Here is a 57671-nt window from a genome sequence, read left to right on the forward strand (position 1 = left end):
TGGAGTGGGTATCTTTCATATACGTATATCTGAAACCTGTACCTATACCCGGTAGTAATTCCCCATCATTACTAGGATTGCTTGATTCAAAAACTGTAGCAAGGCCAATAAAACCTACAAGACCTAAACGATCATGAAAATTATAACGATATTCCCCTTGGATTGCCAAAAGGTAGTTGCCTCGGTATTGTCCTTTTGAATACCCTCTGATATCTGTTTCTCCAACAATAAACTGCTGGTTAAAATCAATCTGCCCAATCGCTAAACCAGAATGGAAACGTAATGCAATGACATCTTTCTCCTGCCTAGTTGAAAAGTAATGATTGTAATCGATAATGATCTGATTGGAAACAATATCATTAAATGCTTTTGGATAAGAAATGTAATAGATAGTGGCTTGGTAACCACTTCTTGGATAGGTAACATTTGAGCGTCTATCAAAAGTAGCTTCTAAGCCAACGCCATTTAGAGTGTTTTCAGATTCCAGTACGTCATATTCAGTAGTGGTTTTGAGTCGGGAATATAAATAGTTTGCACCAAAAAATAGATCCGACCATACTCTCTTTTTTACATCAAGGTATATGAAATCAGATTGGGTGGTATAAGGTATCCACCTATTGATAGGGTTATTTGCATAGAATTGGAAATTATCGTTCCCAAAACCTAATGCATAAGTAAGTCTCCATTGGTCTTCATTGAGGTAATTCATACCAAAACCCATTCCATACCAAGTACCATTTTCAGAATACATCACCCCTAGTCCACCTACAGAAGATGGTGAAATTGTGTCTTTCTTGGAAGGGTTATACATCGCCATAGGGAATGCTCCTATTGTCCAACCATACGATTTATTAAAATCAAGATATGGTAATGGAATAAATTTAAAATCTTCTTTGATTCTGTCTCCACCGCCAGACGGAAGTTGAGCTTTAGTTAAAGTGATTGAAGCTAAGAGTACCAGTACAGTTAACAGGTGATTTTTCATAGTAAATCGAGAGGAGTAATTTTGAATACAAACGTAAACTAAAATGTCTAACAATAAAAAAATAAATTTCTAATTTTTATCCTTGATATACTGTTCAAAAAACTCTTTGATGGTCAAATTATGTGGAGTGAATTTTTCCTGTAATGCAATTATCGATTGGATATAATCTATCCTGAAAATCCGAAAATCATTTCTTAAACGACAATACGCTACAAGTAAGAAGTTTCCGTTAGTACTATATATTGCAAATGGTTCAATCGTTCTTTTAGTTACTTGATTTTGAGACGAAAGGTAGCTAATTTCTAGCAATTGAAAATGGATAATTGCTGATTGTAATTCCATTAAATTATCACTCGTTTTTTCCTCTTTATTATTGCCTCCAAAATATACTCTTTCTGATAGTAAGTCGGCGTTGCCCTTTTGGGAGTACTTGAGAATCGATTTAATCTTATCTATTGCACTAGATACATTCTTTACCAATGATTCATCTTTATTTTTAAGTACTAATTGCTCGATCGTAATCAATGCATTGGCTTCTTCTTCAGAGAATAAAACTGGAGGTAGATGATAACCTTCCATAATAGAATATCCTTTACCTTCCTCAGTATTAATGGGAATACCTGATTGTTCCAACGTCCTTATATCTCTATAAATCGTTCGGATACTAACACCATGTTTTTCTGCTAAATAATTGGCTGTTACAATCTTCTTTGATTGTAATTGTGTGATAATAGCTGTTAGTCTTGCCAGCCTTGGTTTTTCTTCCATCGATTAAAGATAAGTTCCTTGTATATCCTCTCCCCAATTGATGTAAAAAAACATATTTTATTGTACGAAGAGTTTCATTTTCACTCCTAAGTTAATACTCATTTGTGAATTGATATCTACAAAATACGTCATCTTACCTTTTTTATAACCAATATGAGACCCAACAACCCATTTAGAGGAATATCCCATATATGGACTTAAGTAGATGTCTTCAATAAAAAAATCATACCCTATGGTCAGCAACATATAATCGTTAATGATAATGTCTCGACCTGAGATATCATGTTCTTTTTTAGCAAATGACTTACTAAAAGAAACGGTAAAACGGTTGATAGTCATTATAGCTCCAATATTGTAGGTGACATCTGAGCCAGTATAAACAAAGTCGCCATATTGATCATAATAATTAATACTATACGGTGACACTCCTGCAATCAAGCCAAAATCTACAGTCAGCTTTTTTTCATTTTTCTGAAACTGTTTATAAGGGTTAGGACATTGCTGTGCAAAAAGGGTAAAACCGCTAAATAAGAATAGTAATAAAAGTAATCTGATCCTCATGAATGTATCCGATTAAAAAAATCTTTTCATGTATCTATAAGTTCTAAAAATGGAATACTCAATACCATGAAAAGTGTTAACAACAAGGTTAACTAAAAAAATAGATCTACCTAATATTAACTTCCTTCAACAATTTTTAGTTTGCTCATTAATAGTAATATATGTGAATAATAATGAAGAAGATAATACCTTAAATTCTTTGCCTATTTATAGAAGTAGGAAATCATGTTTTACTGTTTTCATTAATGTTAGGAAATATACTTTTCTATCAGTTGATAGAATTTAGAAATCTAATTGTATTATTGCATCGCGGTATTATGGTAGATAGCTTCACGCTTATCTATCCATCGAAACCATTGAGTTAATAATCATAAAAATAAGGTAATACAGGCTTTCATTTATAGCTTGTTTACTTGATCAGATAAAGAAATGCAGCAACAGCAATATTTATATATTATCAATTTCAATTCTAATGAAAGTGAGTTAAGTAAATTGGAATCGAGACAACTTTTTAATGAAGATGTTGCAGGAAAAATGCATTTCTCAGATATCGAAATAGTCCCGTCTAGCAGTCCATTTATTAAAAAAAGAATGGATATTTTATATTCTTCCAATAACTACCAAGATCTTATTGATAAGGTTGAAAAGATGGAAATTAAGGTAGAGGGTTTCAAGGCAGAATATATTATGCTCGAAGGTGACACCATAGGTTATAAAGAACGTTTGGGGCAATTAAGAGACATAGGATACCGCATCGAAGGAGAACCTGATTATTACAACCCCACTGTCACTTATGGTTTGTGCTTCTTTGAAGGCTATTGGTATTTTGGAACTGTAATCAGAGATGATGCTGAATGGCAGAAACACAATCAAAAACCTTGTTCTTTTAGTAATTCTTTAAGTATTAATACCGCTAAAGCACTTGTGAATATTGCTTCTAAGGGAGATAAATCAAAAGCAATTATCGATGCTTGTTGTGGTGTAGGCACTGTTTTGTTGGAAGGCTGTTTTTCAGGTTTTAATATAGAAGGTTGTGATATCAATTGGAAAGCGAGTAATCATACCCAGAAAAACCTTGAGCATTATCAGTACACTACAAATATATACAACTGTGATATCAAAGATTTAGACAAGACATATGATGCCGCCATTATAGATCTCCCCTATAATCTTTATTCTGCCTCTTCAGACGAAATTGCATTTAATATCATAGAGGCCACTGCATTAAAAGCACCTAGAGTAGTTATCATATCCATCACTAACATTGATGAATTTATTCAGAAAGCAGGGCTAAAAACAATTGATAAATGTACTATTGATAAAATAGGTAAGGTGAAATTTACTCGCTATCTACATGTTTGTGAAAGGGCAGAATAACTCAGTTCATCACTAATTCTCTTGTGAAAAACTCATAGGCATAAACTGTTTTCAAAAGTGAAAAAGAAGTATTAACCTCAAGTTTATGCATAATGTTATTCTTGTGATTTTTGATAGTATGAGCACTCAAAAATAACAGTTCCGCAATTTCCTTATTGGATAAACCTTGGCTTATATAAGAAGCTATTTCTTTCTCTCTTCTACTCAGTGTATTGTATTTTTGTTTTTGTGATACATAAATAGAATACATCTCATGGTACAATTTAAAGAGTTTCATCTCTTGATGATCATGAGCAGGGAAAGCGATAATATTTATCTCGTGTCTCACTCGATCCTTTACCCAAAAGGTATAGAATATGATATCGTCTTTGAACGTTTTAATTTTAAATGATATAGGTAATGATGTTTGTTGTTTGTTATTGTCATCAATAAACTCATTTACCCTAATGGTATTATACTTCAGGTCAATTTTAAGATGTTCAGTATCCATATCGATTAGGGATACATTTACTAATCTTTCAAAAAGAAAATGCTTGTAAGTTTCAATCGTGAAACTTTCTAGAGTAGCATTAAATTCCAAGATAGATGGAATAGGTCTCAACTTAATGTTAGACTTCATTACTTTTTATTCCTTTATATATGTTTGTCGATTAAGTCACCATAAACAGTACTTAATGACATAGATTACGACAGCAGAATGAAGAATGTTTTACCTATTTTGTAAAAAATCCTCAAAAATCACACTTCAAATGTAACATTGTTTCTAGTGAATTTATTAATCTATAGAACAAACAAATATTAAGTAACATGATAAGTAAACGTCACTTTTTTAAGTGAAAGAAAAAGGCTCAATAATAGGTAATTATTGAGCCTTTGATTTATGGTTAACGCTTTATTAAAGCGATCAATTATTTTACAATTTTATAAGTCCAGTTTCCTTTTTCAAGTCTGATAGTGAACTGCTCACCTTCATTGACGTGAAGCTTCTTGCCACCTTGCACTAGATAGTTCGTAGCAGATGAAACACCTAAGATAATATCATCTTCTTCACCTTCTAACTTTACTCTAAATTCAAGGTCTTTACCCATATCAGCAGCAGTAGTAGTATACTCAAGAATATTACCTTCGCCTTCCATCAATACAGAAGTATTTTCGTCTGTAAAGATTTTAACTTTTTTCAATGGAGCAAGCTCTACCGTATAAGACTTTGCCTTTTCGTTCATGATTAATCTAGCACCATAAGGCATGTAGAATTGACCTTCACCATTTTCTGATGCTCCAAAAGTACCATTTAAAGAGAAATCAGAAGATGGGTTGATTGGTGCTTGTAGGGTGTTATTACCGTTATCAAATACAACAACTTGTGCATTTGTTAACTCTGTACCATCCCAGTACCAGTCGTACTTATATTTCTTCATGTCCACTGCAGGAGCTGTAGTTCCAGCATACTTAACAGTAAGGTTCATAGGGATAATCACTTGATTATTTGTTTCGTTATCGAAACCTTGCTCTACGCTTGAAGATAAATTAAGATCTGTTCCTGTTGGGTTACCTTGTAACTCGAAAGAATACTTATTATTTAATTTTGCATTAAATACAATTGGAATATTGTTTTCAAAAGCTCTTACATTCATAGATACATCGATGTCAGCATCGTCCATATATACATATGAGTAGTAATAAGTATCTTCGTCTGTAGTACCTACTTTGTTTAAAGTGGATGTACCAAACTCAGTTTTGATAGCTACCTCTTTAATGTAAGCCACTTTACCCCATACTTCAACATATGCCCAGCTTAAGTTAGACATTGTGATATCCGCTGAAGTTTCGCCTGCAGGAATTACTTTTTTACCTCCTAAAGTATAAGCAGTGTGATATCCTGAAAATTCTTCTCCGTCTTTAACAAATTTAGAATGTCTAACATCGATAGTTACTTCTCCGATCATTCCTTGGATTAGAATATTATCATCTAAGTTGATGCCATCTAAAAAGAACTCGTTCCCTTTTGAATCTATAGCAACTAACTCATAATTATCTTTCTCATAATTTACTCCTGGGTCAGTCATTCTTTGTCCACTGAATGATGAAATCTCAGAGCTAATAATGTTGGATACAATAATGTCTCTTGGTGAATCTCCTTCTATTTGAACTTCCTCTTGTGAACAAGAAAAGATGAAGAATAAAATGGGTAAAAGGAATAATTTTCTCATAGTAATATCTTTATAAAAAATTAATTACATCAGGTGTAATTAGGTATTAAAAAAATTGAGCATTTAATTTCGAGCTCAAAGGGTTATACTTAGTGCTTGCTTAAAAAGATTTAAATATTATAGGTTATTAACTTAATTGAATATCAATGTTGTAATGATTATGTTTCACTGTTTCATTAATATATAATTAAAAACTGTCAAATTAAAATAGAGATTAAATTGACAGTTTTAAGGAGGCTCTTACTTAGAAAGAATAACCTATTCGAAGATGAACTCTAAACGCAAAATCGATGGGATTAGCATTACTTATAGAAGAATCATAAAAGGTATAAATATACCCTAAACCGCCACCTAATTCGTAATTAAAATCTTTGACTAAATTTCTTCTAATACCCCAAGACAAAAACATAGAAACATCACTAATGTTTCGTAGCCCAGGTACATTAGAAATAACAAACCAATCAGGGGAATAGTTGCCTTCCAAAGCAATAAAACTTGCACTGTTATTCTCTACTCTTTTCAGTTTTTTGGCTCTTTTTTTTATGTTATAATACCACCTTGGAGATAAGCCAAAAGTAGGTAACATATATATGACATCTTGCTGGTACTCAGATCCCGTTTGGAAACCTGCATTCATACCAGCCTCAGTACGTAAAGCTATGGTATTGGATAATCGTGTTTCGTTATTATACCAAACCCCTAGAAATCCTGTTTGAATAGAGTTAATTGAATGTTCTACTGACACAGATTGCGCTTGAGAGATATAACAAAATGTAGAGAGAAAAATGGTTATTATTAGTTTTTTCATTTAAAAGAGAGTATGAAGTTTTATGATTTAGAATAGTTGCGGTTTTATGACAAATAGTGACAAAGTGTTGACAACATAAAAAGAAAAAACCCACATTAAAGTTGGTAGTTTAATGTGGGCCTTGATGTTATATTTGAATCGACTTTTAAAAAATGCAATACGTTATTCTTTTAGAAGTGCTAGCTATGACTTTTCCCTAACATCTTTTCAATAACTTTTACAACCAATAATGCGATCGCACCAACTAGAATTCCCACTGCTAGCTCTCCTAGTACAGAAGGAAAACTATGTACTAGGTCATGTACTTGATGTATATTATGTACAAAAATTCCACCTGCTACTAATAACATCGCCACTGTTCCAATAAAAGCCAAGCTCTTAATGACCCATGGTAATGCGTTAACTAGTAACATTCCGATGCTTTTTACTATTCCTTTACCGTTTGAGGCTTCTACTAATTTTAAACCCAAATCATCCATTCTTACAATTAAAGCAACCAATCCGTATACGCCTATTGTTGCAATCAAAGCAGCTAATGAAACTGATAATATTTGTACTGTCATTTCTTCTTCAACCACAGAACTTAATGCAACGATAACGATCTCAACAGATAGGATAAAGTCGACAACAATGGCAGATTTCACCTTTTTCTTTTCTTCAATTTTGAGTTCCTCTTCAGACATTTCAGCTTTGGCAGTAGCTGTTTTCGTATGCCCTCCATCAAATAGATAATGGTAGACTTTCTCTGCTCCTTCAAAAGCTAGATAGATACCTCCTATTACTAAAATGGGTACAATAGACCATGGAACAAAAGCACTCAGTAAAAATGCCAATGGAAGAATAATCAATTTATTGAGAAATGAGCCCTTACAGATAGCCCATAATACTGGAATTTCTCTTGAGGCTCTAAAACCCGATGCTTTTTCAGCTGTTACGGCTAGGTCGTCTCCTAAAATTCCTCCAGCTTTCTGTGTAGCTACTTTTGTGGTTACTGCAACATCATCCATGATGACGGCAATATCATCTAGCAATGCGAAAAATCCTGATGCCATTTATTAGTTTTTAAAGTAATAGTTTGTTTAAAAGTGGATGAATTTAACTTGTAAATCGTTAATAAGCAAAGTACCTCAAGAGAATCGTCTCATTGAGGTACTTTCGTATTTTTATAAAGTAATGATAAAATCTTTGACCGCTTTACCTATTTCTTCAGGATGATCTTCTTGTATAAAATGAATCCCCTCTCCTACATTTACTGATTTTAGATTCGGGATTTTTTCGATGATCCAATTCCTTACCGACTCGGGCATAAATGCCCCCGGTTCTGCATAACAGAATAATTTAGGAATGGTCGATTTCGATAATTTAGTCCTATAATTCTCCACTACTGAGGCCATTAGTTCAGGTTTACCATTTAAAGGCACTTGTGATACCCATTTCCATATAGGAGTTCTATTATCCACAGTTTTAAAGGGTGAAGTATATCCTTCCACTTCTTCCTCAGTCAATCCTCTGGAAACCCAAGTAGGCAACACATTTTGTAAGAAGATATTGTCTTCGCAAATCATTTTCCAACCATTTTCTCCTCTTAATTGATGGAAGAAATCAATAGTTGCTGAGTCAAAGAAAGTTCCAATATCTTGGATTATTCCTTCCATAAATGCAATGGCTTTTACATTGCTTTCATGCATTGCAAAATAATGGAATCCAAGACCCGATCCCCAATCATGAAGAACAAGAATAACATCTCTAAGATTTAAAGTATCTATTAATTTTTCAACATACATATACTGTTCTGCGAAAGTATAATCTATAGCCGGTTTATCTGATTTACCCATTCCAATTAAGTCGGGTACATAAATAGGATGATCAGTTGAAGCGACTATTGGAGCAATATTTCTCCAGATAAAAGCATTGGATGGATTGCCATGAAGGAATAAAATGGGTGATTTTGAACTCTCTTCATTGGCCGTAAGTACATGCATATTGGAGCCATGTACGCTAATGTTTTTTGATTGCATTAAGTAGGTTATTATTTAATTTTCAATAGTTTCTTTAATGTAGCAAAGGTATTGTATTTCAAATCGAATACATACTTAAGAGGTTCAATAGAAAGAAAATACAATTTTTTGTAACTTTAATTAGCAATTAAAACAAACTATCCTATGAACTCTAGCTCTAAAATACAGATTGAAAAAAGTGACAGTCGCTTAAAAATTACTTTTAAATGGTTTCAACCTCATGCATTTTTTCTGGTGTTCTTTTGTATAGCATGGAATAGCTTTTTGATCAATTGGTACTCTTCTGATGGAGATTTAATTTCCTATCTCTTTCCATTAGGGCATGTGGCCGCAGGTGTCAGTTTATCTTATTATACATTGTGCATTTTCATTAACAAAACGATCATTACTATAGATAATGAAAAGCTAAAGGTGAAACATTTTCCATTACCTTGGAAAGGACAAACCACAGTAGAAAAGAAAGATATTGAACAGCTATTTGTTAGAGAAAAAATCAAACATAATGATGACAGCAAAAATACAACCTACCCCTTATATGCTAAACTTAGTTCAGGTAGTACGGTTAAATTGATTTCAGGGTCAGTTATACAAAATGTTGATCAAGCTCAAGAATTAGAAAGAAAGATCGAGGCTTTCTTAAATATTGAAGATTATGCTGTACCTGGGGAGTTTGCTGCTGAGTTGAAACCCAAAATAGAAGAATTAAAACGTAATCTTCATCCAAAGATTAACCCTACAGCTATATCATTAAGTGATTTGCAAGATAACTTCGTGTTCAATTTTGGTTTAGCTTCTTGGTTAGTTTCATATACTATACAATATGATTGGGTCAATGGTAGTTCAGATAAATTACTTCAGATTGTAAATGACCTAGGTGAAAATAAATTGCTCTACGTCCAACTCCAAATGGCGGTCATTACTCCTTGGATTGAAGTGAAGATGGATCATTATCAATTTCCAGATTTTGATCGTTCGACGATGAGTACAACCCCTGATCGAATCCCCTCTGAAAACGAAGAGTATTTTATATCACAAAAGTATGAGGGAAAACTATTCCATAAAAATCAAAAAGAAGGGCATTCCGTTCGCCAACATCTTTACCTAAATAAAGCACGCACTGAAAGTATAAGAGTAGTTTGGCTATCAGATGAAAATTATAACATCTACAAAGGAGTTAAAAAGGAAACAAGAGAGTTTGATCAACTACTCCATCCAACAAAATAATATATTTGAAAAAAGGACCTCATTGAATGAAGCAGTATTGAGTCCTTTTATTTTCTTAATTTTGAGGTAGTATATATTTTATTTTAGGTGTATGTATTACATTTGTTATAAATAAAACAGTAGTTTAAATTTTTTATCAATACAATTTTTCAATTTTTTAGAATATTTTTTTTACTCCTTTTTCAACTTGTTTTCATTAAATCGTAGTAAGGCAAAGAATAAATTCACTCCTTTTTTTCAGGTATATATTGATATATGTATGCATAAGTACACTTATTAGACATCTAGATACAAATGGTATTTATAGGGCCAAATAAGTATTAATGAACACATTAGACAAAATAAAACACTGAAAATCTGCCTTATATGTAAATTTTACATTTTATGGAATCAAGGATACATCGAATAAATCATTAGGCACAATGAAGCATAGGGCATCGACCTACCTTTAGAATGTGATTTTTTCAGGCCGAGTTTATCACACACACATTTTTACAAAAACTCCTATTGCTAATTGGCTTAGTGAAATGAATGATGAAACAAATGAAAAGAATTTTTACAGTTTTTAACCTGCCAAAACTAAACTATCGTCTTTTCTATCTAATGAGTATTCTTCTATTTATAAATGTAGATACGATTGCTCAATCTAGACAGATATCGGGTAGGATTACTAGTGCAGAAGACAAATTACCATTACCAGGTGTAAACGTTCGTATTAAAGGAACGACACAAGGAACAGTATCCAATTTTGATGGAGATTATTCTCTTCTTGTAGAAGAAGGGGAAACAGTCGAATTCAGTTTTATTGGTATGGTTCCACAAGAGATTGTAGTGACTACCCAGAGCAAGATTAATGTTTCTTTAGAAGCAGATGTTCAAGTACTTGATGAAGTAGTGAAAATCGGTTATGGCGAACAGAAGAAAAAAGAAGTATCAGGAGCTGTGGCCCATGTGAAAAGTGATGCCTTCGAAGCTTATGTTTCAGGAGATGCTTCTCAAGCATTACAAGGACAAATTGCTGGTGTAAATGTAACTACCTCGGGTTCTCCGGGTGCAGATGCCGTTGTACAAATTAGAGGGGTGAGTACTGTCTCTGATGTTGCTGGAGCAACAGAACCTTTATATGTTGTTGATGGAATTCCTCAAAATGAAAATCCTCGATTGGCTCCTTCAGAGATTGAGTCGATGGATATCCTAAAAGACCTTGCATCTTGTGCTATCTATGGTACTAGGGGTGCCAATGGTGTAATATTGATTACAACTAAGAAAGGTAGTGCCGGAAAGTTGAATGTATCATTAGATGCTTCTTATGGTGTAAAAAACATCACATCGGGTATTGAGTTGATGAATACGCCTGAGCAACTCTATTTTGATATGGTAAAAGAAAGAAATAGAGGATCTAATGATTTTGATAACTCTACGAACTTACCTATTCCGAGAAACCCTGCATTCTTCCAAAACAACACCAACCTTTCTGATGTAGTTATTGTAGATAACCAACCTACTCAAAATTACAATATTGGTGTAAATGGTGGATCTAAAGGTTTAACATACAACCTTACAGGTGGATTCTATGATGATAGAGGACCGTTGATCAACTCTGGCTTCTCAAGATATAATGGTAGAGCGGGTGTTAGATATGATAGAGGAAAGTGGGATATCAACTCGTCTGTAGCTATTGGATCTGAGAAAATTGAAAGAACCAGTTCAGGGTTACTGACTCAAACAATTAAGTATGCTCCATACAAGCCTGTTTTAGACCCGAACAGTGATGCTGCATTTGTTGATGTAGGTAATGCTTCTACAACCAATAGTGTGCTAGAAACAATGAAAATGGAAGATGTTGCTTTTAGAGATCGAATGCAAGGTAATATTAGTGCAGCTTATGAAATCATCGATGGGCTAAAATTAAATTCGAACTTAGGAGTAAGCAATGTCAATGAGTTCAGATATAAGTTTAAGCCTTTTATCGAGAACTATGATGAGGACGGTATTCTTCAATCTGATCCAGCTAACTCATATGTGATCAATGAATCAGCAAGAAGAACTTCAATGTCTGCTGATGTTCGTTTGTCTTACTTAAAGAAATTTGGTAATCACAAGATTACTGGTGTATTGGGTTCATCTTTTGAAACTCATACTCGAGACAGCTTTACGGCTCAGAAAAATGGCGTTGTAGATAATTCGATCCGCGTATTAGATGGTGCTGTTTTAGCTGCATCAGCAACAAACGGTTACAATTATAAATACAATATCATTGGTACGTTAGGTCGTATTACTTACGACTATAAAAGTAAGTACATGGTATCGTTTAGTGGTAACTATAATGGTAATTCTAAGTTTGGATCAGATAAGAAATGGAAGTTCTTCCCGTCTGCTTCTGCAGCATGGAATGTTTCTGAAGAAGGTTTCTGGGACAATATGAGACATGTGGCTAACAACCTAAAAATCCGTGGTTCTCATGGTCAAGTAGGTGGACAAAGTTTTTTACCATACTCAGATCAGGCAACGATTCAAAATGGGTATGATTATCCATTTGGTTCAGGAGGGTTCCCTACTTTATACTATGGATCGGCTCAACAAAATTATGCCAATGGAAATGTTCAATGGGAAACGTCAATCCAAAATAACGTAGGTATCGATCTAGGTTTCTTTGATAATAGATTGACGATTACTTCAGATGTGTATCATACACAAAAATCAGATATGTTATTCCCTGTTCAGTTACCTCCTTCTTCTGGTGTGACTGGCCCTGATTCGAAGCTGACTATGAATATCGGTAATATGGTCAACAAAGGTTTTGAATTAGCTGCTACGGTAAAAGGTAGAAAGAAATCGCTCAACTGGAGTATCACAGGTACATTTACTAAAAATGAAAATGAAATTACCAGTTTAAATGCAGATAACTTTATATACACTACCGACCCTGGTTTAATCTCTGGAGCTGGAGCTTCTTCTAAAGTAACTGTTTTTGCAGAAGGTTATGAAGCAGGTGCATTCTTCTTATATCAAACGGATGGTGTTATCCAGACAGAAGAGCAATTAAGAGCTTACCAAGAAATTAAACCCGATGCGAGAATGGGTGACTTAGTGTATGTGGATACGAATAATGACGGTAATATCACAGACGAAGATCGAGTGTATATGGGCTCAGGATTCTCTGATTGGGAAAGTGGTCTTATCTTCAATATTTCATGGAAGGGGTTTGATTTTATGATGCATTGGTATGCAGCAATTGGTCATGAAGTAATGAACGGATCTAAAGCGATGGCTTACTCAGAAGGTAGACATAAAGATCAAGTAAATACTTGGAATAGAGCAAATCCTACTGCCGATATTCCTGCTTGGAGAGGCACAACAAAAGAACATGATAACTTTAGAGCATATACTGACTTATGGTTAGAGGATGGTTCTTATATCAGACTTAAAAACATCCAAATCGGATATACTCTACCTAACAATATTATTAAGCGTTTAGGAATGACCAACTGTAGATTTTTTGTATCTGCACAGAACCCACTCACTTTTACAAAATATGAGGGGTATGACCCTGAAGCTGCAGGTAATGGAGTTTCTTCAAGAGGCCTAGATAAAGGAAATTATCCAATCTCGGCATTGTACCTAACAGGTTTTAAGTTGAACTTCTAAACCAATTAAAATGATGAAATTGAATATTAAAGAAATAGTAAAATTCGGTTGTTATGTAGTTCTAATGGCTGCATGCATTGGCTGTAATGATTTCTTGACAGAAGATAATCCAAATGCCAAACCAAAGAAAGACTACTTTACTTCTTTATCAGAATCGGATAAAGTATTAACGGCTACTTACTCTGCCCTTTTAAATCACTATAATCTAAATATCCTCGAAGAATCTTGGCGTTCTGATTTAGGTTATCCATCGGTTTCAAGTGGTAGACCTGCCTTAAGTAGTGCTGGAGAATCTTGGTATTTTAAAACATACACAAATTCCCAAAAGGAAATCAACAAAAAATGGGAAGCTTTATACATAGGTATCTTTAGAGCCAATCAATTAATTGAAGGCTTAGAAGGTCCATTGGGAGACCAAAGAGAAAATGAATTCTGGATACTACAGATGGCAGAAGCTAGATTGTTAAGAGGTATCTTTCATTTCTGGGCCTACCAGACTTTTAATAACGGTAGAGTGATTATCAGAGATAATGTTCCTGTGGAATTAGAGGAATTCAATATCCCTGTTTCATCAAAAGAAGAAGTAAGAGCATTTATTCTTGAGGATTTTGAATATGCCTATGAAAACCTTCCAGCTACATGGGGTTCTGATGCCCAAGATGAACTTTCTGCAGGTAGAATGAATAAGGCTATTGCTACCATGTTTCTTGCCAATTTCTATTTCTTAGAAGCCCCTGCTGTTGTTGATGGAGATGGTATTGAACCAGATTATGAAAAAGCTTTGATGTATTATCAAGAGATTGTAAACAACTATAACTTCCAACTAGTAGGCGACCCTGAATTGATGTTTACTAGAGCTGGCGAGTTTAACAATGAAGCTATCTTTGAAATCATCTATGACGATAACTTAAGACCTGAGTTGGATCGTTTTGATGAGCAATCGCCAAGTAACCGTATGGCCAGATATTCTGCTCCGGGTACTATGGGTGGTCAGAGAGTGATGACTCCTACCGCTTGGTTAGCATATAAATATAAAACAGAGAATATTGATCCTCTTGATAGTAGAAATACAGTAACGATTATTGATTTAGATTCGAAAGAAGAAATTGAGACACTGAGAACTATTTCTCTTCGCTCTTCGGCAAGTGTGGCATTGGTCAACGACTTATATACCACTTACTATCGTTCTGGTATCACTCCAGCAGTTGTGCCATTTGGTAAGTATGAGTTTGCATATTTCAAGAAGTATACAAATCATGATATTGTAACAACTGAAAACAACCTTCCCAAAGGTGCTTGGTATTCGGGTAAAAATATCACTATCCATAGGTTATCAGAAGTATACTTAAATATCGCTGAATGTTATCTCCAAAAAGGGGATGTGACATCAGCATTGAAGTATATCAATGATGTAAGAGCAAAATGGGGTTTAGTACTCTTAGGTTCTTCTGTTCAGGGAGAGTATGCTGATAGAACTTACGATGAATTAGTGTATTCAGTAGATCAATTAATGGATCATTTAATGTTTACTGAAAAGCCACTTGAACTTTCGGTAGAAGGACATTCAATTCGTTGGATAGATCTTAGAAGATGGGGAAAAATTAGTGAGGCATTTAAAAGAGCCTCGGAGCAGGTTTTCTATGGTGCTAGGTTCCAGTTTATTGATCCTGCAACAGGTAATAAAGTGAACCGAAATAAGTCGGAATTATTCGAAGGTTCAGACCCGAAAGGTACTAGTATTGACTTGATTGATTGTGTAGATGCTGCCAACAATTACATTCCAGAGGTACATGATTATTATCCACTTCCTCTTGAAGAAATTATTTCAAACCCTAACCTAGGTCAATAATTACAATGAGAAAATTAAATTATATATATATCAGTATTCTTGCTTTGTTGGCCTTAGGTTGTAACAAAGACAATGATGAAGAAATCCCTGCCTTTTCAGATGTTTCTTGGTATACAGAAGCAGGAGGTTGGGCACATGTTAACCTTGCGAGAGAGGTTGGACAGTCGCTTTCTTTTATGGACTTGTCGCAAGGTGTTTATTCACATGAATGGGTACTTGATAGTGGAAACTATTATATCGAAGGTGACTTTGTAAAAGGTGATGACCTAACCAATTTTATCATTCCTGATATGGGACTTTCATCTGATGCTTACAACATCAATGTGTTGTTTATGGAAGAAGGTTTACAAGGCGTTAGATTACATAATAAGTTTTATCACCCTGTTCAATATATTGGTTACAATGGTAGTCAGGAATATGCTGATACGCTTACTTCATTTATGGATGAAGAAGGAATGTGGGTGATCGATACTACTTTTTATGTGGATGTTTATGGTGTAATTGAACCTGAAATTTCTATTGAAATGGAAGGGGAAGTTTTAGCTTATATCTATGCAGACTCAATGGTTTACCTTGAAAATGGAGAGCAGAAAGTCGTAACAGATATGGAAAATAAGGAAGCATGGCCAACATTTAATATCGAAATGGGTAGTGAATTAACATATAAGGATAACACTACTAAAGGCCGTACAGATACAAGAACTTGGACATTCCCTACTAATGCCACAGTAAACGGTTATGACAATGAGGGGAACAGTAATCTTGATCCTGAGAATGCCATCTCTGTCGAACTTGTTTTCAATGAGTTTAGTAATAGTGCAGGTGGTAGCGTTGAAGTAGAACGATCACTTGAGGTGGTAGCAAGTAAATCGAAAGTATCGCTTCCTTTTTATATTACTATCGTACCTCCAGAATTAAAAGCAGCCTTTAAAGTATACCATAGAGGAGTCGAAATTTTACATATTGATGAAGATGATATGCCCAATGAGGACAACACTACTTGGCCTACAATTGATATTGCATTGGATGATGAATTAGTCTTTGAAGATTTAACTAATGACGCTGTAGAACTTACAAGAGCTTGGAACTTTGTTAGCGGAGCAAAAGCAGGTGAAACAGGTACAGAACAAACTGAAACGAACACTTATAATACATTAGTTTCAGGAGTTCAGATTGGTAGTTTTACTGTTTCAAGAACCATCAATAAAGAAGAACAAACTTCAACGAAAGTGATTCCATTAAATATTAATGTAGCTTTAATACAAGATGGTGATACCGAAGTATTGGGTGATGTGACAACATCAGATGAGATCAGCAATACAATTTCTTTCTTCAGTAATGAAGTTTTACAGGATATCCCTTCAGAATCGATCAATGATTTTGCCATCTCAGGAAATGATTATAATGAGGTAGCCTTAAGTTTATCGATCACTTCAGTCGCTTTAAACCCTGATAATAAAAAAGAAGTGATCGTTACATTAAACGATAATGTCTATAACTCAGATCAATTACAATTGAGTTATAATGGAACAAAAATTATGTCGAGAGCTGAGGTTCCTCTAAATAGTTTTGATAAGGCGGTAGTTCCAGTAAATAATAGTACTCAAATCATCAATGAGACTTTTAAAAGCTTTGAAGAATACAAAGGGAAAGATACTGGTGGTAATGCAAAAGGTTGGATTTCATCTCATGATGGTGCTCCAAAAGATAGTCGTTATTTTTATTACCAACGTACAGATGAAAAAGCTTCTGATGGAGAATATAGTATGAAGTTCTTCGCTGATTATGATTTAGCTGACATCAGTAAAGATAAAAAAGTGGAAACTTCAGTAAATGAAGGGCATGAATTATCTGTTCCTGAAGGGGTTTACGAAGTAACAGTAGATATCTTTGTTGTGGATGGTACAATCACTTCCCCAGCTGATGAAAATCTTGAAATCAAATTAGTTGGAGATGCTACTTTAGCCTATAAGGTAGATTACAACGCTTTACCAAGAGGCGAATGGAAGACGATTACTCTTAAGAAACCATTTGGTCCTAGTAATAGCACTTCAAAATTAGTTATTCAGTTTGCTAGTGATGTATCTAGCTCTGGAAACGTACATTTCTATATTGATAATGTTTCTATGAAAGGTCTTCAAGTAAGACCATAGTACAACGATTATAATAAAATATCCCCTCTCGTTATTTTAGTAGGTCATCTATTAAAATATGAGAGGGGATATTTATTTAAAACTCAATTTTGTAAGCTAATGACGGTATGATAATTTGTGCATCATCTTTCTCCAATCTTTGAGTTTGATAGTTATACAAATAGCCATAATCATCCTTACTGCCGAGGGCATTTAGTAGTTGCAATTTCCATGTTCCCGTATGTCTTCTTTTATTAATTTTCCAATAAAATGAAATGTCTAATCGGTAAGATGGATCTTGTTTCACTGTATAAATTTTAGATTCATCATAAATGACCTCTTTATTATCCATACTCTCTTCAGTATCTAAAGGTGTGGTATATTTTCCTCCAAGAAAATTCAATCGGCCACTAAGTCCCAATACTTTGTTTTTTGATTTTCCTACTACCCATTCTTTACCATAGATCGCATTCACAACAAAACCTCTATTGTATCTTGTATTACGCTCAATTCCATCACCTCCTTTATATTTCGAATCAAAAACAGAACCGGTAAACATATAGTAAAATCCTTGGTCTAAACTTCTTGATAAAGTGATATCTACTCCCATGTTTTCACCTGTTCCTGTTCCTTCCAATTTATCTTCATATAACCATTGAGCATCAATATTAATTGCTGAGTAAGAACTATCAGGGATCACTGGAATATCATAAAGACGTTGGTAGTAGGGTTCAATACTTAGACTAATTTTTTCATTAATATTCCAATCATATGAAAAAACATAATGATGTGATTTAGATAGCGGCAAAGAGGTATTGGGTTGAGTAACTACTCCATTTTCTTCAATTTCACTAAAATACAATGGCAACGGCTCTAGTTTGGAATGTTTACCATATGCAAATCCAATAGACCTGTTTGGAGAAAGTTGATAAGATAAACTTGCCCTAGGCTCAAACGTTAACTCATCGTTGAAGTTTACATATTGGCTATGGATACCTACATTTAATTTTAAACGAGAAGTTAAATCAAATTGAGACTGTGAGAAAAACTGATAGGTATTAATCGTACTCTCTTCATCTAAGTAAGTATATAACGGATCTTTAAATTCTGGAGAGAATGCCAAACGAGAATTGTAATGCAATTGATTTACAATTACTCCCGTACGGTTAAAGTGAGAGGCATTAAATTTATGTTGTAATACCGTTGAAGCTGTCCATTTATTATTTTTAATACTTAAGTCAGCCGTTGGAAAAGCGTCTAACTGGAAATCATAACGCTCTTCTTCGTACCTCTTGTACTCTTGTGATGCTACAATAGATGTTTTTAAGAAGGTTTTATTGCTAAAAGAATAATTATGTGTTACACCTAGAATTCCGGTTCTAAATGTACCTAAGTCTGAGTAACTGTCATATTCAGAAATCCATTCTGTAGTATCGGTATTAGCCCTAGAATCAATACCATCTATTAAACCTAAACCCCAGATAGAAAATACACCTGCTTTTTGGGTCGGAACATTAATTTTAAAACTAAGGTCTTGATAAGTTGGGATACCATTATCTTCGGGTAAGATAGGCTTTATTAGTGCTAAGGTAGAATATCTATAATTGAAGAGATATGACGCATTACTATTTTTCGAAAATGGACCTTCAGAAGATATATCCAAACCTAATGTTCCCAACTGAACGGCATGTTCGGCTGTTTCATTATTTCCGTTTCGGAATTGCATATCAAAAACACCAGACATCGCATTCCCATATTCGGCAGGGAAGGCTCCCGTTAAGAAATCAGAATCCCCTAGCATTAGTCCACTTAAGGCAGATATAGCACCCCCTCCAAAAGAACCAAGGCCTCCAAAATGGTTAGGATTAGGAATTTCTACTCCTTCTAATCTCCATAAAACACCTTTAGGAGCATTTCCTCTAATAACCACTCCATTATCATCTAAATTTCCAGTAGTAACACCGGCAAAAGAGGCCACTACCCTAGCGGGATCATCAAAAACAGCTAGTCTTTCTGTTTGTTCTACTGTAAAAGATTGACCACTTACACTGACCATTTCATTTAAAGTTTTACCATTGCCTTCTGAAGCCCGAATCACCACTTCTTCCATCTGAGTGATACTCTCCTTTAATGGAATCATAAGGACTAATTCCTTAGCAGAATTCAGCATCAAATTATTCACCATTGCAGGCTCATACCCCATCAACGTTACTTTTACATTCTGTCTACCTACCGGAACACCTTCCAATCTGAAGTTACCTTGATCATCTGCCACAATACCTAAAGGTGCTTCCAAAGAAGTAACAATTATGGTAGCAAAAGGCAGAGGAGCTTTAGAGGTAGCATCGACAATCTGACCTCTGATGACTTGAGTGAGTTCTTGCGAAAAGACAGTTATTGCTAATAGTAAGCATAGCATAGAGCAAATAGTTTTTTTCATCATTTGAGTAATTGTTTTGAGAGCTTTTTATTTTGTTTACATGTTGATGACACCAACAGAATGATTTACCCCTATCCGATGACGAAAAAAAAATTATTCTCCCTTTTGAAGTGCTATATCAGCTACTATTCAAATAGAAATACAAAAAACAATTGTGATGAAACGAAGTAACGTCTATCCACTTGGTTACTTAATAATTATTATATCCACATGTTTACTCCTTAAAATAATACATTGTTACTTTGTGTGATATTTACAAAAATCTGTTATCAACATTTCGCTTATAATGAAGACCATAAAAATGATAAGTAAGCTGATAAAGCTCTACTACAATAGAAATGATCAATCCTTCATTTCTATGAAACTATAAATTTGCAATACAAATATATATTTACATTTATTCACTTCTTAATTGTTAGAGGTAGCTATTGACTATCAATGGATTAATAAAATCAGGTTTTGAGGATGTAAATTATGTTATTCTGTGGTATAATTTTCGTTGTTGAGACCACGGATAAGCATTTTTACCTAACAACAAACAAGCTTGTCTAACTTTTTAAGCAGGTTAATATTCTTTACGAAAGTATCAAATGAACTTCAAGTGTAACTATTTAATACTATGCAGTATAGTATTTAGTTTCTTTGCCCCAGTTCATGCCCAATTTCCTTCTGACGGACATACTGAAAATGATCCGAGAAAGGTAGTAGATGTGAAAAATGCATCATATTATGGGTATGTGGGTGACGAAGAAATTCGCGACATCGCCATTGGATCAGATGGCTCAATTTATTTAATCGGTAAAACTTCTAGTGATACAAATATCGCTAGTAGTGGTGCACATCAAGAGTCAATTAATGGTGAGGCCAATACCGGATTATCAGATGCATTCCTTGTAAAAATGGATGAAAAAGGCACAACCCGCCTTTGGAGTACCTATTATGGTAATGCAGATGCAGATGAAGGCAACGCTATTGCGTTACATAACGATGATGTCTACATCGTGGGTACAAAGTCAGACCAAGCATTTTTGGCTAAGTTTTCTTCCAAAGGGGCACTCATTTGGGAAAAAACCTTTGGCACCGCCACCACAAGTAATGGTATTGATATTAGCATTACGAATACTCAAATATTTGTGATGGGGCATTATTTCGGAGGGAGTACAAATAATGCATTTGTCACATCCTTTGACTTCAATGGCCAACTTATTAAGGAACAAACCATCGAAGGTGATGTACAGTTCTTATCTAATATGACTACGGATAATACCAACGTATATATCACAGGGTATTTATATGATGATACTAAATTCCCTTCTTCTTCTGGGCAGATAACATTGAGTAGTGATGGATTTGTAGCTAAAGTAAATAACAACAATACCTTCGAATGGGCGCGTAATTTTTCTACAAGTTTTAAAGACGAACCTATCCAGATTGAGTATAACAGCAACCAACTTTATGTAGCTGGGCAAACCAAAAAGAGTATCTCTATTGTTAAGATTGACCAGTTTTCAGGAAATGAAAATAAAACACTAGTTGATAATTATGGAGGATCAAAAGTAGAAACAGTTCAAGGACTTACTATAGATTCAAAAGGTAATATTTTCATTACCGGAATTACAGAAAGTGACAACTTGATTTCTTCATCATCAAATGTGATTTATCAAGATAAATTTGGAGGTGAAAAAGATGTCTATGTTACAAAATTCAACTCTAATGGATCAGTGAATTGGGCCACATACTTCGGACATACAGCTACCGATGAAGGTCTCTGCATCGCATTAAACTCAAAAGATGCTATTTATACTGCAGGGATGGCAAGTAGCCATGAAAATATAGCTACTGATGATGCTTACGATAGAGATTATAATGGTGCAAGAGATGGTTTTTTCTCCGAATTTCATGATTTATACATCACAAAAGATCCTAAAAAACAGAAAGTAGGCTACGGGGAGACTGCACAATTTACTGCAAAGGCAGAAGGTTCAATCATTAATAATGACATCGAATACCAATGGTACTATAAACCCAAAGGAGATAATAGTTGGTCAAAAGTAACTACATCAGCTAATGCGAACAGTACTACATTAGAGATCCTCAACTGTGATGAATCCCATGCAGGATTTTATAAATGTGTGGCGTATAGTGAAACTGTGGGGCAAGTGGTACATACTTATCAAGCAGAACTAGAGGTGATTACTATTACTGTATCAGACGGAAATTTCTGTCTTGATGGAACCTCAACTCTCACTACAGTAGATTTCTCTGGTAACCCTGACGTTACTGATGTCACCTACACATGGACCGCTACGCCTAGTGCTACTGCAGGATTACCTGCAAACACAAATTCATCGAGTATTGAAGTACACCCAACGTATGCCGGTGAGTATACTTATTCTGTAGTCGTAGATTATACCGAAAATGGAGAGGTAAGTCAATTGGCCGTATCTGCAGACTTAACGGTATTACCTATTCCGCATGTTGATGCTACCAACTTAAAAACGGCCTTCTGTTCCAATGAAGAAACAAACATTGTATTGGAAACGGTCTTCCAATACGATATCAATGATGACGACCCAAACAACCGTCAAGACAATAATAATTGGAAAAATGATCCGACAAGAGTAATCAACTATACATGGACCGTTAATGATAATGCTAATGTCATTGGTTATGAAAATGGCAATATCAATGGTACTACAAACAGTACCGTTAATGCTATCAAACAAGTATTAATTAATACATCAAAAACTGACCAAAAAGTAACTTACAATATAGGGGTTTCCTTAACGGATGGTTGCCCAACAGATCCGCCGGTGGATATTATAGTCTATGCTTCTCCAGAAGTAGACGCCGGAGAAGATCTTACGCTTTGTGAAGGAGATGAAAAAGTACTTCTTACAGGGTTTACACCATCAGATGGCGTTTGGAGTGGAGACGGAATTGTTCAGAATGGGAATGATTATTATTTCGATCCTCAAATGACAGGTACCGGAGAATATACATTAACACTAACCGCTACAGATGCCAATGCTTGTACCAATTCAGATACAAGAAAAGTGACGATCAATCCACTGCCCACTTTTACTGCTCAGGCCGTAGCTCCACAAATTTGTTCTGAAGACAACAGTGAAATAACATTAGAAGCCATCAATTCACCTAACATTACGTATCGTTGGATTGTAAAAGACATTACTAATGTTGCTGGTGCTACAGATGGAGAAGCTACAGTCACAGATGGGTTATATACGATTCAGCAAAAGCTAACCAACAGTAGTTATGTAATGGGTAGTGTCACTTATGAAATTACACCTATATCAGATGGTTGTGAAGGTCTACCTAAAGAAGTGACAATTGAAGTAAACCCCACTCCTACATTAGCACCAATTGATGCTATTGAATTGTGTTCTGATATTGAAGAAAGTATTTCATTAACTGGTGATGTAGCGAATACTACTTTCTATTGGGAAGTGATTGAAAACAATGGAAACTTAGTGGTTTCTGATGGCTCTTCTACCACCTTATGGAAATTAAAAATTGAGAATAAGACCTACCAAACACAGGTAGTAAAATATAGAGTATATGCTGAATATAATGGCTGTTTGGGTGATGAACAAGAAGTTGTCGTTACTGTACAACCACATGTTGATTTTACTATTAATAATCAATTACCCGAATTTTGTTCAGGTGAAAATGCTTCAGTAGATGTAAGTTCTGATATCATCAACGCTCCAATCTATTATTCATGGAAAGTGACGAACCAAAGTCCAAGTTTTACCATGTCACAATACGATGGTTCTATAATAGCGAATGATGGTAATAGTACTGCCCTATTTCAAGAATCAATTATCAATAACACCAATCAAGATCAAACGGTGATTGTAGAAGTCACTTCTTCAGCAAACAACTGTGATGGTGAAAAACATAATTTCTCTGTGGTAGTCCATCCTACTCCAGTGGCTGAAATTATTACAACCGGAAGTCCGATAGAAATTTGTGGTGATGCCAACTTCCTTTTAGAAGCGAATAATGATCACTCCTTATCAGGAACGACTTACCAATGGTTATTAGATGATGTAGAAATAACTGGAGCTATAAATCCAACCTATACTGCTACGACTGCAGGTCGATATACCATTCAAGTTTCCTACAAAGGTTGTACATCTACTTCTGATTATTTTGAAATTATTCAAGCCTCAGATGTTCAAGCAGTCATTACTCCATTAGCTAAAAATGAATTTTGCTATGATGAAGATATCAATGTCATCATCAGTTCTCAGAATACTGCCGATGATTACATTTGGTACAAAGACAATGTAGAAATCGCTAGAGGTAGTAATGAAATTACAGCTACTGAAGCTGGAGTATATAAGCTCATTACTATTGATGGTGGAGGGTGTACTTCTATACCTGACGAAGTAACCCTAACAATCTTACCAAAACCAACAGTAATCATTTCAGCAGACGAAAGTGTTTTTTGTATTGGAGACGTGATTTCTACCAATTTCACTGCAAGTACATCAGGAGAAGCAGGATCTTTCCAATGGCTAAAAGAAGATGATATCAGCAAGAAGTTTGTTGACATTCCTGGTGAAACAAATGCGAACTATAACGGCACAGAAATAGGCAATTATCAGCTTAGATTTACGACAACTGAAGGATGTATTGTCTATTCTAATATTTTATCGATTTCACACCACCCTGTAGTTATTGCGGATGCTGGCGATGATCAAACGGTTTGTCAGGAAAGTACTATTAGTATTGGGTCTACAGGGATTGCAAATTACACTTATACATGGAAAGCGTTAACGGCAAATGCTCCAAACTTATCTGATATAAGTAGTGCCAATCCAACGGTATTACCCACATTAACGACTATGGCGGATACTTATGAATATGAAGTAACTGTCACAGATGTGAATACTGGTTGTCAAAATACAGATCGTGTTGAAGTAGTTGTTGCTCCATTACCAATCGTTTCTATAGATTTTTCAAATAAGGTAGTTTGGTGTGGAAATGAAGATATCAATACTGAATTAACAGCAAATATTAGTAATCTTAGCGATCTAGTTGATGTCGAATATTTATGGACTGACGAAAAAGGGACCTTATTAGGAACAGATGAAACAATAACGGTGACGAGCGTTGGCGAATATCAATTAGAAGTGAAAACTAATAATGACTGTATCGCTTCTACTAAAATTACTGTCACCCAATATGATGAGCAAGCACCAGTAGTCTTGATCGATGATGTACAAGTAGAAGTTAAAGAGATCTGTGATGGTGAAAGTGTTGTTCTAAAAGTGACTCCTTATGACAATAACTTAACCTATACTTGGGTCGACGAAAATGATGATCCTGTTGGTAACGGAGAAACAATCAATGTAAGCAAAGCAGGTAGTTATAAAGTAAATGTCACTATTGGTGAAGGCTGTAATGAGACCTCTGATGCTGTCGATATCATTATCAAAGAACTTCCGGTGGCTACTATTTCAACTACAAATGCGACCGATTACTGTTTGGGAGAACCTATTAATGTTTTAATCAATGCCAATGAAACAGACATGGATACTTACCAATGGTATAAAGATGGTGTTATTATCAATGGCGCGAATGATAAAGTATTAATTGCCACAGCTGCTGGAAGTTATACTTTAATCGTAACAAAAGAGGGTTGTACATCGAAAGTAACTGATCCAATAGTAATTAAGGAACACAACTACCCAACGGCAACAATTGCTGCAGATCAATTATCATTCTGTGATGGGCAAGAGATCTCTGCTTTACTTACTGCAGAATCTGATATTGCGGTAGCATACCAATGGCAAAAGGAAGATAACTCTGGGAATTTTCAAGATATCACAGGGGCAACTTCTAAAACATATACAGCAAAAACAGTTGGGCAATATAAGGTCGTGGTTACCTCAATAAATGGGTGTCAGACAGGATCCGAAGCTAAAGAAGTAAAACAAATTGATCTTCCATCGGTAGCTATAACTATTACCCATGGTGCTCCTGTTATCTGTGAAAATGATTTTGCAGAACTTTCTCTTCCACAAGATCCAAGCTTTATCTACACTTGGTTTAAAGATGGTATAGAAATCCAAGGTGAAAACGAATACAGACTAGTGGTAACAACATCCGGAAATTATCATGCGAAAGTAGAACAATCTACAGGCAACGGTAATGTGAGCTGTGAAGCAGAAACAGACGTTGTGGAAATTACTGTACAGCCTTTACCTACTTTGGTCATTACAGATCCTGGAAACATCTGTCAGTTTTCATCAAAGACCATGGTCGTTACAAGAAACCCTGATGATATTAGTGAAGGAGATATTGTATTAGAAGAGTGGTCTGGAACAGATATCACCACAGAAGGTATCTTTACCCCTTCTCAAGGAAATACAACCTATACGCTTACTTATAAATATCAATTCAAATACAATGGGGCAATATCTTCTTGCGAACAAACAGCAAGTATTGATGTATTTGTAGATGAACTACCTCAATTAGATCTATCTACAGTACCTACTAACTTTTGTAATACAGATTCAGATATCAATCTAGATCAATATGGTCCATTTACATCATCAGATGGACTTGGTCAATGGTCAGGAAAAGGGGTTTCGGGAAATATTTTCAACCCTTCTAAAGCTGTTCTTGAGAATGGCGGTGCAGTGGGTATTATTGAATTAACTTATACTTTTATTAGTGATACAGGTTGTGAAAGTAAAGCTTCGATTCAAGTCAATATCAACAATCCAGAAGATGTAACTGCAGGTCTTGAGCAAGAAATGTGTATCGGTGATGAAACCCTAGTAATGCAAGGTGCTGCTCCTTCTGGAGGTATTTGGAGTGTAGAAACTGCAGGTGCTACCATAGAAGCTGATGGTACTTTTAAACCTGAAACCTCAGGTGAATTCACTGTAGTTTATACTGTAGGAAGCGGTAGTTGTAGAGTAGAAGACAAAAAAGTAATTACTGTACATGAGATGCCTGTGATTGATGCAGGAAACAATATTGAAGTCTGCCTCAATGACCCTGCCTTTGATCTTAGAGCAAAAACATCAGCAATTTATATTGATGGTAATGAAGAAGAATGGAGTGGACAAGGAATCGTTGATGATGAGAATATCATTTTTGACCCTGAAAGTGTTGGCGTTGGAAATTATGAAATCACTTTTACGTCAAAGAACCCTACTACAGGTTGTACAACAATAGACCAAGTATGGGTAAGAGTAACTCCATTGGCTACACCTGATTTCACTTTGGCTACTGATGCTGCCTACTGTGTCAATACAGAAGCAGTCTTTATCAATAATACGCCTGATGTTCCAGGGCATACAGTTTCTTACCGTTGGGATTTTGGAGATGGTAGCGGATCTACTGAAAAAGATGGTTATCATACGTTTACCTCTGTTACAGAGACTATTGATGTAACGTTGTATGCTATTACGGATAAGGGGTGTGAAACATCCATTACGAAAACGATCCAAATAGTAGAATCTCCTGCTGCTTTATTCACTATGACTTATGATCCTAGTGGATGTACTCCATTGGATGTAGTATTTGATAATCAATCTGAAGGATATGCCATGAACTACCGTTGGGATTTTGGGAATGGTATTATCTCATCCGATGAGCATCCTTCACCTATTACCTACATCAATGAAGGTTTGAACGATACGACTTATTATGTTACACTGACAGTCAATAATATTTGCGGTACTTCAGTGTTTACGGATTCTATTAAGGTGAAAGCTTTGCCTATCGTTGACTTTATCGTCTCGAAGGATACAATTTGTGCTGATGAGGTAGCAGAAATGTACAACTTCACTCAAGGTATTGCCACTAAATATGAATGGAACTTTGGTGATGGAACCCCTATTTTCACTACCACAGAAAAAGGGCTAATAGAGCATGCCTACACCAATGAATCTTCAGAATTTATCACTAGAACTATTTCATTAACGGCCTTTAGTGATTGTGGATCAACTGTAATGAGTAAAAACGTTGTGGTGAAGCCAAAAGAACTTCATGCATTATTTAATGTCACCCCTCAAAGTGGCTGCGAAGGCACTGCTGTTAACATCACAAGTAATCAACTATTAGGACAGAATAAGATCGTTTGGGATATGGGAGATGGTACTATTATAGAAGATAGTATCGCATTACAGTATGTATATGAAGAGGCAGGCAATTATACCATCACCATGTCTATTAATAACGGTTGTCATTCTGATAACTTTGCACAAAATGTAGACATTAAAACTTCTCCTGAAGTAGATTTTGAAATGATAGATGCCATTTGTATTACTGAAGGATTACAAGTTACCAATACTTCAAATAGTAGTTATACATACTATTGGGATTTTGGAGATGGAGAAACATACAATGGATATACTCCTCCAGTAAAATTCTACAGTACAACCGGACCATTTACAGTTAGCCTTACAGCTACAGATCCAGTAATAGGTTGTTCGAGAACAATAAGTAAAGAAGTAGAAATTTATGCGATCCCAACAGCATCTTTTGATGTCCCTGATCAGATATGTGGCGGGGAAGAAACTACGCTAACTTCTACCTCTGAAAATGTCATTTCTTATCTATGGGAATTTGAAGACGGTCAGATATTTACTTCGGCTTCTGTCACTACAGAGATTACTTATTCTCAAAATGTTACACTTACAGTCACTAACGAGAACAATTGTCAGGATCAAAACACTCAATTTGTGATTGTTACGGGCACACCAATTCCTGAAGATGCCCTCCCTGATTCATTGAATATTTGTATTTCAGGGTCGGAGCAAGTGTGTGTGGATCCAATTATTGGGGCTACTGTTTATTGGACTAAAGATGGAAACCGCCTTACTGAAGACAATGAACTTTGTGTCACTGCAGATGAAGCAGGTGATTATGTTTTAGTGGCCATTGATGAAAACACTGGGTGTACTTTTACAGATACTCTAAAAGTCAACAAATATCAACTTCACTTACCACAAGATGGTGTCTTCTGTGATACTGATGATAGTAATGTCATCTGCCCTGAATTTGATATTGAATTACCGAATAAATCAGATTTCAGTTATCAGTGGACCAATAGAAATACTGGTGAACAAGTCACTTCAGAATGTCTTCCAACTGTTGGAATGTCTGTTGGTCTACAAAGTTGGGATCTAACAGTTGTAGATGATAAAGGGTGTACCTTATCGGGAAATACAGAATTCTATATTGTAAAAGAACTCGTAGCCAATGTAGAAGATAAAGAACTTTGTGATGATGGAGAGCCGGTATATCTGATTGCTCAGGATCTTAGTCATTACGATTGGGCTACTTACAGATGGTGGTCTATTTCAGATCCTTCTACAATTATTGGTACTGATGGTACTTTGCTAATTGAAAAAAATGGTCGTTATGTTGCTGAAATTACCGATACTAGATCTGGTTGTGTAGTTTTAGATACAGCTAGAGTAACGGTATATCCAACTCCGGAATTTTCAATTATTGGATATGATGGCCCACTGTGTAATTCTATGGATACTCTAATGGTCGATAACACCAACATTAGTGGACTAAAAGTAGAATGGTCTGGTGATTCGTTTATTGGAGACCCTAATGGTTTATCCATTGTTGTTAACCAAGCTGGCGTTTACTACGCCACAGTCACAGACTTAAATAATCCTCTTTTATGTTCTAGAACAGAGATGATCAACGTTGAGGTATATCCTGTTCCACAATTGAACCTAAAAGATACCACTGTCTGTTCTGTAGATCTTCCTGCTGAACTTATCGCAGAGGATCCTGAACATGAACCTGGAGTGCAATATAGATGGTACAATATTGATGATCCATCAACAGTATTAAGTACTGATGGAATATACTATGCTGAAAGAGCGGGTGTATATGCTGTAGAAGCCTTTAATGAAAATTCAGGTTGTAGTAATTTTGATACTGCCAGAGTTCAAGTAGACCATACACCTACATTCAAAATTTTAGGCTACGATGCACCAACTTGTGATGAAACAGTTAGACTTTACCTCAATAAAACACCTTCAGATTCTGTACAAGTGATTTGGTACAAAGACAATATCGAATGGGTTGTAGATCAATATGAAGTAACAGTCTATGAAAGCGGAGCATATCGAGTAACGATGACCAATATTACAAAGCCAACACAATGTGCTTCTGAACAGATCATCAACATTTGGTTAAATGAGAAACCAACAGTTACCGTTAATGATATCGAGACTTGTCAGGATGCAGAAGATGCACTTCTTCGTGCTTCTATTAATATCGTAGACGAGCAAAATAGATACGAATACCAATGGTATAATATCTATCAACCCGATGATGTATTATTTAACGGTATTACATTCCCTGTAAGTGAAACAGGAGATTATTTTGTTCATGTTATCGATACCAAATCTGGCTGTCTTGTGGCGTCAGATACTGCTACTGCCATCTTAAATGCATTACCTACATTTAGTATTGGAGGTTACGATGGTCCAATCTGTGCCAACAGTACTATTTTAAGTATTGAGGACAGAAGTTTAGAGGGCATACGTTCAGAGTGGTTCTTAGAAGACGAACTTATTGCAAAGAATATCCAAAGTTATCAAACAGATCGAAGCGGACTTTATCAGATTATTCTAACAGATACAACGAAAGAGACGAATTGTACATACCAACAAGAAGTTCAAGTAGTACTGAATGATTTCCCTGATTTAAGTATTAATGGTAATGTGGACACTCTTCAAGTCTGTAAAGGAGAAACCTTTGAGTTATTCTATCAGTCTGATAGAACCGTGGATGTTGAATGGAGTACCGGAGAAACAACTGCGTTAATTCAACCAGAAGCTACAGTTAGTCAATGGTATTCTATTGTGGCGACTGACAAGAATGGGTGTCAAAGTGAAGCCAGTATTTATGTCAATGTTCAAGAAGTAGTTATTGAGCTTCCTGAGACGGCATTAATCTGTGCCAATGGAGATGATACTGAAATTGCTGTTGACCCTGGCTACAAAACCTACAGTTGGGAAAATGAACTGGGTACAGTGGTTTCACAATCCAATATCCTTTCTACAAATATCACTGGGACTTATACTTTATATGTAAGTAATGAATTAGGTTGTTCTGTTGAAAAGTCAATCACGCTTAACGGTGTGGATGACCTTACTTTAGAAGCAACTAATTACCCAACTATTTGTGATGATGATGAGTCCGCTACCATTCAAGTAACCGAAGGGTTTAAGTATTATTTCTGGGAAGGTTCTAGTGTTTCAACAGGACCGACTTATGAAGCTTATGAGCTAGGTACTTATGAGGTTGTAGCAGTGACAGAAGCAGGTTGTGAGTATGTATTACAAATAGATGTCACTAACTGCTGTGGACCTGAAATAGATATGTTGGAGTCTGATAAAGGCAAAACTATTGTCTTTACCCCTCACTCTACCCCTGGGGAAAACGACTTGTTCAAATTAGAATATAAATATGTAGATAGTTTCGAGATGAGAATTTATTCTCGTTGGGGTAATGAAGTATTCTACACAACCAATCCAGAAGATGCTTGGGATGGTAAATTCTCTGGAAAACCTGCTCCATCTGATATCTATCAAGTAATTATCAATTACACTGGATGTTTTGAGGGTGGCGTCAAACAAGAACAAGAAGTCATTCAACTTTACCTAGCAGATTAACATGAAAAAGTTATTTATATATTTAATGTTTATGGGGATGTTTGTTTATCAGACATCCCATGCACAGTCTCCTCTTTTTTCTCAATACAATACCTCTAATTTGTATACCAACCCAGCTACGGTAGGTATGACGGGAAGTCCCTTTGTAGGGAAAATGGGGGTTAGAGACCAATGGAGTAACCTTGATGGTGGATACCAAACACAATATGCAAGCTTTGAAATGAATACCTTACAAAAATTGAATGTAGGTTTTCTCGCTTCCAATGATATTGCAGGACACAATGGATTAAATACCATCAACTTATCTGGAGTGATCGGTTATGTTATACCGTTGAATAAGCCAAAACGTATGTACCATGGTAACTTATCTAAAACCTGGTATTTACAACCGGCCTTACAGCTTGGTATTATTAATAAAGCAATCCGTTCACAATACAAAAATATTGATGATATCAATAATGGAACACCTACTCAGAACCTCAACGGGCTTTCAGATTGGTTTCCTGAATTAGGGTTTGGCTTATTAGTGACCAATAAAGAAACATGGTTTGGAGTGGCTGCCCATCACCTGTTCCAAACAGGAGAAGAAGTCGATGATATCAATAATGTTCTTTTACCGCCAGATGTTAGATATACCGTTCATGGTGGAATCTTAAAAGAGTTAAGCAGCAATGATGTTAGTGTAGGTGGTAGTTTTATTTTGAGGGTTCAAGCAGGAATCTATCAGAGTGATTTTACCGTAAATGCCTCTAAAACGATGTTGTATAAAAACAACCAAATTACCATTGGTGGCTCTTTGGGCTATAGAACATTTATCGATTCACAACAAGAATCAAATAGAGATGCTATTATAATCGGAACCTCTGTACGTTTCAATAATTTTGAGTTCGGTTATTCTTATGATTATACCATTTCCAATCTTACTCAAAATACAATGGGTACGAATGAGTATTCGATTGTTATTTACCCATCTTGGGATAAAAAGAAAAAATGGGAGGATAAATACAAGAAACGAAACCATGTCTCTTGTCCTAGTGTAGCTGATCCAAGAAACTACCGTTAATATTGATATCACTTTTCAAGCTCTTCCATATTTTGGAAGAGCTTTTTTATAAAACATATCTACAATACGTTCTTCTCTATTATTTTCATAGTGAAACATAAAACATAAACCCAATCACATGGATAATAAAAAGATTCTATACATCGATTTAGACGGTGTAACTGTGGATTACCAACCCTCAGAAAATAAAACAAAAGAGGGCTTCTTTTTGGAAATGTCTCCTATTGAAAATGCCCTTACTAGTATTAGAAAGCTAGCCTCACATTACAATGTTTATTTTCTATCTACTGCCCCTTGGTCAAATCCCAATGCATGGAAAGAAAAACGATTATGGATAGAAAAGTATTTTGGAGATGATTTCAAGAAAAGGTTAATTCTAAGTCATAACAAGCACCTTAACAAAGGAGATTATTTAATTGATGACCGACCTCATGCCAATGGTGCTGATCAGTTTGAAGGTGAATTGATACATTTTGGAAGCGAACAATTTAAAGATTGGCAAGCTGTTCTTAACTATCTTCTTTAAGAAACTTAGACATTGCTATCATTTAGCTTTACCTATCATCCCCTTCATTTTTATTGAATTGAACTAGATATTAAATAGACAATCACAAAATGTACCCTCAATCCTATCTATGAGCATATTAATTTCAAAAAATTATGTCATTGAATATGAATTGAACTAATGAAACATTTACTACTTGTCTTTATTTTTTTCCAAGTCTTCTCGCTCTTTGGTCAAAATAAATCTGTTGATTTTTCTTTTTATAATACTAATCTTCCCTTAGAGGAAAGAGTCGATATCTTAGTGTCGCAAATGAGTAATAAAGAAAAAATCGAGCAGATGATGAATGCTGCTCCGGCAATTTCTCGACTCCAAGTTCCTGCATATAATTGGTGGAATGAAGCCTTACATGGTGTAGCGAGAAACGGCAAAGCCACAATTTTCCCTCAAAATATTGCTCTCGCAGCTACCTTTGATACTACACTTGCAAGAAAAGTAGCGGAAGCTATATCAGATGAAGCTATCGCTAAGTATATGGTCGCACAACAAAAGGGCAATCAAGGGAAATATGCGGGTATTACCTTCTGGTCGCCTAATGTCAATATTTTTAGAGACCCCCGATGGGGACGAGGACAAGAAACTTTTGGAGAGGACCCTTTACTCACTAGCGAAATGGGGGTAGCATTTGTCCAAGGTTTACAGGGAAATCATCCCACCTATTTAAAGACAGCAGCATGTGCCAAACATTTTGCTGTTCATTCAGGGCCCGAAGCTTTACGACATACATTTGATGTTACTCCATCACCGAAAGATTTAAATGAAACTTATCTACCTGCATTTAAACAATTAGTTATTGAAGGAAAAGTCGAAGGGGTAATGGGAGCATACAATGCTGTCAATGGAGTTCCAGCTACCGCAAGTACCTACCTTCTGGATGATATTCTAAAAAAACAATGGAATTTTGATGGCTACATCACTTCTGATTGTGGAGCTTTGTACAACATCTCTCAAAGGATGCATTATAAAGAAACATACGAAGAAGGTGCCGCTGCCGCATTACTTGCTGGAACTAATTTAAATTGTGGTACAAATTATCATTACCTAGAAAAGGCATTAGAAGAAGGATACATCACTGAAGAATTATTACACCAAAGAGTGGCTCAACTTTTCAAAACCAGATTTAGACTTGGTCTTTTTGACGGTCAAGCACTGAATCCTTATTGGAATATTAGCCCTTCAACCATTCACTCAGAAACACATGTTCAACTTTCAAAGAAAGTTGCGGAAAGCTCCATTGTTCTTCTAAAAAATAAAGACAACATCTTGCCTTTATCTAAAGACTTGCAAACCCCATATGTTACAGGCCCGTTTGCTAATTCTTCGGATATGCTGATGGGAAGTTATTATGGTATTAGTCCAAATATGATAACAATTTTAGAAGGAATAGCCAATGCACTACCTTTAGGAACTTCCCTTAACTATAGAAGTGGTGTTTTGCCCTTTCATGACAATATAAATTCAAAAAATTGGGCTCCATTTGTTGCAGGAGAATCTGATGTTACAATTTGTGTAGTAGGGATTTCTGCGGATATGGAAGGCGAAGAAGTGGATGCTATAGCGTCTCAGAATACAGGTGATAGAGTTTCATTATCTCTACCCAAAAATCAAGTACAGTATATCTCTGAACTCAAAAAGCACAGTAAAGGCCCTATTGTATTGATTGTTGCCAGCGGCAGTCCTGTTACTCTAGAAAATGTTGAAGAGCATTGCGATGCTATTTTACAAATCTGGTATCCTGGTGAACAAGGAGGAAATGCAGTCGCTGACATTCTATTTGGAGATGTCGTTCCTTCGGGTCATTTGCCCATTACATTCCCAAAAAATATTGATCAGTTGCCCGCTTTTGATGACTACAGTATGGAAGGTAGAACATACAAATTCATGGAACATGAACCTCAATATCCTTTTGGGTTTGGGTTAAGCTATACCTCTTTTCAATACCAGCGTATCACACAATCAACAAAGAAGTTGAAAAGAGGAGAAACACTACGCCTTTCTATTGATATAAAAAACACAGGTGAATTAGATGCTGAAGACGTTATTCAAGTCTATCTGATTCCTCCTAAAGTTACACCCCAAACTCCAAAATATATTTTAAAGGCTTTTACTAAAAAACATATACCAAGCGGTGAAATTAAAAGAATACAGTTCGACCTTCACTCTGATGATTTTCTTCTATATAATAATGATGGAAAGCAAGAATGGTATAAGGGAAGCTATCGTATTGCTATTGGTAATGCTTTGCCAAGTCAGAGAAGTTTAGAATTGGGTGCTGCAACTCCAGTTGTAACTGAAATAATATTGCAGTAGTTTTTGTGAATGATGAACTCTTCAATAAGATGTTGAAGTGGCTATTTTTTGTTTTGGTTTAAATAAAATAAGGCTTAGGTGTTTATCCTAAGCCTTATTTTAATTTCTCCTATTTAAAGTCAAGTATATTGTAAGAGTTATTCAAGTCAAATATATTGAACTTACTAAGTGTAGCATCTATTTCTAGTAATTTTTCTGCTTTTAGATCTTGCCAAACTTCGAAGTGAAATTCAGATAATAGTTTCTTCACTTCTTTTTCATATTCAATATTTTCTTTCTTTTTTATTTGATCAAACCTTGCTCCATTTGTTTCATTTAGAGTGATATTCGTGATATGATTTCTCATTCTCTCTTTCTCCAATAAGATCCACATTTCTTTCTTTTTCTGTTCCAGTAAGAATCTCTTATCGAAATAATTCACTTCTTGTACAGCTAAAATATCAATAATCCCTTCTAGGTAATTATTATCCTCACTAGATAAATAAATAGTGGATGATTGATTTCTTACTTTTAAGCTTCTCACCTCTCTTAATGAGTTGAAAGAAGCTATTTCTTTCGAACCCTTCTTTAAAGAAACATCAATATTTCCTTCTTGCCATGGAATAGTTTTCACATTCAAACCTTCTACAAGATCTCTAACAGGTGTACCGTTAATGACTAGTTTTGCAGGTACATTAGAATAGGTTACAATCTCAATAGAATCCTTAGAATATTGAGGACTACCCACTTTAAGTCTTACTTTATATTCTAATAAAGACTTATCTTCTGTCATCCTATTCTTAAAGGCTACAAAAATAACAGGATCTATTTCTTCATTTTTCCAAAGTTTAATTAAAGTATTAGTCATCGGACTTAGACCAAAACCATGATTAAAATCTTGTCTAAATTGCGATCCTTCAATAAACATATTCCATGAGTTTAAAAATACAAGAGAGGATTTATATTTTTTGGCTTGTTCAAATCCTAATCTTATTCCTTTTGTTAAACCCAAGTCATCATGCTCTCTGTAAAATTCGTCTGGACCCATTTGCTTTTTCTCTGCAAAAGATCTAGGTATCCTCTTTTTAGTTGCTCGATCTACATAATAACTAGAAACATGATCATGGAAAATGGTATGAACAAAAGGAGCATTCACTGATTTTAATCTATTACTGTATTGTTTCACAAGTTTATCATTTCTCATGTAAAATGCCTCCATTCTAGCTGAATAGAACTTATTACTTGCTTGTAAGATTTCTTCTTTTCTTCCTGGCCAAATACTAGTATAGATAAAGTTATAATCTCCTTGAGTTACTGCACTGATTTGATCAATTCTATCAAATAAGATACTCATATCAAGGTCCTTATCTGCAACATTAATTAGCTGTTTCTTCTCTTCCTTTGTGATCAAGCTCTTTACTTTTGTAAGAACTATCATCTTCTTCCCATCTTCAACATGCCAATGTTTAGAATTCGCAAATTTTACGTTAGAATATTTCTTTAGAATATTGGAAGCGTCAGCGATGGCTTCATCAATAGGTATATTAGGTTCAAACTTTATACACAGATTAAAATAGAAAGGATAATTTTTTTCCTTTGCAACATTGAAATATGCTTCTATAATTTGATCAAAGCGGTCATATAGTCTTTTCTCTTTTGTAGTTGTATAAATAAATGAAAAGCCATCTATGCCCATTGCCATAGCACTTTGCATTTCAAAATCAACAGCATCATTTAATGACATTTGTGTTGCCAAATCTGCAACAACAGGATAGAACATTTGATCGTTGTCCATCCAATTTCTATTCTTATCATATAAATAATTTTTTGCATTTAACCTTGGTAAAACACCCTTATCAGGAGTATTGACAAATAGGATATTATTAAATGCGAAAACTTTTTTATTACCTTCTGCAAAAACATTGAAAGTAACTAGCAATAACTGGATAATCAATAATACAGATTTCATGAGCTTCATTTATGTGGTTGACGTTAGTTTTGAATTTTGAAGAAATATATAGTAGTGCTCACTTCTTGGGGAAAGCCCCAAAAAGTGAGCATTATTTTATTTAGTTAAAGACAACTCTTTTTGTCAAAGTATATTCTTTAGACAGAATTCTTAATACATATACACCAGTTTTTAATTGTAGTGTACATTCTTGATCTACATTATCAATTGTATAAACTTTTCTACCTGATAAGTCATACACTTCAACATTGTAGTTAGATAACCCTACCTTCACCGTCATAAGATCTGTTGATGGGTTAGGGAAAGCATTGAATTGAATCTGGCTTGGATCTAATGAAGAAATTACATTTTCAGCTAACGTAGTGAAGAATACAGCTTCTGATTCTTCAGATGTTTCTCCATTTTCATTTCTAGAAAATACAGTTACACTATATTCTCTATCGTTATCTAGGCCTGTTAATTCAATTGATGATTCTTCTGTCTCGAACCATTCACCTTGTAAGCTAACTACAAAAGTTAGTCCTTTAGTATCTGCTACAGTCCAACTTACTTTTGCCGTTGAAGCAGTAATTTCAGTTACTTCAATGTCAGTAGGTAAAAGTGGCTCTTTTAAACCATCTGTTTGTTGTGTGATAGTGATCACTTCTGACTTGTTATCTACATAATCTACTGCTTGAACTGTCATTGTATATGTAGTCAATTCTGAAAGCCCAGTAAATGTATACTCATTTTCTAATACACTAATCGGCTCTTCGTCATTAATACTTACAAGGTAGTGTGACACAGCAACATCATCTGTAGAAATGTCCCACTCAAGTGTAATTGATTTTGTAGATACTGAAGTTACAGTAACGTTAGCAGGATCAGTAGGAGCTTGTGAATCATTTTCTAAATCACTTACATTGATTGATCCATCTAATTGATAAGCTCCACAATCAATTCTTCCTTCTTGACTTAAACGAAGGTTGTCTAATTGATCGGCCATATACTGACTATTTTCATCTTTTGTGTAGAATTCTACTTTTGCAAAACCTACAGGCAAAGCGTCTTCAGCAAAACCAACTACACCTCTATCATCAATATCATATAACGTTAATGATGGAACATTTGATAAAGTTGATCCTACAATAGTACCATACTGCGTTCTACCGTCACCAGTAAACATTGCATTGTTGTTAGACTCTACAACTGAACCTAAAATTGAAGAATTTATTTCAGCAACTACTCCAACTTTAAATGAAATATCTGACATCAACTCATTTCCAGAATTGTAGAAACTCATATTGTTATAAATAATTGAGTTGTTCACTAATACCTCATACTCCAGGTTAACACTTCTAATACCAGCGGCATTACCTGTATTATTTAATGTATAGTTTTTAGTCAGAGTACTGTTTTCTACAGTCAACTTACCTACATCTTTACCAGCAATGAAAATTGCACCACCTGCATTTGTCGTAACATTGTTGTAAAGGGTAGAGTTCTGAATAAATACCTTATTATTATTAGTAACACCTTCAATAATGATACCTCCACCATGGCTAACAGATACATTGTCTTTAATCAAAGTCTGATAGATATTCACATTACAATCACCAGCTCCTGAATTAATTAGGATTGCACCACCATTAGGTGAGAAATCTCCATCAACTACCGTTTCATTACCTACGAAAGTTGATCCTATAATATTTACAGTACCCGATTGAATTGCTAATGCACCACCACCTTTGGTTGTTGTATTATTACTGAATGTACAATTATTAATTTCAACCTCTCCAGTAGAATTGATTAAAATTGCACCACCTAATTGACCGACAGCACCACCGTCTCCAGGTATCATACTGTTACCATTCACAAATGTGATGTTTTCTAACTTAAGAGAAGCGCCATCATTTTTATCTGTATAACCAAAGAACTTCGTTGAGTTAGAAGCATCTAGCGTCGCATTATTCTGCCCAATAACTTCCAATCGTTTTACGAAAGCAAAATAAGAATTATGATTCACCGTACCATCAATAATAATTCTGTCTCCATCAACAGCTAAATTATAGGCAGTTACTAAATCGGCTACAGCATTTTCTAATGTTAAACCATCGTTATCATTACTACCAGTACTACTTACATAGATATCTTTTTGATCGCCTTCCTCTCCTGTTTGCTCTTCTAATGTTGTGAACATCACTTCATCACTGCTTTCTGAAAGTTCGTTGGCAGCATTTAAAGAAACCACAGTAAGTGTATATTCTGTATTTGGTGATAAACCATCGATTGTCACTGAATTATTGTCAGCATCATATGTATCATCTCCAATCAAAACTCTGAAAGATAAACCTTCGACAGCTGGATCATCCCAAGTAACTACTGCTGAATTTTGTGTGATAGTACTTACTACTACATTCGTAGGAACAACCGGTATTGGTAAATCATCAGGTACTTGCTCTGTTTCTCCAGAAACTTCTTCTGCAGAAGATGTATTACCCGCATAATCATGAGCAATCACTTTCACTGTATAACCTGTTTCTGCAGTCAGATCTTCAAAAGTATATGAAGTAGATGAACCATCTGCAAATATTGGTGTGCCATCATTCAACATCAATTCATAGAATGCAATATCAAGGTTATCCGTTGCTGCTTCCCATGAAGCCGTTAAAGATGTTACATTACTTTCTGAAATCGAAAGATTAGCAACTGCTGAAGGAGCCTCACTGTCATTTAATACAGTAGCTAAATCGTATTTACCATCTAACTGATAAGCTCCACAGTCGATACGACCATTTTTTACTGCTCTTACAAAACCTAATTGATCCACTAAAAGATTATGGTCATCTGCTTTCGTAGCCAAATCACTCTTAGCAAAACCTACAGGTAATGCATCCGCAGCAAATGTAACAACACCATCATCGTTAATATCATTAATAACCAATGTTGGTTCATCTGTAAGTGTAGAACCTGATAGTTTACCAAATAATACATTGTCATCAGCAGTAAACGTACCATAAGCATCACCTTCAAGAACAGATGAAATAATTGATGAGTTTACACTTACATTTGGATTAGGCTTCAAAGATATATCTGAATAGATTTCTTCTGCTTTTCCAACACTACTCAAATTGTGAGCTAAGATTGAGTTATTGATCTGAAGTGTAACCACTCCACTTACTACTCTAATACCAGCGCCGTTACCAGAATTATTTGTTGTTTCATTTTTTGTCAATGTAACATTTTCTAAAACTAGAGATCCTGGAACATTATTACCAATAAATATCGCACCACCAGCGTTAACTGTTGAGTTTTCTGATATTGTTGAGTTCTTTATATAAACATTGTTATTATTTGCTGTTCCTTCCATAGTAATAGCACCACCATGGTTTGTAGAACTATTCCCTTTGAAATACGATTCATAAACATTTAAGAAAACTTCATTTGCACCTGAATTAACCAAAATTGCTCCTGCATTTGAACCAACAAGTTCACCCTCAGAGTTCTCTTGTAAATCCGCTTTGTTATTTATAAATGATGTTCCATAAATATTTACCACACCATTTTGGATAATAAGTGTTCCGGCTGGTTTTGCTGATGTGTTATTTTCAAATGAGCAATTCACCAATTTCAATTCACCCACACTACTCATCTGAATGGCTCCACCTACTTCAGCTACACCATTATTATCACCATTCGCATTGATGAATCGAACATTTTCTATTACTAATGAAGTTCCCTCAGTAACATCTGAATATGTTAAGATCTTTGTCGTATTACCTGCATCAATTGTTGCATTGTTTTGACCAACAATTTCTAATTCATGAACGATAGCAGCTACTTGCGTTTGACTCACTGTACCGTCAATGATAATTTTATCCTTAGGATTCGATAGTTCAACTGCTTTATTTAAAGTTGCTAATGCTGTTTCTAATGAAAGACCATCTTGTCCATCATCACCACTAGTACTTACATAAAGTGTTTTTTCTTCTTGAGCTACCTCCTCTAATGTTTTAAATGATACAAGTTCAGTTTCAGATGATTTCTCATCATTTTCGTTTTTAGAAAGAACAGACACTTCATAATCCGTATTGGCAGTAAGACCTTCCAAAGTGTATGTAAGCTCTGTAGTCTCAAATATGTCATCACCAACTTTTACTTCAAATGATAAACCTTCAACTGCAGGATCATCCCAAGTCACTGTTGCCTCCGTTTGAGAAATGTCTGATACCATTACATTTGTTGGAAGAACTGGAGTAGGGAAAGAAACTGGAGCTTCTGCTGTAGTCGTTGTATTACTTACTACATTTGACATATTTCCAGCGATATCTACTGCAATTACTTTCACCTCATAGGCAGTTTCCGCTTCTAATTCTTCGAACTTATATGTTAAACCAAATACTGAGATCTGATCTTCTTCACCTAACTGAACTTTGTAATAATCAACATCTGTGTTATCTGTTGATGCATCCCATGTTACCACAAATGAACTATATTCAACTTCGCTGAATACAATATTCGTAACATCTGAAGGAACTACATTATCATTTAATGCATCCTCAACATTTACTTTTGCATCTACTTGGTAGGCACCAACATCGATTTTACCTTCTTTTACTTTTCTTACATTATCCAACTGATCTACTAAGAAAGTACCATTTGCTGGAGCAGCTGATAAGTAAGATGCAGAACCAAAGTTTGCAGCAATTGCATCACTTGCAAAAGCAACAACATTGTCATCATTGATTGCCTCTAATGTTAACTCAGGAACATCACTTGCAGTTGATCCGCTTACTGTTCCGTTTACATATTCCACACCACTAAGTGTGTTCGAAGATACCAATGCTCCAATGATACTGTGATTGACTGTGAAGTTTGTATAATCGTTTGTAGAAACATCTGACATTACTTGTGTACCCTGACCAAAGTTAGACCAGTTACCATAAATAATAGAGTTATTGATTGTTACTACTGCATCCTCATTAATTGAGCGGATACCACCACAGTTTCCTCCGTTAGCTAGAGTGCTATTATTCGTTATGGTCACGTTGGTAAGATCTAATGTACCTACACCTGTATTTCCTAAGAAAATAACACCGCCTGCAGTAGCCGTTTGGTTACCATATATTGTTGAGTTCTGAATAGAGATATCAAATCTGTTACCACTGGCATTCGTTTCAACATTGATCACACCACCATGCTTTAAAGAAGTATTTTCTCTAAATACACTTTGGTCGATATTTAATTTTACTGATTTTGCTGTTGAAGAAACATGAAGCACACTACCACTTGCAGTTGATCCTTCTGCAGAAGAAATAGTATTGTTTTTGAATACTGATTTGATGATATCAAGTTCACCATTTTGGAAAGCAATTACACCGCCATTTAATGAAGTTGTATTTCCTTCAAAAGTACATCCAGAAATCTTTACTTTACCTGGTGAGTTTAACAACATAGCACCACCCACTTGAGCATTACCACCATTGTATTTACCGTTACCACCTTTGAAAGTAATGTTTTCCAAATTTAAATAACTATCCTCTTCCGATTTATCGAAGTTGAAGAACTTCAATGCATCTTGAGCATCTAAAGTTGCGTTATTAACACCTCTGATAGTAATGTTCTTTTTAATTCCGATTGATGTATCATAAACGATTGTACCATCAACTTCGATTACATCACCATCTTCAGCTTTATTGTAAGCACTTAATATAGTAGCTACTGGTGCCTCTGGTGAAAGACCATCATTGCCTGCATCATCTCCTGCTTTTACATAAATCGTTTTTGGAACATACGATGATGTTGTAAACGTTAACGTAGTACTTGCTTCTGAGGTCTCATCATTTTCATTTTTTGACTTTACTGTAATTGAGTATTCAGTAGCAGGTGTTAGACCTTCTAATGTATAAGTAAGTTCAGAAGTTTCGTATTCGTTAGTACCTTCGATAACTACATAAGTTAATCCTGAAGGCTCTGTAGATTGCCATGAAACTACTGCAGAAACAGAAGTAACATTTGCTACTGCAAGGTCTGTTGGAATAACAGGAGTAATCATTCCTGCAGTTGTTTGTTTTGCTTCAACTACATTTGATTTATTACCATTAAAGTCCACAGCAGTTACCTTTACAGTATATTCAGTACTCAATGTTAGGTCACTGAAAGATGTCGATAACTCTGTTGTTGAGATTGGTGCTTCATCGTTCAATTGCACTTCATAATGACCGAACAATACCGCATCAGTTGCTGCCGTCCAAGAAACATCAAAACTAGTTTCTGTAACAGTTGAGAAAGCAATATTACTTGGATCTGTTGGTGGAGTATTATCCGTTAACACTTCATCTACAGTAATAGAACCATCTAACTGATAGGCACCTGCATCAATTTTATTATTTTCAACTTTTCTGACTTTGCCTAATTGATCCTCTAACAATGAGTGTTCATCACTTCCTGATAATAACGTTGCATCTGCAAAATCTACAGGTAATGCATCATCAGCAAAAGTAAATACACCATTTACAGCATCATATGTTAAAGTAAGAACAGGAATATTATCATTTGTAGCCGATTCTACTGTACCATAAATAGATGAATCATCTATTGAAGTATTCACATTGTCAGTATCTTCGATAATGGCCAAATCATTTTTAATGATCGCTCCAAATATAGAAGACTTAATAGTGATTTTAGCAGCATCATTCATTGATAAATCAGAGATTACTTCTCCATTAGCAAATGACTTGTTACCATATATAATACTGTTCTCTATAAGGTATGTTGATGTTGTACTATTCAACATTAAACCACCAGAATTTCCAGAATTCCCATCTGTTTTATTATCAGAGATTGTTACATTCTCAAGCTCGATGGTTGCTGCACCTGTACTAATATCGTTTAATACACCTCCAGACTTTGTACAAGAGTTATTATAAAAAGTACTATTAATTACTTTAAAGCTTTTTGCATTAGTGTCTGTAGCATGGTCTTTAAAAAGTAGATTAAATACTCCACCATGATTTCCTACAACATTATTTGTAAATAAGCATTCAGATAAAGTAATATCAACAGGTAGATCTGATTCTGCATAAATAACACCACCATTAGAGCTTGCTAAAGTATTGTTATTAAATACACAAGACTCAAAAACAACAGTACCTTGTTGAATTGAAAATACACCACCATGTTTTGTAGATGTATGTCCTTCAAATACACAATCTTTAAAAGTTAAGATACCTGTAGTTTTTACCAAGAATCCACCACCTTGTTGATAACCAGTACCAAAATATCCGTTACCATTTTTGAATGTGATGTTCTCCACTGTTAAGTAAGTACCATCACCTGTATGGGTATAATTAAAGATCTTATTGTTAATAGTACCATCTGCTAATTTTGCATCAATAATAGCATTGTTTTGCCCTTTGATGTTTAATCTCTTAGAGACCCCAAAAGCACTTGGATGATAAATAACACCAGCAGTACCATCAACGATAATTACATCATCATGAGATGTTAATGAAAATGCGGCATTTAAATCTGCGACTGCATTTTCTAGCGAAGTTCCATCATTACCATTATCTCCCCCTGCAGAAACATAAATGTCTTTAGCAAAGGTGAGATGAGCAAAAAGTATGAAGAAATAAAAGAGTTGTATTTTTTTGTTCATTGTTGTTTACTAATAAAGTAAAGTTATGTAATCATTTCATTTTGTAATAAATACTCTACAAGTAAAAAATTAGAGTATTAATAATAATCTGTTGATACTAGATCAACCGCTAGAGAATAGATGTTTTTTCATTTCAACTTAATCAATAAGTAAGAATTCAAAATTGATATCATGAAGTACGTAGATATCGATAACAGTATTCTAATGGTGAATTAATTAAGTATTAATTAGTGCGTAAATAATTGAATATCATTACTTTAAATGAATATTATTAATCAATTATTTGACTTTAATCTATTTCCTATTATTTGTTAATTTCATGTTTTTTTGTGTTGTTTATACTAATAGAGTCAGAATTACTTCGACTCCATAATTAATGGTTTCTTAATCTATTATTATCATCCGTTAGAATCTTAAAAGAGGTCTGATTTTCAGTTGTTTCAAGGATCTAATATGATGCATTGCTCTTCTATATGTTAGACCTTTACAAGGTCATATTCTAAACATAAGACCTTAAAGTACTTTCTTAGTTTAGGTTGGTATCTATATGTGTTTCTGTAACATCTTTTACTGGTTCTTCTTACTCGTATAGTTTCCTAATTAGATCTCATACCGTAAGATTACAAGAGATATAAAGTTATATGAAAAGACTAGAACTCAATGATAACAAAATAGCAATTCAGTTAAGGGTCTTTTAAGCCTTTCCCAACTACTCATCCAGTTATTCTACCTATTTAAAAAGAAGTAGTATCTAGATTTTAGTTATTTATTTTTTCTTGAATTAGTAGAATTTGGAATGGTGAGTTTTAGCTATTTCTAATGAAAGAGTAAGTTCCAAAAATGAAGATTACTGTGCTGTAAAAACAGCAGAAGTGGGCTTCTTAAACTCCCACTTCTGCTCTCTTATAGAAGATGATCCTCTTCAAATAAATCAACATTTAATGATCTACTATTTCATTAATTCATATGTTAGATCTGATTCGAAGTAAGGTCAGATTTAAGAAATTCATTGTAGTCTAAATCAAACTTCTCATTGTATAAAAGAGAATATTCTTGTTCAAACTTTTCGAATGTATCTTTTGCCATACTATGCATACCTTGAGAGGTATATATCTGACATTTAATATGAATTGCTTCTTCATTTAATGCATCATACTTCAAGATTAAGTCACTTATTTTTAGCTTATCTTTTACCGTTAATGATAACGTCTCACTAGTTAAATAGTTATATAATTTTTCAATGATCCCATTTGTTATTTGGGCCATCATCTCTTCAATCCATGAATAGTCTGTTCCGTAAAGTAACTTACCATTTTTCAGGATTTTTGTTATTTCTTTAAGGTTTTCAATCGATTGATCTTTTTCCAACAACACCTTTAGTTCAAAGAGTGGAAACGTTACAGTTTGGTCAAATTCTAAGTTCCAGAAATCTCCAGTTTTTACCAACTTGATATTACCAATCAGTTTAAATAACTGTTTTAACTTAGCGATATTTACACTTCTATTATTTCTTGCTTTTTTCAAAGGCATGTCATTCCAGAATACATCCGTCATTTGTTCGACAGTTACTCCCCTTCCATTATGGAATTGTGACAAACTTATCAATAAGAAAATTTGCTTTATTAATGGTGTAAACTTATTTGAAATATCTTTACCGTTCTGATCTATAATTCGGAAACCACCAAAGAAGTTTATTACAGATGTCATCTTATTATCCTCCATAAAGTCTTCTGCCTCAACTTCTTCTAATTCTTCGGTAACTGCAGGAATACTTTCTTGAATTACTTTTTCTTCTGGTTTCTTAACTTCTTGTGGTTTGTCTTGAACAGGAACTTCATTTGTTTTTGTATTTCTACTAACGAAAATCTTAATTAGAATAAACGAAATCACTAGTGTAAAAGCTCCTATTAAGTAATATATCCAATCTATATGATCATTTTCTGCTGTTACAACCTCTTTCTCAATAATGTTTGAATACGTGTTTCCTGTAACATCTAAAGCAAATAAATTAAGCTCTGTTTTCTTTCCTTTACGGTTTAGAATAATAGCATAAAGTCTTTGGTACTCCTTGTCATATTTTAATTGAACCGTTGTTTGAGTATCATTGAATTCGAATGGAATTGTATTCGCAATTGTTTTTACACTCAAAGATTCAATATCAAAGAGTTTTAACTTTAAAATATTTTTATGCACATGATTATCGTAAGTCAGTGCTAAAAATTGCTGCTTAAGCGTATCTACAATAATATTTCTTGAAACTATATACGATTCATCTGTTGTTTCCCAAGTCGCAATCTTTTTTGTGGTTCTAGTGTTTTCATCGAAATCGAAAAGATCATAATTGTTTTGAGGATGAGCAATTTGCTTTCCAGAAATACTACCATAACCTCCAAAAATATATTGGTGCCCTGAAGTGGCTTGACCAATACCAGAAAAATATCTAGGTGAGATGATATCTCCTTTAAAATTTATCTCTTTATAAGCAGACTCATTTAAGTCCACTTTAGAAAGTATTCCAGAATATTCATAGTTCCCATACCCTCCAAATATATATAATTCTGAATTCTTTTTATTCACCCAACTCATATGCTGGATGGTACTCTTCTTATGTGGAAAATGAATATTAGCCTTAACCAATTGTTTACTCTTAAGATTGAATTTGAAAAATTCATCTTTAAAAAGATTATAAAGAATTACTTCATCTTTTTGGCTTTCGACTACTCTTATGTTGGGATCGTTAAAAAATGGATAGTTCCCTGTTAAAATATATTCTGCCTTTTCTTGATACATTCCCTTTCTGTAGAGTGTATCGTTATTCATAAAATAGTAATCTGAATTCTCTTCATCAAAGTAAAATAAAGACCCATCAATTCTTCTTGATCCTATTTTCTCCCATTTTGATTGTACCTCATGTAACCAAATACCATTGTTGACAATCCCATTATACGCTTCTCCTTGATTACAATTTACTACAGTCCCTGCTTTTTCATTTAACGGCCACTGTAATTGTAAATCATCCAGTTGAATTTCGATGTTTCTCAATGTAACGGGTGCTACATCATGTACCTTAAAATATGGGTTATTATTTGCCCCAAAGTAATATTTTAAGTTTGTAAATTTTTGTATTTCAGGTAAGGTCAAAGTCTTACTCTGATCACCGATTGATAAGGTTAATTGATTGTTAGTAATGTCTACCTCCAAAACCAATGTAGTCCATTCATTTAAAGCACTTTCTTGGTCTTCAAAGTTAAATTGAATGGGAGTAATATCGTGATCATATATTAAACTAAAGTTATAGTTATCAGGATTATTATAGTTATAAACTATATCAATATTTCTATGGCTACTATCTATCATTCTCAAGATATAGCCAAAATAATGTTTTCTTGTTTTATTAAACAGAATATCAGTAGTTAACACCATTCGTTCTTCAGCATTAACTTTAGCTCCTTCAAGAAGAATTAACGATGTACGACTTTCCAAGTCATGATCATGACTTTTAAATTTTATCCCACCTTTGTATTGTGCAAATAAATTAAAAGTAACAAGTAATATTGAAATTGTAGTTATTAAAAAGTACTTCATCACTGGCAAAAAGTATAAAGCGAAGGTTTATTAATCGATGTCTAGCTCAAAAATATATAGTAAAAATATACAGTTCTCTATTAAAAGAATAGTAAAAAAATCATTTATCAAATTAACAGTAAAGCAATCTATTCTGTGTTTTTGATTATTTTAACTTACTAAAATCAAACATCTTATACAAAATTATTACCTATTATGATAACAATAAAGGTAAATGTGTGTTTATATTTGGTAAATATGTAACCTTTTTAATGATTTTGTGCTTACTCTAATCAATTTAGAACGGAATTTTTATAATTCTAATAACTCTATGTGCTGTGTTTATATGTAAAAAAATGCCGCAAAACCTACCATTATTATGACTACTTTTTATAGGTTTTGCGACATCAGAAATTTATTATTTTTTAGAAAGGTTCAAATTCTCTTTAAAAGCATTTACATTCGGTTCACTTGTCATAAAGAATTCTAATTTCTTACCGCTTAAAATATCTTTATGATCAATAAATGGCTCATTCAATTGAACACCGTCTAAAAGTACTTTGTCAATATACTTGTTACTATAGCTATTATTATGAGCTACAATTTCAAAAGTGTTACCATTTTCTAATTTTACTTCAACTTCATCGAATAATGGTCGACCTACAGTATATGTTGTCTCTCCAGGGCTCATTGGGTAGAATCCCATACTACTCATAATAAACCAAGCAGACATCTGACCACAATCTTCATTACCTATAATTCCTTCAGGAGTTGCAGAATAGTGGTTTTGTAATAAGTAGTCTGCCATGTACTGAGTTTTGTGTTCAGCACCAACATAATTATACATATACGCAATATGATGACTAGGTTCGTTACCATGAGCATATTGTCCAATCATACCCGAGATATCATTACTTACATCTTCACCTACTAAATTAGAACTTGTCATAAACAATGTGTCTAATTTTTCCTCCATCAATTCTTTACTACCAATAAGATTTGCTAACCCATCGATATCATGTGGTACATACCAACTCCATTGGTAAGCATTACCTTCGGTATAGTCATCCTTACGGTGTCTACTAAATCTTGGGTTAAATGGTTCTCTCCATCCACCAGTACTTAGCTTTCCTCTCATGAAACCTTCTTCAGAATCGTAGTATTGTTTGTATCTCTTAGATCTTTCAAGATACTCTTTATATACTTTCTCATCTCCTAGCTCTTTTGCAAGTAGTGCGATACAATAATCATTATATGCATACTCTAATGCTTTTGACACTGATTCATTTTCAAGATCTGCTGGGATGTACCCTAAAGAATCGTTGTACAATTTAGCATTAGGCATTAGCTTCTCTCTAACTGATTCACTATGAGCTACAAATTTTAAATCTCTTGAGAATGTACTTGTTTCCAACATCGCTTTGTAAGCTTTATTGATATCAAAATTACGATCTCCTTTTCTGTATGCATCAACAATTACGGGTACTGCATGATAACCTGTCATTGTTCCTGTGTAGTTACCAGCTAACTCCCATTTTGGTAAGATACCACCTTCATCATACTTACGTAATAATGTTTGGATATACTTTTCATTCTGAGAAGGTTCAATAATTGTCATTAATGGGTGTAATGTTCTGTAAGTGTCCCATAACGAGAATACTGTATATGAATCGTAATTATCATCTCTTTTTATTTTCCCATCAATAGTTCTATATCTATGATCTGCATCAGAATAGTTCATAGGAGAAATAAAAGAGTGGTATAGTGATGTATAGAAAATTTCCTTTTGTTCTTCACTCTTACCTTTAATATCTATTGTTGATAACTTATCCGACCATAAAGCTTCAGCTTTTTCTTTCTGAGCATAAAAATCCCAATCTTCAATACCTGAGAAAAGGTTATTTTTAGCACCTTCAATATCAACATTACTGATACCTACCTTCACTTTTACCTTTTCACCCTTGTCTGTACTGAAACTTAATAATGCTTTCGCATTTTTCCCTTCATATACATTTCCTTCAATAAGCTTGTCGTTACCGAAAACCGAAGCTTTAAAAGGTTTGTCAAACTTTGCATAGAAATAGATATAATGCTCATTCGCCCAACCTTTTGTGTATTTCATACCTGCAATTTCCGTATCACTGATAACTCTAATCTCATGTTTAGGGCTTCTGTGCATATGGATGGTTGGAGAAAGGTCTACAATAACACCTGCTTCTTCAGCCTCTGGGAAAGTATACTGATGGAAACCTACTCTTGGTGATGCCGTTAACTCTACATCGATATCATAATCTTGTAATTTGACATTGTAATACCCTGGTGATGCACTTTCTTGTTCATGAGAAAAACGTGATCGATATCCAGAATCTGGAGCTTCAGGAAGTCCTTGTGATAACTTTGCTTTTCCAGTAAAAGGCATCATCAATACGTCTCCCATATCTCCGATACCAGTACCTGATAAGTGAGTATGTGAAAAACCAACGATAGAAGAGTCTTCATAATAATAACCTCCACAAGCATCCCATCCTTCGAATCTAGTATCAGGACTTAATTGTACCATACCATTGGGTGTTGTTGCACCTGGGAAAGTATGTCCATGAAAGCCAGTTCCAATAAATGGGTCCACATAATCCATTGCAGCGGATATGTTTTTGTCTTTCGTTTCTTCTGTTAACTTTTGGCAACCTAAAGCACCAATAAGTAACACACCTAATAGTTTCTTTTTCATTTATCTTTTTGTCTGTTGTTTTAATAATTGAAGAGATGTACTTCCATAGCTATCTGCAGGTTCTAATTGGGTATTAAAGTTCCAATCATTAAAAGAGTTAACTATGATGGTTCTAGATGGGCCCACATTTTTCTTTGCTACATTTAATAGTGACCAGAAGAAATCTGAGTCCCTATCTATGGTAAATGTGGTCGCATTAGGATTATTGATCGTTGGGTCAATAGAAGGAGCCACCGTAGGTACCATTTCAATATTCCCTTTTGTCATATAATAATCTTTGCTGTATTGCCAATGTTGATCTAGTGACTGAGGTAAGAAAACATGTCTATCATACCATGCATTATTAAACATATTCGTAAATGCTATGGCATCTAATGCATTAAAATAGTAGTGTTCAAATCTTGCAGGAGGTGTCCAACCCGTTTGCTCACCAGTGATATATAAATCGTAACCTAAAGCACTCATTTCAGCTCTTAGTTCTTCATAAACAAGCTCAATGCTATCGCAATAGAATCTGTTTGCGGCGATCATATTCACTACATATTTATCATCTATTTTCTGATAATTTGGTTGATCGAAATAAGGAATCATATCCTTAAATGATTGGATAAAAGCTTCTTTCTTCCCTTGTTGTTCCAACGTATTTTCCTTCGTCAAATTCATTTGTACTGGATTGTAACGCAGTGCAAAGTTTAATAAACTGTCAGAGTTTTGACGTAAGAATGCATCTATGATTTGGTTATCTACATTAACTGTAGGGTATGAATATCTCAAAAGGAAATAGTCTACACCTCCAGAGTCAGCCCATAAAATGTGTTGTCTCATGGCTTCCTCATCAGCATTAACATACTGTCCTGCTATTGGTACTTCTTCAATGTTAGGGTTCCAGTTATTTACTACATATAACGCCCCTACAGTGTAATCTTCAGTAACAGGAACTTCCTCAATATCATAATTTATTAAGTGATCCTCAGATGTGATTTCTTCTTCTTGTTGGCAGGCAAATAGACCTAGAGCAAGAACAAGAATGCTATACATTTTTTTCATTTCTTATCTTATTAAAGTTCTTCAACAATAGTATATTCTACTCCTTGAGCATCTAATTCTTCAATAGTGCTACCGTACCAGTGTCTCAACAGGTCATTGTTCAAATCAGGTTGCATTGCACCCCAATCTTTCCATTCTCTTCTTTTTGAGAAACTTAAAGGAACATCTAAATAATCTACACCACCTAGTAAGCTCACTCCTTCTTGGTAACCTGTTCCATTTAAACTCATTTCTGAAGAAGGATAAACCATTCTTTCCGGTACATTTGTTCCTAAACCACCTCTATCTAAAGCATTAAAGTGTGGAGGAATATCAAAATAATCCGTTCTTCTAATTAGACACCATCCATCGAATGGTTGGAAATATCCATCAATCCATCTTTGTGTAATCACTTGTTGAATTGGCCCTCTACTAATTTTAGAAGATACAATACCTCTAAAGTCTCTTACTCCTTCTGAAGATGATCCCCAACGTACACCATCATTAGATAAATACTCATCAACTTGATCAGACATTTCTTTTTTAGCAAACGAAGCAATGATACCTTCTTCATAGAGTGCCTGAGGTGTTTTTCCTCCTCCCCAATTCAATAAACCTGCTTCTGCTCTGATAAAACATGTTTCAGCATATCCAATGAATGTTACTTCTAAATCAGGCTGTAAATATTCTTCTCCAACATTAGAGAAACTTTCACGACCTAAACCAGAGTAAGGATTGTCTTGATCATCCATTAACCAATTATCATGAAACTGAAGTGTTTTTGGTGCTCCTAAATAAGGAGCAACATATTGTACTGCTACTCTCGAACCATCAGCTCTCGATAAAGTATCTAATACATAATAATCTAGTTCTGGCTTCTGAGCATATTTTGAAACTCTAGGATCTTTTAGATCTTTCATGAACGTAAGAAAATAGTGTCCTACTTTAAAGCTTACAATATTTCTCACAAAGACATACCTTTTGTAGAACCAGCTCCAGTTTTCTTCTGCTGTACCCCAAGAAGCCGTTACTGCTTCTTCTTCACTACTGATAAAGTCTTCTTCTCTTTCTAGTGATAGTTTACCAAACTCTCTACATTCTGATGAAGTCGTTTGATACCTAATTGCTAGTTTTAGGATCAATGTATTCGCAAACTTCTTCCATTTGGCAACGTCTCCGTTAAATACAGGTTCATTCATTGTATCTAACGTAGGATCTAGTACTTCATAAACTTCATTCAATTGAGTAAGAAGATCAATAATAATCTCTTCTTCACTATCGTAGCCAATAGATAACGCACCTGTTAAACTTTCCTTATAAGGAACAGGTCCCCAAGTCCCTACGACAACTGACATGACATATGCTTTCCAAATTTTAAACATACCTACTCTATTCGTATAAGCTTCATTGCCTTCGAATTGGAGAATCACATCATCAACATTTTGTAAAATGTCTACATAATTGTATTTCCACCAGTTGGTAATTGTTGGATGAGAGAAGAAGTATGCGGCAAATGTACCACCACCCACCGATTGCTGGTGAGAATACTGAACATACATCTGATTCGCCATATCTCCTTTGATATAATCAAGGCTCCTCTTTATTACACCTGGAAAAATTATTTCCGGCTCAATTTCCTGATATTCATGTCTGTTAGAATTAATTTCTTCAAATTGATTAGTACATGAATTTGAAAAAATCAATAAGATAAATACAGATATGTTATATATAATTTTCTTCATTGTTTGCTCTGATTAAAAGTTAATTCTAAAATCAATACCAAGTGTACTTGTTGGAGGTAAAGATCCCACCTCAATACCTTGACCATTACCAGAATAAGAAGCAGCTTCAGGATCGATACCCCTTGGAGTATTTTGATAAATAATCCATAAGTTTCTACCTACTGCAGCAATACGCATTCTCTTGATTTTAAACTTTCTCAATAATTTCTGAGGTATATTATAACCAATAGAAACTTCTCTTAATTTTACATATGAAGCATCATAAATATTATATTCACTCGCATTTGAAGTACCTAATTGCCAGAATGTTTGAGGACTGATATAAGCATCATTTTTCTTCACCGCTTTCCATTCTCCAGTTTCTGGGTTTCTTTCAGCAATCCAAGCGTCTAGCATAATTCCCTTGTCTCTATCATAGTCGCCATACACTCTTCCATCTTCACCGATACCTGCTCTTTCTTGGTTGTTTTCTCCTAAGATGGTATTACTAAACCAATATTCATCTCTACCTCCTAATGAAGACTTTGTATTACCCCAAGTTTCAGCTCTTGAATACGTTTCACTGAATATTTGACCTCCAATTTTTGCGTCAATCAAGAAACTAAAGTCTAGGTTCTTATACTTGAAAGTATTAGTCACAGCTCCTAACCAATCTGGTTGTGCATTACCTAAAACCTGCTCTTGATTTTGGATAGGTACACCCTCTGCAGATACCAATTTACGTCCTTCATCATCTGTTAACCATGTTGATCCTCTGATAACACCAAATGGTTGACCCACTTCTGCATTTACTGAAATATCTCTTAATCCTCTATATCTGATCTGAGTGATATCAACACCTGTTTTTTCATCTTTATATAAAGAATTAACCATTGATGTATTCTTCGACCAGTTAATATTAATATCCCAGTTGAACGCTTTTTTATCTATTATTTTAGTGCCTAAAACCAATTCTACACCTGTATTTTGTACTTCTCCGGCATTAATCATTTTATAATCATAACCAGAACCTTTTGGCATATTGATTCTAATAATTTGGTTAGAAGTAACATTATCATAATATGTTGCATCTAATGAGATTCTGCCACCAAAAAACTTCAATTCAGTACCCAATTCCCAAGAAGTTGTACTTTCAGGCTTTAAATCTGTATTTCGCATAACGGTTTGATTAGATACCCATGCATAACCGTTATAATTACCACCATAACTGTAAGTATTATTGATTTGGTTAAAATCTGTATCATTACCTACTTGTGCGATTGAACCTCTTAATTTACCAAATGATAATACATCACTCGACATATTTAATGCATTTGTAAAGATGAATGAAGTACCTACACTTGGATAGAAGTACGAATTGTTAGATTCAGGTAAAGTAGAACTCCAATCATTACGGGCTGTTAAATCAAAATAGATAAAATCATTATACCCAATTGAAGTTGTAGCAAACACTGAGTTAATACGTTTCTTTTCTTCTGTCTGGAAAACCTCAGGGTAAGTAGCCGCATTCGCACTACTACCAAAATCAGCAGCAACTAATGAATTAAAATCTGTTCTAGTATAATTCATTCTTCGGTCGAATCTACTCACACCTACATTGACAAGGATATCAAATTTTCTAACACGCTTACTATAGTTTAAGAATGCTTCGTAGTTCCAAACGGCAATATCTCTATTAAACGTACTAAAGAAACCATCTGGATCATTTACAGAACCCTTATTATTGAATACCTCACCACTTCTAAATTGTAAATCACCACCTACTCTAGTTTTAAAAGATAGGCCATTGGCAATCTTTGCATTTAGTGTAATTGTAGGTAAGATTCTACTCAATTTGTCATTGTTAGAGTTTTCATAGATCGCCCAGTAAGGGTTTGAAAATGTATTTCTTTGTCCAAATTCATTACCATTTTCATCTTTCCAAGGTTTTAAGTCTTCTAGGTTTGCATTTCTATGCATGAAAGTGAAAATATAATATGGGTTATGAACACTACCATTTTTATGCATTCTATTATCAGTGTTCTCCCCTACATACGTCATTTTTGTATCGACATCAAGAAAGTCAGTTACTTTAGTTGTCGCTCTTACATTGAATGTATTTCTAACTTGTTCATTCTGAGTATCAACAATATCGTCAGCATTAAGACGAGTATATGATATATATACTGAACCATTGTTACCACTTTTCTGAATTGAAAACGAGTTAGTCATAGTACTTCCTCTTTGGAAGAAATCTTTAACATTGTTCGGGTTAACATCATAAGTTGTTGGCTGACCATTATAACCGATCACTTCTTGACCTAACATTGGCGAACCCCAGCTTCTATTGTATTGATTTAGCAAAGGTAAACCTGTCACTGGATCAATATATTGCTCATTAGCTCCCAATCGGAATGCATTACCAGCACCATAGACATTTTGGTAATCTGGGTACTGAGAAACTTCTCTTACCTGATAATTCAACCCATAAGATACTCCCCAACCTTTATTTTTCTTATTACTTTTCTTAGTAGTAATCATAATCACACCATTGGTAGCTCTAGAGCCGTACAGGGCAGCAGCATTCGCTCCTTTTAGCACTTGTATATCTGCAATATCTTCTGGATTCACAAAACTTGCTCCTCCTCCGTAATCAATGTTATTACCACCTCCGACAGTAACACCAGAATCACCAGAGCCACTTTCGATAGGAACACCATCAATTACATATAACGGTTGATTGTCTTTAGCTAAAGAAGATACACCTCTAATTACAACTCTACTCGATCCTGTTGGAGAATCTGAAGCTGTAATCTGCACACCAGCAACTTTACCAGATAAATTGGTAATGAAGTCTGATTGCTTTCCTTGAAGTAATTCTTCTGTTTCAACTTGTTGTGTTGCATAACTTAAACTCTCCTTATCTCTATCAATACCAAGAGCCGTTACAACAACTTCCTTTAATTGTTTCGTATCTTCTTTTAGAGATACCTGTAATGATGTTTGATACCCTACTTTTATCTCTTTAGGTTCTAAACCTATAAATGAGAATACAAGAATATCATTAATACCCGCTTCTAAACTAAATTTACCTTCTAAGTTTGTCACAGCACCTTTGGCAGTTCCTTTCACAAGAACATTTACACCGGGTAAAGGAATATCTGAAGCTTCTTCTAACACTACGCCTTCGACAATGTGTGTCTCTGTTTGAGCATAAGTTAGAGAATAGATAGAAAGTAAAAACAGTATAGTTGTAATTATTCGTTTCATACTAAATAGATTGTCATTAAATAATTATCATTTCATAATTTCAAAAAATCTCAGTTAGACCAGATTGAATAGTTCGAAGATAGTTTTACTTGTTAATTGAATCATAGTCACAAATTAATACATT

25 protein-coding genes (1 of these 25 only partly in view) are annotated in these 57671 nt (G+C 34.7%); 9 read left to right on the forward strand and 16 right to left on the reverse strand.

Features of this window, described 5'->3' with window-relative positions:
- From QL232_RS16340 to QL232_RS16350, 3 genes are all read right to left on the reverse strand, one after another.
- Nucleotides 1-985, reverse strand: partial view of a hypothetical protein gene (locus QL232_RS16340; RefSeq protein ID WP_281614929.1) — the 5' portion only. Its footprint begins 71 nt before the window's first position; 985 of the gene's 1056 nt are visible here — the first part of the coding sequence; the start codon lies at nucleotides 983-985; the stop codon falls past the left edge of the window.
- Between the two features lie 69 nt (nucleotides 986-1054).
- Nucleotides 1055-1753 (reverse strand): YafY family protein, encoded by a 699-nt coding sequence (locus QL232_RS16345; RefSeq protein WP_281614930.1) that lies wholly within the window; start codon nucleotides 1751-1753, stop codon nucleotides 1055-1057.
- A 57-nt stretch (nucleotides 1754-1810) separates the two neighbouring features.
- A complete protein-coding gene (locus QL232_RS16350) occupies nucleotides 1811-2314 on the reverse strand; it encodes a hypothetical protein (protein WP_281614931.1) in 504 nt (167 codons plus the stop codon).
- Between the two features lie 429 nt (nucleotides 2315-2743).
- Here QL232_RS16350 and QL232_RS16355 point away from each other — a divergent pair, with 429 nt between their 5' ends.
- Nucleotides 2744-3691, forward strand: coding sequence for a hypothetical protein (locus tag QL232_RS16355; protein ID WP_281614932.1), 948 nt, complete (start codon nucleotides 2744-2746; stop codon nucleotides 3689-3691).
- Nucleotide 3692: 1 nt separating this feature from the next.
- Here the strand turns inward: QL232_RS16355 and QL232_RS16360 are convergent, their stop codons facing one another.
- The 5 genes from QL232_RS16360 to QL232_RS16380 form a co-directional block, all read right to left on the reverse strand.
- Nucleotides 3693-4310 (reverse strand): helix-turn-helix transcriptional regulator, encoded by a 618-nt coding sequence (locus tag QL232_RS16360; protein WP_281614933.1) that lies wholly within the window; start codon nucleotides 4308-4310, stop codon nucleotides 3693-3695.
- Between the two features lie 289 nt (nucleotides 4311-4599).
- On the reverse strand, nucleotides 4600-5901 hold the full coding sequence (locus QL232_RS16365) for a hypothetical protein (RefSeq protein WP_281614934.1): 1302 nt from the start codon (nucleotides 5899-5901) through the stop codon (nucleotides 4600-4602).
- A gap of 244 nt (nucleotides 5902-6145) precedes the next feature.
- A complete protein-coding gene (locus tag QL232_RS16370; protein ID WP_281614935.1) occupies nucleotides 6146-6709 on the reverse strand; it encodes a hypothetical protein in 564 nt (187 codons plus the stop codon).
- Nucleotides 6710-6888: 179 nt separating this feature from the next.
- Nucleotides 6889-7761: a DUF808 family protein gene (locus QL232_RS16375; protein ID WP_281614936.1), complete on the reverse strand. Its 873-nt coding sequence runs from the start codon at nucleotides 7759-7761 to the stop codon at nucleotides 6889-6891.
- 111 nt (nucleotides 7762-7872) lie between these two features.
- Nucleotides 7873-8727 (reverse strand): haloalkane dehalogenase, encoded by an 855-nt coding sequence (locus QL232_RS16380; RefSeq protein WP_281614937.1) that lies wholly within the window; start codon nucleotides 8725-8727, stop codon nucleotides 7873-7875.
- Nucleotides 8728-8871: 144 nt separating this feature from the next.
- Here QL232_RS16380 and QL232_RS16385 point away from each other — a divergent pair, with 144 nt between their 5' ends.
- The 4 genes from QL232_RS16385 to QL232_RS16400 all read left to right on the forward strand — a co-directional run bounded on the left by QL232_RS16385 (nucleotide 8872) and on the right by QL232_RS16400 (nucleotide 17601).
- The gene (locus QL232_RS16385; RefSeq protein WP_281614938.1) at nucleotides 8872-9951 is read left to right on the forward strand and encodes a hypothetical protein; all 1080 of its coding nucleotides are present in this window, start codon (nucleotides 8872-8874) and stop codon (nucleotides 9949-9951) included.
- A 543-nt stretch (nucleotides 9952-10494) separates the two neighbouring features.
- Nucleotides 10495-13599 carry a TonB-dependent receptor gene (locus QL232_RS16390; RefSeq protein ID WP_281614939.1) on the forward strand — a complete coding sequence of 1035 codons (3105 nt, stop codon included), beginning with the start codon at nucleotides 10495-10497 and terminating at the stop codon, nucleotides 13597-13599.
- A 10-nt stretch (nucleotides 13600-13609) separates the two neighbouring features.
- The gene (locus tag QL232_RS16395) at nucleotides 13610-15448 is read left to right on the forward strand and encodes a RagB/SusD family nutrient uptake outer membrane protein (protein WP_281614940.1); all 1839 of its coding nucleotides are present in this window, start codon (nucleotides 13610-13612) and stop codon (nucleotides 15446-15448) included.
- Nucleotides 15449-15453: 5 nt separating this feature from the next.
- Nucleotides 15454-17601 carry a hypothetical protein gene (locus tag QL232_RS16400; protein ID WP_281614941.1) on the forward strand — a complete coding sequence of 716 codons (2148 nt, stop codon included), beginning with the start codon at nucleotides 15454-15456 and terminating at the stop codon, nucleotides 17599-17601.
- A 76-nt stretch (nucleotides 17602-17677) separates the two neighbouring features.
- Here the strand turns inward: QL232_RS16400 and QL232_RS16405 are convergent, their stop codons facing one another.
- A complete protein-coding gene (locus QL232_RS16405) occupies nucleotides 17678-20023 on the reverse strand; it encodes a carboxypeptidase-like regulatory domain-containing protein (RefSeq protein WP_281614942.1) in 2346 nt (781 codons plus the stop codon).
- A 587-nt stretch (nucleotides 20024-20610) separates the two neighbouring features.
- Between QL232_RS16405 and QL232_RS16410 the strand changes: the two genes are divergently transcribed.
- The 4 genes from QL232_RS16410 (at nucleotide 20611) to QL232_RS16425 (ending at nucleotide 35651) form a co-directional block, all read left to right on the forward strand.
- Nucleotides 20611-31713 (forward strand): PKD domain-containing protein, encoded by an 11103-nt coding sequence (locus QL232_RS16410; RefSeq protein ID WP_281614943.1) that lies wholly within the window; start codon nucleotides 20611-20613, stop codon nucleotides 31711-31713.
- Between the two features lies 1 nt (nucleotide 31714).
- Nucleotides 31715-32776: a PorP/SprF family type IX secretion system membrane protein gene (locus tag QL232_RS16415; protein WP_281614944.1), complete on the forward strand. Its 1062-nt coding sequence runs from the start codon at nucleotides 31715-31717 to the stop codon at nucleotides 32774-32776.
- Between the two features lie 118 nt (nucleotides 32777-32894).
- Entirely contained in the window at nucleotides 32895-33302 is a 408-nt protein-coding gene (locus QL232_RS16420) for a hypothetical protein (RefSeq protein WP_281614945.1), read from the forward strand.
- A 159-nt stretch (nucleotides 33303-33461) separates the two neighbouring features.
- Nucleotides 33462-35651, forward strand: a complete 2190-nt coding sequence (locus QL232_RS16425; RefSeq protein WP_281614946.1) for a glycoside hydrolase family 3 N-terminal domain-containing protein — start codon at nucleotides 33462-33464, stop codon at nucleotides 35649-35651.
- Between the two features lie 109 nt (nucleotides 35652-35760).
- Here QL232_RS16425 and QL232_RS16430 read toward each other — a convergent pair whose 3' ends face one another.
- The 7 genes from QL232_RS16430 to QL232_RS16460 all read right to left on the reverse strand — a co-directional run bounded on the left by QL232_RS16430 (nucleotide 35761) and on the right by QL232_RS16460 (nucleotide 57547).
- Nucleotides 35761-37599 (reverse strand): hypothetical protein, encoded by a 1839-nt coding sequence (locus tag QL232_RS16430; protein ID WP_281614947.1) that lies wholly within the window; start codon nucleotides 37597-37599, stop codon nucleotides 35761-35763.
- A 100-nt stretch (nucleotides 37600-37699) separates the two neighbouring features.
- Nucleotides 37700-45238: a fibronectin type III domain-containing protein gene (locus tag QL232_RS16435; protein ID WP_281614948.1), complete on the reverse strand. Its 7539-nt coding sequence runs from the start codon at nucleotides 45236-45238 to the stop codon at nucleotides 37700-37702.
- A 969-nt stretch (nucleotides 45239-46207) separates the two neighbouring features.
- Nucleotides 46208-48823 (reverse strand): hypothetical protein, encoded by a 2616-nt coding sequence (locus QL232_RS16440; protein ID WP_281614949.1) that lies wholly within the window; start codon nucleotides 48821-48823, stop codon nucleotides 46208-46210.
- Nucleotides 48824-49220: 397 nt separating this feature from the next.
- On the reverse strand, nucleotides 49221-51530 hold the full coding sequence (locus QL232_RS16445) for a GH92 family glycosyl hydrolase (RefSeq protein ID WP_281614950.1): 2310 nt from the start codon (nucleotides 51528-51530) through the stop codon (nucleotides 49221-49223).
- A complete protein-coding gene (locus QL232_RS16450; RefSeq protein WP_281614951.1) occupies nucleotides 51531-52577 on the reverse strand; it encodes a glycoside hydrolase family 99-like domain-containing protein in 1047 nt (348 codons plus the stop codon).
- 11 nt (nucleotides 52578-52588) lie between these two features.
- Nucleotides 52589-54298, reverse strand: coding sequence for a SusD/RagB family nutrient-binding outer membrane lipoprotein (locus tag QL232_RS16455; protein ID WP_281614952.1), 1710 nt, complete (start codon nucleotides 54296-54298; stop codon nucleotides 52589-52591).
- A 12-nt stretch (nucleotides 54299-54310) separates the two neighbouring features.
- Nucleotides 54311-57547, reverse strand: coding sequence for a SusC/RagA family TonB-linked outer membrane protein (locus tag QL232_RS16460; RefSeq protein ID WP_281614953.1), 3237 nt, complete (start codon nucleotides 57545-57547; stop codon nucleotides 54311-54313).
- Nucleotides 57548-57671: the final 124 nt, after the last annotated feature.

The organism is Flammeovirga sp. SubArs3 (genome assembly GCF_947387565.1).
GTDB classification, from domain to species: Bacteria; Bacteroidota; Bacteroidia; order Cytophagales; family Flammeovirgaceae; genus Flammeovirga; species Flammeovirga agarivorans.

Coding starts and splice junctions, on each gene's coding strand:
- QL232_RS16390 (WP_281614939.1), top strand. CDS start 10,495: ATGAAAAGAATTTTTACAGTTTTTAACCTGCCAAAACTAAACTATCGT.
- QL232_RS16460 (WP_281614953.1), bottom strand. CDS start 57,547: ATGAAACGAATAATTACAACTATACTGTTTTTACTTTCTATCTATTCT.
- QL232_RS16425 (WP_281614946.1), top strand. CDS start 33,462: ATGAAACATTTACTACTTGTCTTTATTTTTTTCCAAGTCTTCTCGCTC.
- QL232_RS16395 (WP_281614940.1), top strand. CDS start 13,610: ATGATGAAATTGAATATTAAAGAAATAGTAAAATTCGGTTGTTATGTA.
- QL232_RS16345 (WP_281614930.1), bottom strand. CDS start 1,753: ATGGAAGAAAAACCAAGGCTGGCAAGACTAACAGCTATTATCACACAA.
- QL232_RS16450 (WP_281614951.1), bottom strand. CDS start 52,577: ATGAAAAAAATGTATAGCATTCTTGTTCTTGCTCTAGGTCTATTTGCC.
- QL232_RS16430 (WP_281614947.1), bottom strand. CDS start 37,599: ATGAAATCTGTATTATTGATTATCCAGTTATTGCTAGTTACTTTCAAT.
- QL232_RS16370 (WP_281614935.1), bottom strand. CDS start 6,709: ATGAAAAAACTAATAATAACCATTTTTCTCTCTACATTTTGTTATATC.
- QL232_RS16375 (WP_281614936.1), bottom strand. CDS start 7,761: ATGGCATCAGGATTTTTCGCATTGCTAGATGATATTGCCGTCATCATG.
- QL232_RS16385 (WP_281614938.1), top strand. CDS start 8,872: ATGAACTCTAGCTCTAAAATACAGATTGAAAAAAGTGACAGTCGCTTA.
- QL232_RS16360 (WP_281614933.1), bottom strand. CDS start 4,310: ATGAAGTCTAACATTAAGTTGAGACCTATTCCATCTATCTTGGAATTT.
- QL232_RS16420 (WP_281614945.1), top strand. CDS start 32,895: ATGGATAATAAAAAGATTCTATACATCGATTTAGACGGTGTAACTGTG.
- QL232_RS16365 (WP_281614934.1), bottom strand. CDS start 5,901: ATGAGAAAATTATTCCTTTTACCCATTTTATTCTTCATCTTTTCTTGT.
- QL232_RS16440 (WP_281614949.1), bottom strand. CDS start 48,823: ATGAAGTACTTTTTAATAACTACAATTTCAATATTACTTGTTACTTTT.
- QL232_RS16455 (WP_281614952.1), bottom strand. CDS start 54,298: ATGAAGAAAATTATATATAACATATCTGTATTTATCTTATTGATTTTT.
- QL232_RS16380 (WP_281614937.1), bottom strand. CDS start 8,727: ATGCAATCAAAAAACATTAGCGTACATGGCTCCAATATGCATGTACTT.
- QL232_RS16350 (WP_281614931.1), bottom strand. CDS start 2,314: ATGAGGATCAGATTACTTTTATTACTATTCTTATTTAGCGGTTTTACC.
- QL232_RS16405 (WP_281614942.1), bottom strand. CDS start 20,023: ATGATGAAAAAAACTATTTGCTCTATGCTATGCTTACTATTAGCAATA.
- QL232_RS16400 (WP_281614941.1), top strand. CDS start 15,454: ATGAGAAAATTAAATTATATATATATCAGTATTCTTGCTTTGTTGGCC.
- QL232_RS16445 (WP_281614950.1), bottom strand. CDS start 51,530: ATGAAAAAGAAACTATTAGGTGTGTTACTTATTGGTGCTTTAGGTTGC.
- QL232_RS16435 (WP_281614948.1), bottom strand. CDS start 45,238: ATGAACAAAAAAATACAACTCTTTTATTTCTTCATACTTTTTGCTCAT.
- QL232_RS16415 (WP_281614944.1), top strand. CDS start 31,715: ATGAAAAAGTTATTTATATATTTAATGTTTATGGGGATGTTTGTTTAT.
- QL232_RS16355 (WP_281614932.1), top strand. CDS start 2,744: ATGCAGCAACAGCAATATTTATATATTATCAATTTCAATTCTAATGAA.
- QL232_RS16410 (WP_281614943.1), top strand. CDS start 20,611: ATGAACTTCAAGTGTAACTATTTAATACTATGCAGTATAGTATTTAGT.